The following is a 57,310-nucleotide window of genomic DNA, read 5'->3' as shown; positions in this document are numbered from 1 at the left end:
CTGGTCATGTCGTACCAGCTCTTGCCACTGTTGGGGTCGATGGTGGAGCGCAGCTCTTCGATGAAGATGGCATCGGCACGGCGCAGCAGGTCGGCGTACTCCTTCTTGACCTCGCCCAGGATGCGCACACCCAGGCCCGGGCCCGGAAAGGGGTGGCGGTAGACCATCTCGGGCGGCAGGCCCAGGGCCACGCCCAGCTCGCGCACCTCGTCCTTGAACAGCTCGCGCAGCGGCTCAAGCAGTTTCAGGCCCAGTTGCTCCGGCAGGCCGCCCACGTTGTGGTGGCTCTTGATGGTGGTGGCCTTCTTGGTCTTGGTGCCACCGCTTTCCACCACGTCGGGGTAGATGGTGCCTTGCGCCAGGAAGGTCGCACCCTTGTGGCCCTGGCCACTGGCCTTGAGCTTGCCGGCCTCGGCCTTGAACACATCGACGAACAGGCCGCCGATGATCTTGCGCTTTTTCTCGGGGTCGGTCACGCCAGCCAATTGGCCCAGGAACAGATCGGCGGCGTCCACGCGGATCACCTTGGCGTGCAGCTTGCCCTCGAACATGTCCATGACCATGTCGCCCTCGTTCAGGCGCAGCAGGCCGTGGTCGACGAACACGCAGGTCAACTGGTCGCCGATGGCGCGGTGGATCAGCGCGGCAGCCACGCTGGAGTCGACACCGCCAGACAGGCCCAGGATGACTTCTTCATCGCCCACCTGTTCGCGGATCTTGGCCACAGCCTCTTCGATGTAGTCGCCCATGATCCAGTCGCCCGCGCAGCCGCTGATCTCGCGCACGAAGCGGGTGATCATGGCGTGGCCCTGGATGGTGTGTGTCACCTCGGGGTGGAACTGCACGGCGTAGTAGCGCTTGTCTTCGTTGGCCATGCCGGCGATCGGGCAGCTGGGCGTGGAGGCCATCAGTTTGAAGCCCGGCGGCAGCGCGGTGACCTTGTCGCCATGGCTCATCCACACCTTGAGCATGCCGTGGCCTTCGGGGGTGGTGAAGTCCTGCACGCCATCGAGCAGTTGGGTGTGGCCATGGGCGCGCACCTCGGCGTAGCCGAACTCGCGCGTGTCGCTCCAGCTCACCTCGCCGCCCAGTTGCACGGCCATGGTCTGCATGCCGTAGCAGATGCCCAGCACAGGCACGCCCAGGTCCCACACAGCCTGCGGCGCGCGCAGTTGGTGGTCTTCGTAGGTGCTGGCGTGGCTGCCCGACAGGATGATGCCCTTGGGGTTGAACGACTTGATGAAGTCGTCGGACACATCATTGGGGTGGATCTCGCAGAAGACGTGGGCCTCGCGCACACGGCGCGCGATCAGCTGGGTGACCTGGGAGCCGAAGTCGAGGATAAGGATCTTGTCATGCATGGTGGGGATCTCTGGAAGCGAATGAGGTGGCGGCAGGGCAGACGGGGCGTAGTCGGTTCAAGCAAAACGCAGGTGAGACTCAGGTCAGGTGCTCTTGACCTTGAGATCGACAGCCGGGAGGTTGCGCTGCTGGGTGAAGTAGCGCACGCCGATGATGGCGGCCACGCCCTGGATGGCCGCGCACAGGTAGAACGGCGCGCCCACGCGCCAATCCCCCTGCGGGTAATGGGAAACAGCGGCCAGCAGCGGCGTGCCCAGCACCGGGCCCAGTACCGCCGCCACGCTGTTGATGGACGACACCGCGCCCATGCTCTCGCCCTGGCGGGTGGGATCGACCGCGTTGGCCACCAGGCTCTGCAAGCCTGGCTGCACCATGTAGCCGAACACATTGGCCACCACGACCACGAAGATCATCCAGCCCACGGGCACCGCGCCATACAGCGCGAACGCGATCGTGGACGAGATCAGGCCGACGATGACCAGCTTGTGCAGCGCGAAATGCTTCTGGAACTGGCGCAGCAGGCCCCCTTGCACCAGCACCGCCATGCCGCCCACGGCCAACAGCGACAGGCCGTTGTCTCGCGGCGTCCAGCCGAACTTGAACTCGGTGTAGAGGAACCAGCTGGTGTGCAGGCAGAACTGGGCCAGGATGGACAGGCCCATGATCCACATCAGCGTCTCGACGCCCTTGAGCTCACGCAGGCGGGCCAGCGCGGTGAACGGGTTGGCGCTGGCCAGCCTGAACTCGCGGCGCTTGTCCTGCGGCAGCGATTCCGGCAGCACGAAGCAGCCATATACACAGTTGAGCAGGCACAACGCACCGGCCAGGAAGAAGGGCCAGTGCAGGTCATGCTCACCCAGCAGGCCACCCATCACGGGGCCCATGATGAAGCCCAGGCCGAACATGGCACCCAGCAGGCCGTAGTTCTTGGCGCGGTCTTCAGGCTTGCTGATGTCGGCCACGTAGGCGTTGGCCACGGCGATGTTGGCGCACACGGCGCCGCCCATCATGCGCACCGCCAACAGCATCCAGAACTCGGTGGCCAGCGCTGTGACAAAGAAATTGATGCCCATGCCCAGCAGGCCGAGCAGCAGGATGGGCCGGCGCCCGTAACGGTCGGACAGCGCCCCCAGCACCGGCGCGCTGAAGAACTGCGCGATGGCGAAGGCCGCCTGCGCGGCCCCGTAGCCCATCGAGGTGCTGGCCCCCGACTGCATGAATGAGCCGATGAGCTTGGGCAGCACAGGCGCGATGATGCCGATCGACATCATGTCGAGCAGCACCGTCACCATGATGAAAGGCATGGCCGCCTGGCGGCCGCTGGCAGAACCCATCGCTGTCCTGTCGGTCGTCGTTGTCAGGGCGGCCGGCAGGCGCCAAGCAGGCGCCCCTTCCATGCCTTCGCGTCAAACCACCTGGATCACTCCATGCGGTAGTTGGGCGCTTCCTTGGTGATCTGCACGTCGTGCACGTGGCTTTCGCGGATGCCGGCGGCCGTGATCTCAACGAACTCGGCGCGGTTGCGCATGTCGTCGATGGTGGCGCAGCCACAGTAGCCCATGGAGGCGCGCACGCCACCGGCCATCTGGTACAGGATCGCCACGACCGAGCCCTTATAGGGCACGCGACCTTCGATCCCCTCGGGCACGAGCTTGTCGGCATTGGGGTTGGTGGTCTCGTCGTTTTCCTGGAAATAGCGGTCGGCAGAACCGTCCTTCATGGCGCCGATGGAGCCCATGCCGCGGTAGCTCTTGTAGCTGCGGCCCTGGTAGAGGATGACCTCGCCAGGCGCTTCTTCGGTGCCGGCGAACATGCCGCCCATCATCACGGTGCTGGCGCCAGCGGCGATGGCCTTGGCGATGTCACCGGAGTAGCGGATGCCGCCGTCGGCGATCAGGGGCACGCCCGTGCCCTGCAGCGCCGTGGCCACGTTGTCGATGGCCATGATCTGGGGCACACCCACACCGGCCACGATGCGGGTGGTGCAGATGGAGCCAGGGCCGATACCGACCTTGACGCCGTCGGCACCGGCTTCGACCAGGGCCAGGGCAGCCGCACCGGTGGCGATGTTGCCGCCGATCACGTCCACCTGCGGGAAGTTCTTCTTGACCCAGCGCACGCGCTCGATCACGCCATGGCTGTGGCCGTGGGCCGTGTCCACCACCAGGGCATCGACACCGGCCTTGACCAGCAGTTCGACACGCTCTTCGGTGCCATCGCCCACGCCAACGGCGGCGCCTACGCGCAGCTTGCCGTGCGAGTCACGGGCGGCGTTGGGGAAGGTGTTCTGCTTGGTGATGTCCTTGACGGTCATCAGGCCACGCAACTCGAAGGCGTCGTTCACGACCAGCACGCGCTCCAGCTTGTGCTGGTGCATCAGGGCCTTGGCCTCGGCTGGCGATGCGCCATCCTTGACCACGATCAGGCGCTCGCGCGGGGTCATGATCTCGCGCACCGGAACATCGAGGCGGGTCTCGAAGCGCAGGTCACGGCCGGTGACAATGCCAACCACCTTGCCATCATCGACCACCGGGAAGCCGGAAATGCCGTGCTGACGCGACAGTTCGATCACATCGCGCACCTTGACGCCGGACGAGATCGTGATCGGATCACGCAGCACGCCGGACTCATAGCGCTTGACACGCGCCACTTCGGCTGCCTGCTGCTTGGGCGTGAGGTTCTTGTGGACGATGCCGATGCCACCTTCTTGCGCAATGGCGATGGCCAGGCGCGCCTCGGTGACGGTGTCCATGGCGGCGGACACGAGCGGCAGATTCAATTGGATGTTGCGGGACAGGCGGGTGGCCAGCGAAGTGTCGCGGGGCAACACTTGAGAATAGGCGGGCACCAGCAGCACGTCGTCGAACGTGAGTGCTTTACCAAGCAGGCGCATGAACAGGCTCCAGACGCAAAAGCGGATTATAGACCTGTCGGGCCGCGGCGTCAGTGTCGGGTTTTCCGGCGGCTTTTGTCAGCAACTCGTCACATCTGACGACGACTGCGCCCCGGCCGGCGGCGCTACACTGCGGCCCATGCGCACGAACCGACTCGCCTTCCTTGCCATGGCCGCAGCGCCTCTGATGCTGGCCGCGTTGTTCACATCGCCCACCGAAGCTGCCGCGCAGTGGAAGTGGCGTGACGCCCAGGGCCAGATCCAGTACAGCGACCGCCCGCCGCCCCCCGGCGTGCTGGACAAGGACATTCTGGGGCGCCCCAGCGGTTCGGCCCGCGCTGCGCAAGCGCTGCCCAGCGCGCCTGTACCAGCCGCCCCAGCAGCCGCGCTGCCCGGCCTGAAGTCCTCCGACCCCGAGTTGGAAGCCCGCAAGCGCAAGGCCGAGGCGGAGAAGGACGCCGCCAAGAAGGCCGCCGACGCAGAGCGGGCCAAGACCCGCGCAGCCAATTGTGAACGTGCCCGCAGCTACCAGCGCTCGCTGGACAGTGGCATGCGCATCGCCCGCACCACTGCGAGTGGCGAGCGAGAGGTCCTTGATGACGCGGCCCGCGCCCAGGAGACCTCGCGCAACCGCGAGGTGCTCAACAGCAACTGCAAATGAGCCTTGCCGACGGCCCGAAGGCGTCAGCCTGCCGGGTCGTCCAGGCGTCTGTCGGGCGCCTGGGTCATGTCCACCACGCGCCCCTTCGCCCGGTGAACGCCCTTGGGCAGTTTTTCACCATGTGCACGGTAGCGTACGCGCCGCGCCTCTTTGGGGTCGACCTTGAGTGCGCGATAGCACTCCACCCGATCGCCTTCACGCAAGGGCGCATCCAGAGCAACCTTTCGCCCCCAGATCCCCACGTGTGCGCCATCCACGGCGCCATCAGCCCCCCTCGGCGGCCACAGCCCACAGGCCACCAGCGCATCCTGAACCGTGGATCCGGCCGGCAATGCCAGAGCGCGAAGCATCATCTGGCGCGGCCCCGTACTCCAGACCACCTCGACGTTCAGTGTGCCCGCCGCAGGCTCGATCACAGCAGGCTCAGCGGGCGCCATACACCTGCTCCGCACGCTTGACGAAGGCATCGACGAAGGTGTTGGCGATGCGGTCGAACACGGGGCTCACGACCAGTTCCAGAGGCCGGTTGGCGAAGGCGTACTGCAGCGAGAACTCCACCTTGCAGGCCGTGGGCTGTGCAGCGGCGCCCTCGCCCTGCGCGGGCTGGCCTGGCGCCTGCAACGGGATGAACTTCCACACGCCTTCCAGCTTGGAGAACGGGCCATCCACCAGTTTCATCACCACCTGCTCGGCATCGACGTTGACGTTGCGCGTGGTGAAGGCCTGGCGCACACCGGCAAACGCGATGTGCAGGCGCGCTGTGACGCCATCGTCGTGCGTCTGCAGCACCTCGGCCCTTTCACACCAGGGCAGGAACTTGGGGTAGTCTTGCACGTTGGTCACCAGCGCGTACATCTCGCGGGGTGAATACCAGAGCAGGACAGACTTTTGGACATGCTTCATAGAATGTCGCCATTTTAGAGACGCCACGCCTTTCCATGTCGATCGCAGAGAATAGAAAAGCCTTATTCAACTACCACATTGAGGAACGCTTCGAGGCAGGCATCGTGCTGGAAGGCTGGGAAGTGAAGGCCATCCGCGAAGGGCAAGTGCAACTGACGGACGGCTACGTGGTCGTCAAGGACGGCGAACTCTTCCTGATTGGCCTGCGCATCAACGCGCTGCGTTCGGCGTCCACGCACATCAAGCCCGAGGCCGACCGCACCAAGAAGCTCCTGATGCACCGCCAGGAGATCCGCCGCCTGATCGGCAAGACCGAGCAAAAAGGCTACACCCTGGTGCCGCTGAACCTGCACTACAAGGGTGGTCGCGTGAAGGCAGACATCGGCCTGGCCAAGGGCAAGGCCGAGCACGACAAGCGCAACACCATCAAGGACCGGGATTGGGAACGGGAAAAGGGCCGCCTGATGCGGCACAAGGTCTCGTCGGCCGGCAAGGATTGAGCCGTTTGCGGCCTTGTTCGCAGGTTCAGGCGGGTGTGTCGAGCGCCTGAAGCGCCTGTGTCAGATCGGCGATCAGGTCATCGACCTGCTCCAGCCCGATCGCGAAACGCACCAAAGTACCGCGCTGCGTGGCAAAAGGCCCATGCCGGCGCATGCCCTGGATCTCATAGGGCACGACCAGGCTGACCGGCCCACCCCATGAATAGCCGATCTTGAACAGGCGCAGGGCATCGACGAAGGCATCGACCTGCTGCGCACTGTGGCGCTCGCCATCGAACACCACGGACACGAGACCTGCCGCAGCACCACAGGTGGCCGCCCAGTGGGCGTGCCCGGGCGATCCCGGCAAGGCCGGGTGCAACACCTGGGCAAACTCAGGCTGGCCTTCGCACCACTGTGCAATGCGCCGGGCAGCAGCATCCTGGGCCGCATAGCGCAAGGGCATGCTGGCCAGGCCCCGCAAGATGCCTTCGACATCGTTGGCGCCCACGCCCAGGCCCAGGCGCATGTGCGTCATGTTGAGCTGGTGGTGCATGGCCGGATCGCGCGTGGTGATCGCGCCCATCAGCACATCACCGCCGCCAGAGGGGTACTTGGTGAGCGCATGGATGGAGATGTCCACCGCCTGCGGGCCCTGTGGTGTGGGAATGGCAAAGGCATTGAAGGCCAGGCCCGCGCCCCAGGTGTTGTCCAGCGCCACTGTGATGCGGGGGTGGCGGCGCGCCACAGCCAGCAGGCCGACCAGATCCGGAAACTCCAGCGTGACGGAACCGGCCGCCTCCAACCAGACCAGGCGGGTGCGCTCGTTGATCAGGCGCTCGAGCGAAGCAGCGTCCTGCGAATCGTAGAAGTGATGCTCAACGCCCCACTGCTTGAGATCGCCCCGCGCGAAATCCTTGTTGGGGCCGTAGGCGTTGTCGGGGATCAGCACCTCTTCACCCGGGCGCAGCAGGGACAGCCCCACCACGCCGATGGCCGCCAAGCCAGAAGGAACGAGCAAGGTGCGCGTACCGCCATCCAGCGTGGACAGGCGCTCTTCCAGCGTGAAGGTGCTGGGCGTGCCGTGCAGGCCGTAGGTGTAGCCGCTCTTGTCCTTCCACTGGCGCGAGCGCAGGGCCGCCGTGTTCTCGAAGATCACGGTAGAGGCCTTGAAGATGCCCGGCACCACGGACTTGAAACCACCAGGCGGCTCGTAGCCGTGGTGGATCAGGTCTGTGCTGGTAACGGTGGGCGTGCCGGTCTTGTCGCTGCTCATGCGCGCAAGGATACCGGGCGACGCTCAGATCGGCATGGCGATCAGGTCATGCCCTTCGACAGCCACGATCTTGGCGCGGGTGAACTCGCCCACCTTGAGCGTCTTGCTGGCCTTCTGCGGCGGCAGCAGGCGCACGGTGCCGTCGATCTCGGGGGCATCGGCGTAGCAGCGCCCCACCCCGCCCTTGCGACCCAGCGCCGGGGCGCTGTCCACCAGCACCTGCATGGTCGCGCCGACGCGCTCCTGCAGCTTGGCGATGGAGACCTGCTCGGCCACGGCCATGAAACGGGCGCGGCGATCCTCGCGCACCTCGTCGGGCAAGGCACCGGGCAGTTCGTTGGCCGGCGCGCCTTCGATGGGTGAATAGGCGAAGCAGCCGGCACGGTCGATGCGGGCTTCGCGCATGAAGTCCAGCAGGTAGTCGAACTCTTCTTCCGTCTCGCCCGGGAAGCCGGCGATGAAGGTGCTGCGCACGACGATTTCGGGGCAGATCTCGCGCCAGCGGCGCAGGCGATCGAGGTTCTTCTCGCCGTTGGCTGGGCGCTTCATGCGCTTGAGCATGTCCGGGTGGGCGTGCTGGAAAGGCACGTCCAGGTAAGGCAGCACCAGGCCCTGGGCCATCAGCGGCACGATCTCATCGACATGCGGATAGGGGTAGACGTAGTGCAGGCGCACCCAGGCGCCGTGCTGCTGGGCCAGCGCACCGAGCTGCTCGACCATGTCGTACATCTTGGTCTTGACGGGCTTGCCATCCCAGAAGCCAGTGCGGTACTTCACGTCCACGCCATAGGCGCTGGTGTCCTGGCTGATGACCAGCAGTTCCTTCACGCCGGATTCGAACAGGGCCTTGGCCTCGCTCAGCACCTCGCCGATGGGGCGAGACACCAGATCGCCGCGCATGCTGGGGATGATGCAGAAGCTGCAGCGGTGATTGCAGCCTTCGCTGATCTTCAGGTAGGCGTAGTGCTTGGGCGTGAGCTTGATACCGGCCACGCCGCGTGCCTCGGGCACCAGGTCGATGAAGGGGTCGTGCGGCTTGGGCACGTGCACGTGCACGGCGTCCATCACCTCCTGCGTGGCGTGCGGGCCAGTGACGGCCAGCACCTTGGGGTGCACCTGGCGGATCAGGTTCTCGCCGCCCTCGCCTGCCTTGGCGCCCAGGCAGCCGGTCACAATGACCTTGCCGTTCTCGGCCAGTGCCTCGCCGATGGTGTCCAGGCTTTCCTTGACGGCATCGTCGATGAAGCCGCAGGTGTTCACGATGACCAGGTCGGCGCCGTTGAAGGTCTTGCTGGTCTCGTAGCCCTCGGCCCGCAGTTGGGTGAGGATCAATTCGGAATCAGTAAGCGCCTTGGGGCAACCCAGTGAAACGAAACCAATTTTGGGCGCGGGTGCGCCAGGAACTACCGGGGGGACGGCGGAGGAAAGGGTCGGGTCGAACGTCATGGGGGTGGATTGTCGGGGAAATCGGCCGGGCTGAGAACCGAAAGGCCCAGGTGAGGCCCCTCAAATTGGGCATTTCAGGCGACAAGCGGCTGAACAGGAGGCTGTCTGCGACATGAACAGCAGTTACAGTCTCGCTCTGGCGCACGTGGCCCGTTTCCGGACACGGCCCATCCCCCCATTCGAACGAATTGAAGGAGCCCCCGTGGCCGCCAGCAGCCTGCTTGCCCTGATCGACGACATCGCCACCGTACTGGACGATGTGTCCGTGATGACCAAGGTCGCCGCCAAGAAAACAGCCGGGGTGCTGGGCGATGACCTGGCGCTCAATGCCCAGCAGGTCACCGGCGTCAAGGCCGACCGTGAGCTGCCAGTGGTCTGGGCCGTGGCGGTGGGCTCGCTGCGCAACAAGGTGATCCTGGTGCCGGCCGCGCTGGCCATCAGCGCCTTCGCGCCCTGGGCGGTCACGCCGCTGCTGATGCTGGGCGGGGCCTTCCTGTGCTTCGAGGGCTTCGAGAAGCTGGCGCACAAGTTCCTGCACAGCGATGCCGAGGATGCGGCCCATCACGCCGAACACGTGCAGGCCTTGAACAACGAGGCCGTCGACATCGTCGCCTTCGAGAAGGAGAAGATCAAGGGCGCGGTGCGCACCGACTTCATCCTCTCGGCCGAGATCATCGCCATCACGCTGGGCACCGTGGCCAATGCGCCCTTCATGCAGCAAGTGACGGTGCTCACCGGCATCGCGCTGATCATGACGGTGGGCGTCTATGGCCTGGTCGCTGGCATCGTCAAGCTTGACGACGGCGGGCTGTACCTCAGCACGCGCAAGGGTGCAGGCGCGCTCATGGGCGCCGTGCGCGCCCTGGGCCGGGGCATGCTGGGCATTGCCCCCTACCTGATGAAGACGCTGTCCGTGGTGGGCACTGCGGCCATGTTCATGGTGGGCGGCGGCATCCTGACCCACGGCATCCCGGTGGTGCACCATGCCATCCAGTATGCGGCCGAAGCCACCGCCACCGTGCCCGGCATTGGCGGCGTGCTGCAGGCCCTCACGCCCACGGCACTGGATGCGCTGTTCGGCATCGTGGCCGGCGCGGTGGTGCTGGCAGGCGTGATGCTGGTGTCGCGGCTGCGCGGCAAAAAGTGAAGCCTGATATCACCATCCGCCAGGCCCGCGCATCGGATGTCGAGGCCATTGCGGCCATCTACAACGGCTACGTCGAAACCACTGTCATCTCGTTCGAGACCGAGCCAGTGCCAGTGGCCGAGATGGCCCAGCGCATCCAGGACCGCCTGGCCCGCTACGACTGGCTGGTGGCCGTGCGTCAGGGTCGATTGATTGGCTACGCCTACTACGGCCAGTTCCGCACCCGTGCCGCTTACGACCATGTGGTCGAAAGCACGGTCTACGTGGCGGAGGATGCGGCCAGGCTTGGCGTGGGCCGGCGCCTGTACGCCGACATGATCGCCTCTGCACAGGCCAAGGGCTTTCGCGAGATCATCGGGGTGATCGCCCTGCCCAATGACGCCAGCGAGCAGTTGCATGCCCGCATGGGTTTCACGCTGGTGGGCCGCCTGCCCAAGGTGGGCTACAAGTTCGGGCGCTACATTGACGTGAGCTTCTGGCAGTGGTCGGCGCCAGAAGACACCCCCTCCGCCGACCAGCCCCTGTCCAAGGCTTCCGAGGAAACAAGCTGATGCTCACCACCCTGGGCCTGATCCTGAGCGCGGTCGTGGCCGCCCTGCACCTGTACTTCCTGGTACTGGAGATGTTCCTGTGGGACAAACCCGCCGGGCGCAAGGCCTTCGGGCTCAAGCAGGAGTTCGCCACGGCCACCAAGGCGCTGGCGGCCAACCAGGGGCTGTACAACGGCTTCCTGGTGGCGGGCCTGGTATGGGGCTTGCTGCTGGGCCCTCAGGCGGGCCTGCACATCCTGTTCTTCTTCCTGGGCTGCGTGGTCGTGGCTGGCGTGTTTGGCGCCATCACGGTCAGCAAGAAGATCTTCTTCGTGCAGGCGCTGCCAGCGCTGATCGCCGGGGCCTTGCTGCTGGTTGGCTAAGCCCACTGCCGGGCTGAGCCTGAGCCGCCTCAGGCCTTGGACTCGTCCGAGCCGAAGGCGTGTTCCGGCATCTCGGGCAGCCAGTCGATGTGGTGCCCGAGCTTGAGGGCCTTCGTGGCCAGGTAGTGCTCGTTCTCGGCCTGCGGCTGGCTGCGCACCGGCACGCGCTCGGTGACCTTGACGCCATGCTTTTCGAGCGTGGCCACCTTGCGGGGGTTGTTGGTCATCAGGCGCACTTCCTTGATGTCCAACTGATCCAGCATGCAGGCAGCGATGTCGAAGTTGCGCAAATCGGCGGCGAAGCCCAGGCGCAGGTTGGCCTCGACCGTGTCCAGGCCTTCATCCTGCAGGGCGTAGGCCTTGAGCTTGTTGATCAGGCCGATGCCACGCCCCTCCTGACGCAGGTAGAGCACGGCGCCGCGCCCCTCTTCGCCGATCTGGCGCAGCGCGAAATGCAACTGCGGGCCGCAATCGCAACGCAGCGAGCCGAAGACATCGCCGGTCATGCACTCGCTGTGCACGCGCACCAGCGCGGTCCCGGCCACATCGCCCATGACCATGGCCACATGCTCCAGGCCGGAAGGCTCTTCCTTGAAGAGCTTCATGATGAAGGTGCCCTGGTCCGTGGGCACGCGGGCCTGGGCCACCAGGGTGATCTTGGTGGCGGGTTGGCTGGAAGGGGTCTGCGGCGAAATCATGAAACTTCAGCGGGGCATCAAGCGATCTTGTCCCTCTATTCTCGCAGGTCGGTCAATCCCCCGCCTCGCGGACAAGATCAACCCTGGGCCAGCAGGGTGGCCAGCTCGGCCGCAGAGCGCACGCCCAGCTTGGAAAACACCCTGGCGCGGTGGACCTCCACCGTGCGCACGGCGATGTGCAGCTCGTCGGCGATCACCTTGTTGAGTTTTCCGGCCGCCACGCGGTGCATGACCTCCCGTTCACGATCGCTCAGGCTGGCCAGGCGGGCATCGCGTTCGGCGTGGCGGGTGTCGTCCACCGACATGGCCGATTCCACGGCCAGGGCCTGCTCGATGCGGTCGACCAGGGTGTTGTCGCTGTAAGGCTTCTCCAGGAAATCGAAAGCGCCCTTCTTGAGCGCCTCGACCACCATCGGGATATCGCCGTGCCCGCTGAGGAACAGCACCGGGTTGCGCAGCCCCTGGGCGATCAGGGCTTCGTGCAGTTGCAGGCCGGACATGGGCTCCATGCGCACATCCACCACGAACACACCGCGGACTGGGCGGGCTGGCACCGCCTCCAGGTGTGCGAGCAGGTCGGGGCCGCTGGCAAAGCCGTAGACCAGCAGGCCACGCGAGCCGAGCAGGAAGGTCAAGGCATCCCGCACGATGGCTTCGTCGTCCACCAGGTAGACGATGCCCTTGTCGAGCGGCGTGGCAGCCGTGTTCATGAAGCGCTTTCCTTGGGGTTGGCGGCGAGATTCGGGGCATTCGGCTCGGCAGCGCTGGGCAGATCGGGCTCCGCCTCCGCATCCTCCACGCCGTCCGCGTCGAACGACTCCCCCTCTCGCCAGCAGGGTACCGTGAATGAAAACACTGCGCCACCGCCCGGGGCCTCTTCGGCATCCAGCGCGCCGTAGTGCAGCTCGACGATGGAGCGGCAAATGGCCAGGCCCATGCCCATGCCCTCGGCCTTGGTGGAGAAAAACGGCGCACACAGCGTTTCGATGGACTGGCCGCCCAGGCCCGGCCCATTGTCGGTGACCTGCACCTTGACGAAGCGGCCATCCGGCGCAAGGGCCGTGATCACCTGCAACTGGCGGCTGCCGGGGCGCGTGGCCAGCGCATCGCAGGCATTGCGCACCAGGTTGGCGGCCACCTGCTCGATCAGGATGGGGTCGACCATCACCGGCGGCAATGCGCGATCAAGCTGCAGGCTCAGGAACACGCCATGGCGCAGCATGTCGCGGCGCTGCAGGTCCACGGCGGCGCGCACGATCTGGTTGATGTCGCCCTGCTCGCGCTGGGGCTCGCGGCGCGTGAGGAATTCACGGATGCGCTTGACGATGCGGCCGGCGTGGGCAGCCTGCTCGCCCAGGCGCTGCAGCGCGCCCAGCAGCAGCGGATCGGTGTGCGGATGGCGCTGCAGGGCATTGAGCACGCCGGCGTTGTAGCTGGTGATGGCCGACAGTGGCTGGTTGAGCTCGTGTGCCAGGGTAGAGGCCACCTCGCCCAGCATGGTCAGGCGGGAATGGTGCGCCATGGTGTCCGCCTGGCGGCGCTCGCGCTCTTCCAGGCGCTTGCGCTCGGTAATGTTGAGCACCGAGGCCATCCAGCCGATGTGGCGGCCCTGCGCATCCACCAGGCGGGCTTCGAACACCATCACGTCGAGCACATGGCCGTCACGGTGCTGCCAGCGTGATTCATAGCCTTCGCGCGGAGCTTGGCCAGCCATGTTGCGCAAGTGGCGGCGCATGGAGTCTTCCTGCTCGTCCTTGGGCCAGTACAGCATCGGGGGCATCTGGCCGATCAGCTCTTCGGGCTGGTAGCCGAGCATGTCGGCCATGGTCTTGTTGACGTAGACCAGGCGGCCTTCCAGATCACGGGCGCGCAGGCCCACGGCCAGGGAATCCTCCATGGCCGTGCGCCAGGCCGTTTCGGTACGCCAGGCCCTCTCCGCGCGCTCGACGGCCAGCATCTGGCGGCGCAGCGTCCAGGAGGCCGCGCCGACCAGCAGCAAAAAACCGCCCATCAGGGCCATGGGCAGCGTGCGCCACCAAGGGGTGCGCCGCTCGCGCGAGGCCAGTTCCAGCCAGCCCTGGGCCATCGAGGGGCCCATGGTCTTGCGGTACCAGAGCTGGTCGGGGGCACGCTCGCCCTCGGCGGTGGCCGCGATGACCTCCTCGGAGGTGTCCAGCAGGCGGATGTCGTACTTGCGGGCCAGCCACCAGGGCACCCGCTGGCGCAGCAGGTTGGTGTAGGAGTAGCGCGCCACCAGCAGGCCGCCGCGGTTGGGCAGCGCCACGCTCAAATGCCCCGCCAGGCCGCGCTCGCCAGTGCCAGCGCGCAGGGGAGCGTTGGCGGGCAGCGCGTCATCAGGCACCTGGGCCACGATGCGCCCCTGCGCATCCACCCAGGTGACGCTGACCCAGAAGCGCCGCAGGCCATCGAGCAGCAGCGCGTGGCGGGCAAAGGTGTCCGGGCCCGTGTGATGCGCCCTCATGTCCTCGGCCAGCGCGGTGAGCCGGGCGGTTTCGGCGTCCAGCGTGCCGCTGAGCTGGGATTCGAGCGTGAGCGCATCGGTGATCAGCTCCGCACGGCGGGCCTCCTGCTCATCGGCGTCGGAGCGGATCATCCAGCCCAGCACCCCCGCCACGAACACCAGCGACAGCAGCAGCGGCCAGGCCCACAGGCTGCGCGGCCCGCCCACGCGCCGGCCCAGCAGCTTGAAGCGCGGGCTGGGGGGGACGGCCAGTTCTGGCCGTGGCGGCACGGAGAGCGGTGAACGCATGCGGGAAAGTCTAGTCCTTGGCTGGCCCGCCTTATAAGGGATAACCCGCCGAACACAACACCCTGCGCGCAGAAATGTGGAACTCCACAATTACCCCCTGAACAGGGGACACCAAGAATGGCCGCACCCCATTCCCGGAAATCCAAACATGACACATCCGCTGACTGCGCCGTCATTCATGCGCCGTGGTCTGATCGCGATCGGCGCGGCCTTCGCGATGGTCCCCGCCGCCTTCGCCCAGGCCCCCATCGTCATCAAGTTCAGCCACGTGGTGGCCAACGACACGCCCAAGGGCAAGGCCGCTGAATTCTTCGCCAAGCGTGCCGCCGAACTCACCAAGGGCCGCGTCAAGGTCGAGGTCTACCCCAACAGCCAGCTCTACAAGGACAAGGAAGAGATGGAGGCCCTGCAGTTGGGCTCCGTGCAGATGCTGGCCCCCTCGCTCTCGAAGTTCGCGCCGCTGGGCGTGAAGGAGTTCGAGGTGTTCGACCTGCCCTTCATCTTCGACGACTACAACGACCTGCACAAGGTGACCGGCGGCCCCGTGGGCGCCAAGCTGCTCAAGAAGCTGGAATCGCGCGGCATCACCGGCCTGGCCTACTGGGACAACGGCTTCAAGGTGATGTCGGCCAACAAGCCGCTCAAGGCCGTGGCCGACTACAAGGGCCTGAAGATGCGCATCCAGTCGTCCAAGGTGCTTGATGCCCAGATGCGCGCCCTGGGCGCCCTGCCCCAGGTGCTGCCTTTCTCCGACACCTACCAGGCGCTGCAAACCGGCGTGGTCGATGGCACCGAGAACCCGCCGTCCAACCTGTACACGCAGAAGATGCACGAAGTGCAGCGGCATGTGAGCGTGACCAACCACGGTTACCTGGGCTACGCCGTTGTCGTCAACAAGAAGTTCTGGGACGGCCTGCCCGGCGCTGTTCGCAACGCGCTGATCAAGGCCATGGGCGAAGCCACCAAGGTGGCCAACGACACCGCCTTCAACGACAACCAGGATGCCCTGGCCAAGGTCAAGGCCAGCGGCAAGACCACGGTCTACGTGCCCACCATCGGCGAGCGCTTCCAGCTCAAGAAGGCCCTGGTGCCGGTGCACAAGCAATTGGCCTCGCGCGTGGGCGACGAGACCATCCAGGACATCTACAACGCCACCGGCTTCAAGCTGGACAGCCTTTGACCCCACGGCCGACCGGCACGGGCCGGCGGCGCTTCTTGTGTTTGTTGTTTGAGTTGAGACACGGAGACATACCATGAACCCCATCCGCCGCCTGTCACTGCTGGCCCTGGCCGCCAGCCTCGCCTTGCCCGCCATTGGTGTGCAGGCCCAGCAATATCCCGACAAGCCGATCACGATGATCATCCCGTTCGCGGCCGGCGGCCCCACCGACACCGTGGGCCGCATCTACGCCCAGTCGATGACGGGCTTCCTTAAGCAACAGGTGATCGTCGAGAACGTGGGCGGTGCCGGCGGCACGCTGGGTGCGGCACGCGTGGCCCGTGCCGAGCCCAACGGCTACACCATCTTCTTGCACCACATCGGCCAGTCCACCGCGCCCGGCCTGTACCGCAAGCTGCCTTACAACGCGGTCGATGACTTCTCGCCCATCGGTATGGTGGCCGACGTGCCCATGACCATCGTGGCGCGCAAGGATTTCCCCGCCAAGGACCTGAAAGAGCTGATCGCCTATGTCAAGAAGAACCAGGACAAGGTGACCTACGCCAACGCCGGCGTGGGATCAGCCTCACACCTTTGCGGCATGCTGTTCATGTCGGCCGTGCAGGCCAACCTGACGACCGTGCCGTACAAGGGCACCGGCCCGGCGATGAACGATCTGCTGGGCGGCCAGGTGGACTTCATGTGCGACCAGACCACCAACACCTCGGGCCAGATCAAGGCCGGCAAGATCAAGGCCTACGCAGTGACCACCAAGACCAAGGTGGCCTCGCTGCCCAACCTGCCGACCATGGATTCATCGGGCCTGCCCGGCTTCGAAGTGGCCGTGTGGCACGCCATGTACGCCCCGAAAAACACGCCCAAGCCGGTGATCGACAAGCTGGTCGCGGCGCTGCAGCACGCCATCAAGGACCCCAACGTCAAGGCCAAGCTGGCTGACCTGGGCACCGAGCCCGTGGCGCTGACCCGCGCCACGCCAGAGGCGCTGGACAAGGAACTGCGCTCCGAGATCGTCAAGTGGACGCGCATCATCAAGCAGGCTGGCGTCTACGCCGACTGATTGATCCCCGCTGATAACTGACTAACTGCTGACGCGCTCACGCGCGCCCATGCCGCCCGGGCCCTGCAGCGCCCGGGTGGTGTCTCCTCACGTTCATCGTTGACCCTTGCGAGGATCACCATGCCATCGTTCATCCGCAGCCCGAAGGACTTCGTCTCCGGCCTGCTGTTCCTCCTCATCGGCCTGGCCGCCATGCTGATCGCCAGCGACTACCCCATGGGCAAGGCCGTCCGCATGGGGCCGGGCTACTACCCCATGGTCCTGAGCGGCCTGCTCGTCATCGTCGGCCTGGCCTGCATGATCAAGTCGCTGGCCACCACCGGCCCCGCGCTCGAGCGCGTGCAGTTCAAGCCCCTGATCCTGATCACCGTCTCCGTGGTGCTGTTCGGCCTGCTGCTGCGCAATGCCGGCATGGTCGTGGCGCTGGCCGTGTCCATCTACCTGAGCAGCCTGGCCAGCAGCCGCTTCACGGTCAAGGCCGCCACGATCACCTTCGTGCTGCTGACCCTGTTTTGTTGGGGCGTGTTCATCAAGGCGCTCAGCCTACCCATCCCCCTCGTCGGCCCCTGGTTCAGCGCCCTGGGCCTGAGCTGATCCACCCTGCACATCGGAGTTGACACATGGAATTCCTGGGTGACATCGGCCTGGGCCTGCAGACGGCCCTGAGCCTGCACAACCTCATGTACTGCCTGCTCGGCGTGTTCCTCGGCACCGCCGTGGGCGTGCTGCCGGGGCTGGGGCCCATCGCCACCATCGCGATGCTGCTGCCCGTCACGTTCGGGCTGGACGCCACGGCCTCGCTGATCATGCTGGCCGGCATCTACTACGGCGCGCAATACGGCGGCTCGACCACGGCCATCCTGGTGAACCTGCCGGGTGAGTCGTCATCCGTGGTGACCGCGCTGGACGGCTACCAGATGGCTCGCAAAGGCCGCGCCGGCGCAGCCTTGGCCACGGCGGCCATCGGCTCGTTCTTCGCGGGCACGGTGGCCACCTTCATCATTGCGCTGTTCGCGCCCCCCCTGGCCGACCTGGCCCTGAAGTTCGGCCCGGCCGAGTACTTCTCGCTGATGGTGCTGGGACTGGTGGCTTCGGTCGTGCTGGCCAGCGGCTCGCTGCTCAAGGCCTTCGGCATGATCATCCTGGGCCTGCTGGTGAGTACCGTGGGTACGGACGTGAACTCCGGCGCGCAGCGCTTCACCTTCGACACCCCCGAGATGGCCGACGGCATCAGCTTTGTCGTGATCGCCATGGGCATGTTCGGTCTGGGCGAGATCATCCGCGAGCTGGAGCACGAGAGCACCCGCAGCGTGCTGATGAGCAAGGTGACGGGGCTGATGCCCACGCGCGATGATTTCAAGCGCATGGTCGCGCCCATCCTGCGCGGCACGGGCCTGGGCTCGTTGCTGGGCATCCTGCCGGGCGGCGGCGCCATGCTGGCCTCGTTTGCGGCCTACTCGATCGAGAAGAAGGTGTCCAAGAACGGCCACGAGTTCGGCAAGGGCGCCATCGAAGGCGTGGCCGCGCCCGAGGCCGCCAACAACGCCGGCGCGCAGACATCCTTCATCCCGATGCTGACGCTGGGCATCCCTTCGAACCCGGTGATGGCGCTGATGATCGGCGCGATGATCATCCAGGGCATCCAGCCCGGCCCGGCCGTGATGACCGAACAGCCCGCGCTGTTCTGGGGAATGATCGTGTCGATGTGGGTGGGCAACGTCTTCCTGGTGATCCTGAACCTGCCGATGATCGGCTTGTGGGTGAAGATGATCTCCATCCCCTACCGCATCCTCTACCCCATCATCCTGGCGTTCTGCGCCATCGGCGTGTTCAGCGTCAACAACGCCACCTTCGATGTCTATCTGATGGCGCTGTTCGGTGTGGCTGGCTACGTGTTCGCCAAGCTCGAGTGCGAGCCGGCGCCCATGCTGATGGCCTACGTGCTGGGCTCGATGATGGAGGAGTACCTGCGCCGCGCCCTGCTGCTGTCGCGCGGTGATCCGATGGTGTTCCTGGAGCGCCCGATCAGCCTGACGATGCTGCTGCTGGCTGCGGCCGCCCTGGCGGTGGTGCTGCTGCCGGCGATCCGCAACAAGCGTGAGGAGGCGTTCGCAGAAGAAGGCTGAGCACCCATTTTCGCCATTCAGCGCGGTGCAAGCACCGCCGCAAAGCCGCAATAGCCCGGTGCTTTCGCGGCTTTTTTGTGTTGCGCCAGAGAAACAAAACCGCGAAAGATAATGAGAATGATTCACATTAGATCTATAATTTCGGACTTGGCGGCCTGCAGCCCATCCATGGACGAATGCGTTCGTTGCAGGCCTTCTTCCAGTTGCACCTTCCACGTTGTTCTCGGCTGCCAGGCAAGCATTGCCTGCCCAGGCCCGTGACGTACTGTGTGCGCCGGCCTAGCTGTCATCATGCAAAATTCCCTGCTGCCCCTCGCCACGCCCTTGCGGCATTTCGCCAAACTGATTCCTGTCGCATCGGCCGCCTGCCTGTGCTCCGCCACCTGGGCGCAGGAAGCCACCGCCGACGAGGCCCTGCCCACCATTTCGGTGAAGGCCTCCCGCAAGACCGAACCTGACGTCTACGAGGCCCTGGGCCGCTCCAAGCCTGTGAGTGCCTCCACAGGCCTGGCGCTGACACCGCGCGAGACGCCTCAATCGGTGAGCACGGTGGAGCGGGAACTGATCGAACAGCGTTCGCTGACCAGCGTTGATGCGGTGCTGCGCGGCACCACCGGTGTCCACGTGAGCTTCTACGACACTCAACGTCCGCTCTACTACTCGCGCGGCTTCCTGATCACCGATTTCCAGGTCGATGGCCTGCCGACCTTCAGCAACAGCACCAACCAGGAGTTCGACACCGCGATCTACGAGCGTGTCGAGATCGTGCGCGGTGCCAACGGCATCCTGACCGGGGTCGGCACGCCGTCGGCCACCATCAACCTGATCCGCAAGCGTCCCACACGCACCTTCAGTGGCACGGCATCCGTGTCGGTGGGCAGTTGGGACTACTACCGCGGCGAAGTCGACCTGAACGTGCCGTTGAACCAGGACGGCAGCGTGCGCAGCCGCTGGGTGGTTGCCCCGCAGAAGCGCCACAGCTTCCGTGACCGCTACCAGGAGAACAAGTACGCACTGCTGGGCGTGATCGAGGCCGACATTGGCCGCTCCACGGTTGCCTCGGTGGGCTATCAGCGCCAGAAAAACGATCCGAAGGCAGGCATCTGGGGCGCGATTCCCCGATTCGCCTCGGACGGTAGCCTGGCCGACCTGCCGCGTTCGACCAGCTTCTCTCCCGACTGGACACGTTGGTCGCGCGAGTCCGGCACCCTGTTCGCAACACTGGAGCACCAGTTCAACGCGACCTGGTCGCTGAAAGCCACGCTCAACCATACCGAAGGCGATACTTACAGCCTGCGCACCTACGGGTATGGCAGCACCACCAGCAATGCGCCCTTCCCCGACCGCGCAACCGGGACCGGCGTGAGGCTCTACGGGGCCATCGGCAGCGGCTCCGAGGCGATGGACACCTTGGACGCCCGCCTGTCTGGCCAACTCAGCTTCTGGGGACGCAAACACGATGTGTTCGTGGGTTTCAGCAGCCTGCGCACCGACACCCTCACCGACCGCTACACCGGCAGCTACAGCTACACCATTCCCAACCTGAACACCTGGGATGGTTCTGCACCGGAGCCGACGGGCTACACCCGCACCGGCGCCTACACGAACCAGCAGACCAGCCAGGATGCCGTGTACGCCTCGGCACGCTGGCGTCTGGCCGAACCCCTGTCTCTGCTGACCGGTGTGCGGTACACCAACTGGCGCCGTCACACCGACAACTACGGCACCACCGGCGCCTACGTCAATACCACCGCAAAGCAGTCGGTGGGGCGCGAACCTTCGCCATTCTTGGGGGTGGTCTATGACCTCACCCAGAACCTGTCTGCGTACGCCAGCCATACCGGTATCTTCAACCCGCAGAACTACAGGGATCGCAACAACAACCCGCTGGATCCAGTCAAGGGAACCAGCAACGAGATCGGCATCAAGGGTGACTGGCCAACGCAAGGCATCTCGGGCTCGTTCGCCGTGTTCGAGGTCAAGCAGGACAACTATGGCGTGGTCGACATCCCGAACTACCTGGATGGCGGCACGGTTTCGGCCTACGCCGCTGTGAACGGCACCAAGACCAAGGGCTGGGAAGCGGACATGGCCGCGCGCCTGACCTCCAACTGGCAGGCCACTGCCGGTGTGACACGGGTCCTGACCACGCGTAACGCCGCTGACCTGACCTATGCCAACCTGCCTGAATGGCTTGTGAAGCTGGGCACGCAGTACCGCATGTCGGGTGTGCTGCAGCCGGTTGAGCTTGGCGCGCAACTGCTGTGGCAGGGGCAGATGGACGCGGTCAACGTGCCCAGCCCCTCCGGCCCGACCAAGGTCAAGCAATCGCCGTTCGGCCTGCTCAACCTCAACGCCAGTTGGCGCTTCACCGAGTCCACCAGCGTCAACCTGGCTGTCACCAACGCCCTGGACAAGACTTACTGGGCCACGCTGGACTACGCCAACTACGGCGAGCCGCGCTTCATCAGCCTGACGCTGCGCACTCGCTTCTGATGCCTGGAGGCGGCAACGCCTCCATCAGCGGTAAGCCAAGGGGCCTGCTCCATCCAAGGGGCAGGCCTTTTTTTCGTCCGATCCGACGCTGGCGCAACGGACTGGCACGATGTTTGATGCATGCTTGCAGGAATGTGCAGGCCGCCACAAGCAGCATGACACATCCCAGGAACATCAACCCACTGTTTTCCGCATGGTCACCAAGGCAGCCCCCACCCCGTCCGCTTCGGCCTCATCCAGCACGACTGCGACAACAAAGAACGCCACCAAAAGCGCGGTGAAAACCGCGATCAAGACGGCAAGCAAGGCCCCCAGCGGCCGCCGCAACGAGCCTCTGCTTAAGGACATCCGGCTGCTGGGCCGCGTCCTGGGCGACGTGATCCGCGAACAGGAAGGTCGCGAGGCCTTTGACCTGATCGAGCGCATCCGCCAGTTGGCCGTGGCCTACCGCGCCCGCAAGGACGACCAGGCCGGCAAGGACATGGACCGCCTGCTCAAGAACCTGTCGGCCGACCAGAGCGTGTCGGTGATCCGGGCCTTCAGCTACTTCTCTCATCTGGCCAACCTGGCGGAAGACCGCCACCAGGTGCGCCAGGCCGCGCAGCTGCCCGCCAAGACCGCTCCCGAAGGCTCGCTCGAAGCCGCCTTCAAGCGCCTGTCCGACGAGGGCGTGCGCAACGATGAGATCGCCGCGCTGCTCAAGCGCGCCTACCTGTCACCCGTGCTCACGGCCCACCCCACCGAGGTGCAGCGCAAGTCCATCCTGGACACCGAGCGCAGCATCTCCGACCTGATCACCCGCCTCGACGGCGCCGACGGCCTGGCCCGCACCGAGATCGAGATCGCCCTGCGCGCCCGCGTGACGCAGCTGTGGCAGACGCGCATGCTGCGCTTCACCAAGCTCACCGTGGCCGACGAGATCGAGAACGCGCTGAGCTATTACCAGAGCACCTTCCTGCGCGAGATCCCCCGCCTGTACGGCCAGATCGAACGCGCCCTGCCCGGGCGCGAGATCGCGCCCTTCTTGCGCATGGGCAACTGGATCGGCGGCGACCGTGACGGCAACCCCAATGTCAGTGCACAGACGCTGAAGCTGGCTTTGTCGCGCCAGGCCGAGGTAGCGCTGCGCCACTACCTGGTCGAGGTGCACCACCTGGGCGCCGAGCTGTCGATGTCGGCCCGGCTGGTGAGCTGCACGCCCGAGATGCAGGCCCTGGCCCAACGTTCGCCCGATCAGAACCAGCACCGCGCCGACGAGCCCTACCGCCGCGCCCTGACCGGCGTGTACGCCCGCCTGGCCGCTACCCTGCACGACCTGACCGGCACCGAGGCCCTGCGCCACGCCGTGGCCCCGCAGGATGCCTACGCCAGCGCCGAGGAGTTCCTGGCCGATCTGCACACCGTGGATGCCTCGCTGCGCGCCCACCATGCCGGTGCCCTGGCCGACCTGCGCGTGCGTCCGCTGATCCGCGCCGTGCAGGTCTTCGGCTTCCACCTGGCCACGCTGGACCTGCGCCAGAGCTCCGACCAGCACGAACTGGTCATCGCCGAACTGCTGGCCACCGCCCGCGTCGAGCCCGACTACGCCAGCCTGGATGAAGACGCCAAGCAGGCCCTGATGCAGCGCCTGCTGGGCGAGGCCCGCCCCCTGCGCGTGCCCGGCGCCACCTACAGCGAACTGGCCCTGCACGAGCTGGCCATCTTCGAAGCCGCCGCCCAGGCCCGCAAGGCCTACGGCCCGCAGGCCCTGCGCCACTACATCATCTCGCACACCGAAACGGTGAGCGACCTGCTGGAAGTGCTGCTGCTGCAGAAGGAATGCGGCCTGATGCGCGGCACGCTGGACGACCCGCAATCAGCGGCCGACCTGATCGTGGTGCCCCTGTTCGAGACCATCGCCGACCTGCGCCACGCCCCCGGCATCATGCAGGGCTTCTACGCCGTGCCCGGCGTGGCCGAACTGGTCAAGCGCTCGGGCAGCGAGCAGGACATCATGCTGGGCTACAGCGACAGCAACAAGGATGGCGGCTTCTTCACCAGCAACTGGGAGCTCTACCGCGCCGAGATCGCGCTGGTGGCCTTTTTCGACCAGCTCAAAAAGCAACACGGCATCCGCCTGCGCCTGTTCCATGGCCGCGGCGGCACCGTGGGCCGCGGTGGTGGCCCCTCGCACCAGGCCATCCTGGCGCAGCCGCCGGGCACGGTGAACGGCCAGATCCGCCTGACGGAGCAAGGCGAGGTGATCGCCTCCAAGTACGCCCACCCCGAGATCGGCCGGCGCAACCTGGAAACCCTGGTCGCCGCCATGCTGGAGGCCAGCCTGATCGAGCCCGCCAAGCCAGTGCCGCAAGCCTTCCTGCAGGCCGCAGATACCATCTCGCAGGCCAGCATGGCCGCCTACCGCAAGCTGGTCTACGAGACCCCGGGCTTCACCGACTACTTCTTCTCGGCCACGCCCATCCGCGAGATCGCCGACCTGAACATCGGCTCGCGCCCAGCCTCGCGCAAGGCCACCCGCCGCATCGAGGATCTGCGCGCCATCCCCTGGGGCTTTTCGTGGGGCCAGTGCCGCGTCGCCCTGCCCGGCTGGTTCGGCCTGGGCTCGGCCATCGAAGGCTTCCTGAGCGCACCGGGCACCGAGCGCAAGGCCCAGTTGGCCGTGCTGCAGCGCATGCACAAGCAGTGGCCGTTCTTTCGCACGCTGCTGTCCAACATGGACATGGTGCTGGCCAAGAGCGATCTGGGCATCGCCGCGCGCTATGTGGAACTCGTCGAGGACAAGCGCCTGGGCAAGAAAATCATGGTGGCCATCCGCGCCGAATGGGATCTCACTAACCAGGCGCTCAACCAGGTCACGGGCACCAAGGGGCGCCTGGCCACCCAGCCTGACCTGGCCGGCTTCCTGAACTACCGCTTCCCGTATGTGGACCCGCTGAACCACCTGCAAGTGGAGCTGATGCGCCGCCACCGCAAGGCGCCGGATCTGCGCGCCTCCGGCGTCGAAGGTGAGACCGTGGCCGACCGGGTGCAGCGCGGCATCCTGCTGTCCATCAACGGGGTGGCGGCGGGGCTGCGCAACACGGGCTGACGCCCGACGCCTTTCCCGTGCGGGCGTCCTTGCCCCCTCGGTCTCGCCAGATTTTCATGGCCGGACCGACAGGGCGTGGCATACAATCGCGCCCAGCCAGGAGAGAACCCGGCCGATGCCTTCACGGGCACCGGAGATGGGTCGCCGAAGGCGCAGGGCAAGGCCGTGAAACGCTTCGCCCGAACGCTCAGGCAAAAGGACTGGCAAGCACCTTGGCAACAAGGTGATCCTCACTGGAGAGAGGCTGGAGACGGCGTACGCCACAGGCGGCGCACCGTGAGCCAGCCCACCGAAGGGGCAAGCCCGATCCGCTGCGACACGGTCGCAGCGATGGGTCAATCTCTCAGGTAAAGCGGACAGCGGGGGCAGCACCAGGGCATGGGTTGACTAGTGTGACAGCACAGCCGGCACGTGCCCCGGATCGACGACCAACTCGATTGCCCCAGTCCGGCTGCGAAGCCGGCGCTTGCCATGTCCACAGACCTGCTCACCACGCCCCTGCACGCCCTGCACATCGAACTGGGCGCCAAGATGGTGCCCTTCGGCGGCTACGACATGCCCGTGCAGTACGCCACCGGCATCCTGGCCGAACACCGCCACACCCGCACAGCCGCCGGCCTGTTTGATGTGTCCCACATGGGCCAGGTACTGCTCAAGGGCGATGGCGCGGATGCCGCGCTCGAAACCCTGGTGCCGGTGGACATCGTCGGCCTGGGCCTGTTCAAGCAGCGCTACGCCCTGTTCACCAACGAGCAAGGCGGCATCCTCGACGACCTGATGGTCACACGCCGTGCCGATGACCTGTTCGTGGTCGTCAACGCCGCCTGCAAGGCTCAGGACATCGCCCACCTGCAACAGCACATCGGCCAACGCTGCACCGTGCAGCCCTTGCCCGACCAGGCCCTGCTGGCACTGCAAGGTCCACAAGCAGTGGACGCCCTGGCGCGACTGAACCCCGGCGTCAAGGAACTGGTCTTCATGACCGGCGGGCACTTCACGCTCGACGGCACCGAGTGCTTCGTCACCCGCTCGGGCTACACGGGTGAAGACGGCTTCGAGATCTCCGTGCCCGCTGACCGCGCTGAATCCCTGGCCCGTGCGCTGCTGGCCCAACCCGAGGTCAAGCCCATCGGCCTGGGCGCACGCGACACGCTGCGCCTGGAAGCCGGCCTGTGCCTCTACGGCCACGACATCGACACCACCACCACGCCGGTGGAAGGCGCCCTGACCTGGGCGATCCAGAAGGTGCGCCGCGCCGGTGGCGAGCGTACCGGCGGCTACCCCGGTGCCAGCGTGATCAACGCGCAGTTCGCGCAAGGCTCGGCCCGCAAACGCGTCGGCCTGATCAGCACCGAGCGCATGCCCGTGCGCGAAGGCGCGCAGGTGATCGCCGAAGACGGCACGCCGCTGGGCACCGTCACCAGCGGCTCGCTGGGCCCCAGCATCAACCAGCCCGTGGCCCTGGCCTACGTGGCCGCCAGCCATGCCGCCGTCGGCACGCCCGTGTTCGCCCTGGTGCGCGACAAGCGCGTGCCGATGACCGTGGCCACGCTGCCCTTCGTGCCCAACCGCTACTACCGGGGCTGAGCGCAGCGCGGATCGCCAGGCACGGCGCCTGCTGCAACTTGAAATTGGCGCCCCTGCGGCCCATCCGCCACAGCGGACGACAAGCCCGCCAGCAGCCTCAAGCCCTGCGATACTCCGCCCGTTCGGCACTGTTCACCCTTATTGACTGACCTGCTTTCCCGAGGATCCATCCATGACCATCAAGTACACACCCGACCACGAGTGGCTCCAGATCGAAGCCGACGGCACCGCCACCGTGGGCATCACCGAGCACGCCCAGGACGCCCTGGGTGACGTGGTCTTCGTCGACCTGCCCGCCGTGGGTACCACCTTCAACGCCAAGGACATCGCCGGCGTGGTCGAGTCCGTCAAGGCCGCCGCCGACGTCTACATGCCCCTGACCGGCGAGATCACCGAGGTCAACGAAGCCCTGCGCGATGACCCCGCCCTGGCCAACACCGACCCGCTGGGCGCCGGCTGGTTCTTCAAGGTCAAGCTGGCCAACCCGGCCGACGCCGACGCCCTGCTGGACAAGACCGGCTACGACGACTTCGTCAAGAACGCCTGATCCTTCGCGCGTCCATCGCGCGCGGCTGCCTGCCCTGAACAAACAGGCACGCCGCGCCAGCCGGGCCTGGTGATCGTCAACATCGATCCCACCCGGCCGGGCCTCACCGCCCACCCCATTGCCTTCAGCCGAACACTGCCCCGCCATGCCGAACACCGCCCTGCCCACCCTCGCTGAACTTGAAAATCCGACCGAGTTCCACGCCCGCCACCTGGGCCCCAGGGAAGACGAGCAGGCGCACATGCTCAGCGCGGTGGGCGTGGCCTCGCGCCAGGCCTTGATCGACGCCGTCGTGCCCGCCGCCATCAAGCGCGGTGCCCCGATGGACCTGCCTGCGCCCCTGGGCGAAGCCCAGGCGCTGGCCGATCTCAAGCGCATCGCCAGCCGCAACAAGGTGATGCGCACTTGCATCGGCCAGGGCTACTACAACACGCTCACGCCGGGCGTCATCCTGCGCAACATCCTCGAGAACCCCGCCTGGTACACGGCCTACACGCCCTACCAGGCCGAGATCTCGCAGGGCCGCATGGAAGCGCTGATCAACTTCCAGACCATGGTCTGCGACCTGACCGGCCTGGCGATTGCCAACTCCTCGATGCTGGACGAGGCCACCGCCGCCGCCGAGGCCATGACGCTGGCTGCCCGCGCCGGTAGAGCCAAATCCACCCGCTTCATCGTCGCGCACGACGTGTTCCCGCAGACGCTGGAAGTGGTGCGCACCCGCGCCGAGCCGCTGGGCATCACGGTCGATGTGGTGCACGCCGCCAAGCTGGCCGAGCACCTGGCCGGCAACGACTGCTTCGGCGCGCTGCTGCAGTACCCCGGCGTGAACGGCCAGGTCCGTGACCTGCGCCCGCTGATCGACGCGCTGCACGCCAAAGGCGCGCTGGCCATCGTCGCCGCCGACCTGCTGGCCCTGACCCTGCTCACGCCCCCGGGCGAACTGGGTGCCGACATCGCCTGCGGCACCACCCAGCGCTTCGGCATGCCCATGGGCAACGGTGGCCCGCACGCCGCCTACCTGGCCACCAAGGACGAATTCAAACGCTCGCTGCCCGGCCGCCTGGTCGGTGTCAGCGTGGACAGCCATGGCGACAAGGCCTACCGCCTGGCCCTGCAGACGCGCGAACAGCACATCCGCCGCGAGAAGGCCACCTCCAACATCTGCACGGCGCAGGTGCTGCCGGCCGTCGTGGCCAGCATGTACGCCGTCTACCACGGCCCCTCGGGCCTGACGCGCATCGCGCAGCGCGTGGCCAGCTACACCTCGATCCTGGCCGCGGGCCTCAAGGCCCTGGGCCGCACGCTGATCCACACCACGTACTTCGACACCCTGCAGGTGCTGACCGAAGACCGTGACGCAGTGCTGGCCGCCGCCGTCGCACGCGGCATCAACCTGCGCATCGCCAGCGGTGACACCGTCGGCATCTCGCTGGACGAGACCACCACCCGCGACGACCTCATCGACCTGTGGACGGTGTTCGCTGGCGGCAAGCCCGTGCCCTCCTTCGCCCAGTTCGAGCAAGGCGTGGAACTGGCCGGCCTGCCCGCGGCACTGCGCCGCACCAGCGCCTTCCTGACGCACCCGGTGTTCAACACCCACCACAGCGAAACCGAGATGCTGCGCTACCTGCGCGGCCTGGCCGACAAGGACCTGGCGCTGGACCGCACCATGATCCCGCTGGGCTCCTGCACGATGAAGCTCAACGCCACCAGCGAGATGATCCCCATCACCTGGCCCGAGTTCGCGCAGATCCACCCCTTCGCCCCGGCTGATCAACTGCAGGGCTACCAGGTGCTCAACGACGAGCTGTGCGGCTGGCTGGGCCAGGCCACGGGCTACGCCGGCATCAGCCTGCAGCCCAACGCCGGCTCGCAAGGCGAGTACGCCGGCCTGCTGGTGATCAAGGCCTGGCACGAAGCGCAAGGCCAGGGCCACCGCGACATCTGCCTGATTCCCGAATCGGCCCACGGCACCAACCCCGCCAGCGCCCAGATGGTCGGCATGAAGGTGGTCGTGACCAAGTGCGATGCCGAAGGCAATGTGGACCTGGATGATCTGCGCGCCAAGTGCGAGCAGCACAGCGCCAACCTGGCCGCGATCATGATCACCTACCCGTCCACCTACGGGTTGTTCGAGACGCGCGTGACCGAGCTGTGCGCCCTGGTGCACCAGCACGGCGGCCGCGTCTACGTGGACGGCGCCAACATGAACGCGCTGGTCGGCATCGCCGCGCCTGGCCAGTTCGGCGGCGACGTGAGCCACCTGAACCTGCACAAGACCTTCTGCATCCCGCACGGCGGTGGCGGCCCCGGCGTCGGCCCTGTCTGCGTGGTCAAAGACCTCGCACCTTTCCTGCCCGCACACCGCGCCGCCGGCATCGGTACCGACAAATCCGTGGGCGCCGTGAGCGCCGCGCCGCTGGGCAACGCCGCCGTGCTGCCCATCAGTTGGATGTACGTGCGCATGATGGGCGCCGAGGGCCTGAAGGCCGCCACCGAAGTGGCCATCCTCAACGCCAACTACATCGCCGCCCGCCTGTCGGGCCACTACGACCTGCACTTCAGTCATGGCAACAAGGCCGTGAAGGGCGGCGGCGTGGCCCACGAGTGCATCCTCGACATCCGCCCCCTGAAGGACACCAGCGGCGTCAGCGCCGAGGACGTGGCCAAGCGCCTGATCGACTACGGCTTCCACGCGCCCACGCTGAGCTTCCCCGTGGCCGGCACCTTGATGGTGGAGCCCACCGAGAGCGAATCCCAGGCCGAACTGGACCGCTTCTGCGACGCGATGATCGCCATCCGCGACGAGATCCGCCAGATCGAGCAAGGCCAGCTGCCGCAGGACGACAACCCGCTGCGCAACGCACCGCACACCGCCGCCAGCCTGCTCAAGACCGAGTGGCCGCACGCCTACAGCCGCGAGGCCGCCGCCTACCCGGTGCCCGGCCTGCGCCGCCAGAAGTACTGGTCGCCCGTGGGCCGCGTGGACAACGTCTACGGTGACCGCAACCTGTTCTGCTCGTGCGTGCCGGTGAGCGACTACGCCAGCGAATAAGGCCGCAAGCGCCGCCACAAAAAAGGGACCTCGATGAGGTTCCTTTTTTTCATCCGCCACCAGCGTGGTAACAGGATCAATAGATCAATCGATCCGGCCTGATGTCCCGCAGGATCGTCGTCGCGATCTCTTCGATCGACTTGTGCGTGGACGACAACCACGAGATGCCCTCGCGGCGCATCATCGACTCGGCCTGCTGCACCTCGAAGCGGCAGTTCTCCAGGCTGGCGTACTTGCTGTTCGGGCGACGCTCATTGCGGATCTGCGACAGGCGCGCCGGGTCGATCGTCAGGCCGAAGCACTTCTTCTTGAAGGGCTTGAGCATGGGCGGCAGGAAGCCCCGGTCGAAGTCTTCCGGGATCAGCGGCACGTTGGCCGCCTTCACGCCGTGCTGCATCGCCAGGTAGAGCGAGGTCGGTGTCTTGCCGCTGCGGCTCACACCCACCAGCACCACATCGGCCACCTCCAGGTTGCGCGCGGACTGGCCGTCGTCATGCTCCAGCGTGAAGTTGATCGCCTCGATGCGGTCGTTGTATTCGCGGTCCACCGCCACGTCGGAGAAGCGCCCCACCCGGTGGTTGGACTTCATGCCCAGTTCGTGCTCCAGCGGCTCCACGAAGGTCTTGATCATGTCGAAGACCTTGCCACGGCACGGGCGGATGATGTTGAGGATGTCCTCGTCCACCAGCGTCATGAAGACGATGGGCCGCTTGCCTTCGCGGTCGGCCACGGCGTTGATCTCGCGCACCACCTGGTACGCCTTGTCGGCCGTGTCGATGAAGGGCCGGCGCACATGGCGCGGCTTCACGGCGAACTGCGCCATGATGGAATTGCCGAAGGTCTCGGCGGTGATGCCGGTGCCGTCGGAAATGAAGAAAACGCTGCAATCGGTCATGGGTGACAAGGCGGCCAGCCGGCCGCATGAACCGCGAAGGGACGCATTGTCACCCGAGACCGGGGCGTGGGGGAGGAATGCAGGGCCGCCCCCTCGGGGGACGGGCTGGGCAGAGCCCAGCCCTGGGGGCTTAATCTCTTCAGACCACGTTGAGCGTGACGGCAATGTTGCCGCGCGTGGCGTTGGAGTACGGGCACACCTGGTGGGCCGCGTGCACCAGGGCCTCGGCCTCTTCACGGGGCAGGCCGGGCAGCGTGATGTTCAGCACCACGGCGATGCCGAAGCCGTTGGGAATAGGGCCGATGGACACGTCGCCCGCGATCTGCGTGCCATTGGGCAGGCCCTTCTTCTGCTGGCCGGCCACGAAGCCCATGGCGCCTAAGAAGCAGGCCGAGTAGCCAGCAGCGAACAACTGCTCGGGGTTGGTGCCGTCACCCTTACCGCCCATTTCGGCGGGGCGTGCCAGGGCGATGTCCAAGATGCCGTCGGACGAAACAGCCTTGCCATCACGGCCGCCGGTGGCGGTGGCATGGGCGGTGTAGAGGACTTTGTCGAGGGTCTGCATGGTGGGTGCTCCTGCGCCGGACGGGGCGCGTTCGGTGTCTGGTGAGTGACAGTGGGACAACTCTGAAATTCAATTGCACGCAATTGAATTGCGTGTAAATTTATACCCGCAGCGCAGGCGCCACAAGCCCGGCCTCACATGTCCTCATGCGCAGCAGGGCTAACGGCAATCTTGGATCAGGCTGGGTCAGAGGCATCGCCCAAGCGCTGCCGCAGCAACTGCATCGATGCCCGCAGCGCGGCGAACTCGTCGTCACCGCCGCCGATCACGCAGCGCATGGCCTGCGGTACCGCCCTCGCCTCCGCCTTGAGCTGTCGCCCCTGTTCGGTCAGGCGCACACGCACACGGCGCTCATCGTCCACATCGCGCTGCCGCTGGATCAGGCCATGGGCCTCCATCCGCTTGAGCAACGGCGTCAGGGTGCCGGAATCCAGGCCCAGCCGGTCGCCCACCTCGTGCACCACCTGGTCGTCGTGCTCCCAGAGCACCAGCATCACCAGGTACTGCGGGTAGGTCAGGCCAAGGCGGTCTAGATGGGGCTTGTACAGCTTTGTCAGCAGCAAGGAACTGGAATACAGCGCAAAGCACAGTTGCTGGTCGAGCAGCAAGGCACGGTCAGCGGCCATGTCGGCCCGCATGGCCTCCGACACGGCACCACCGAGGGCGCAGTGAGGACCGTGCGCAGGCGTGGGGCTGTTCATGTCCGCATTGTTCATGGCCGCATGGTAAGCCCACTCGAATATTTCCTGCAGAGACCTCCGGTCCAACCCTAAAATGCGCGGCATCTCGTCTTGCTGAGTGTGCGTCACCACCAAGAACCACAAAACGCGCGCCCTCGGCCAGACCACCGGTTTTTTACCATCTGGAGTTTTTATGTCCAACCTCTTCGAGCCGACCGCGCTGGTCGTCCCGTTTGAACAACTGCGCATGACCGATGTTGAATCGGTCGGCGGCAAGAACGCCTCGCTGGGCGAGATGATCTCTCAGTTGCCTGACGGTGTGCGGGTGCCCACGGGCTTCGCCACCACGGCGCATGCCTTCCGTGAGTTCCTCAAGCACGACGGCCTGACCGACCGCATCCGCAAGCGCCTGGCCGCCCTGGACACCGACGACGTCAAGGCCCTGGCCGAAGCCGGCGCCGAGATCCGTGGCTGGGTCGAATCCCAGCCCTTTCCCGCCGACCTGGAAAAGGCCATCCGCGACGCCTTCGTCACCCTGGCCGGTGACAACCTGCAGGCCTCGTTCGCCGTGCGCTCCTCCGCCACCGCAGAAGACCTGCCCGACGCCTCGTTCGCCGGCCAGCAGGAAACCTTCCTGAACGTGGTGGGCATCGAAGACATCCTGCACAAGATGAAGGAAGTCTTCGCCTCGCTGTACAACGACCGCGCCATCTCCTACCGCGTGCACAAGGGCTTCGCCCATGACGTGGTGGCCCTGTCGGCCGGCGTGCAGCGCATGGTGCGCTCCGACCTGGGCGCCGCCGGCGTGATGTTCACGATGGACACCGAATCGGGCTTCCCCGACGTGGTCTTCATCACCTCCAGCTACGGCCTGGGCGAAACGGTGGTGCAAGGCGCTGTCAACCCCGACGAGTTCTACGTGCACAAGCCCACGCTCAAGGCCGGCAAGCGCGCACTGATCCGCCGCAACCTGGGCTCCAAGCTGATCAAGATGGAGTTCGCCACGCCTGAAGAGAAGGCCGCCAGCGGCAAGCTTGTCAAGACGGTGGATTGCGCCCCCGAGCAGCGCAACCGCTACAGCCTGACCGACGACGACGTGCTGGAGCTGGCCCGCTACGCCCTGGTCATCGAGCAGCACTATGGCCGCCCCATGGACATCGAGTGGGGCAAGGACGGCGGCGACGGCCACCTCTACATCCTGCAGGCCCGCCCTGAAACGGTGAAGAGCCAGCAGCAAGGCAAGACCGAGCAGCGCTACAAGCTCAAGAGCACCGGCACCGTGTTGGCCGAAGGCCGCGCCATTGGCCAGAAGATCGGCACCGGCCCCGTGCGCATCGTGCACAACCTGTCCGAGATGGACACGGTCAAACCCGGCGACGTGCTGGTCACCGACATGACCGACCCGAACTGGGAGCCGGTGATGAAGCGCGCCAGCGCCATCGTGACCAACCGTGGCGGCCGCACCTGCCATGCCGCCATCATCGCGCGTGAACTGGGCATCCCGGCCGTGGTCGGTTGCGGCAACGCCACCGAGCAGCTCAAGGATGGCGCCCTGGTGACCGTGGCCTGCTCCGAAGGCGACACCGGCTACATCTACGATGGCCTGCTGGAAACGGAAATCTCCGAGGTCACGCGTGGCGAGATGCCCCACATCGGCATCAAGATCATGATGAACGTGGGCAACCCCCAGTTGGCCTTCGACTTCGCCCAGATGCCCAACAGCGGCGTGGGCCTGGCGCGGCTGGAGTTCATCATCAACAACAACATCGGCGTGCACCCGAAGGCCATCCTCGACTACCCCAACATCGACATGGACCTGAAGAAGGCCGTGGAATCGGTGGCCCGCGGCCACGCCAGCCCGCGCGCGTTCTACGTCGACAAGTTGGCCGAGGGCATCGCCACCATCGCGGCCGCCTTCTTCCCGAAGCCCGTGATCGTGCGCCTGTCGGACTTCAAGTCCAACGAGTACAAGAAGCTGATCGGCGGCAGCCGCTACGAGCCGGAAGAAGAAAACCCGATGCTGGGCTTCCGCGGCGCCTCGCGCTACATCAGCGAGGAGTTCGGCGAGGCTTTCGCCATGGAATGCGAAGCGCTCAAGCGCGTGCGCAACGACATGGGCCTGACCAACATCGAGATCATGGTGCCCTTCGTGCGCACCCTGAAGCAGGCCGAGCGCGTCACCACCATGTTGGCCGACCAGGGCCTGGTACGTGAATCCAAGGGCGGCAAGGATGGCCTGCGCGTCATCATGATGTGCGAGGTGCCCTCCAACGCCATCCTGGCCGAGCAGTTCCTGGAGTTCTTCGACGGCATGTCCATCGGCTCCAACGACCTGACCCAGCTCACCCTGGGCCTGGACCGCGATTCCGGCCTGGAACTGCTGGCACAGGATTTCGACGAGCGTGACCCGGCCGTCAAGGCCATGATCTCGCGCGCCATCGCCGCCTGCCGCGCGCACGGCAAGTACATCGGCATCTGCGGCCAGGGCCCCAGCGACCACCCGGATTTCGCCGACTGGCTGGCCGCCGAAGGCATCGTGTCCATGTCGCTGAACCCGGACACCGTGGTCGACACCTGGCAGCGCCTGGCCACCCAGCGCTGAGCCTGAAGCAGGCCAAGGCCTCCAGCAAAAGGGAACGTGTTTCACGTTCCCTTTTTTGTTGGTACGCCCCTGGGCAGAGGTTTACCCTTTGCCGAGCATCATCCGACATCTAGGTGTTACCCATGAATTCGGTCATCTCGGCAAATGAATGAGCCTATTCGGCAAACGTTGCGGAATCTTCGGCAAATAGCATGCACATGTCCGGCGTGCATGAAAGCGCCGAACCAGGGCCCGGACCCTGTTCACAACATAAGAAGTAGGCAAGCCGCGATCGCCCTGGGGTGAATGCGCTGGCCGCAACCCTTCCAGGAGCGCTTCCAACATGTCCCGCATCTCAACCCGCGCCACGTCCACGCTGCTGGCCGCTGCCGCGCTCGCAGCCGGGGCCTCGGCCCAGGCACAAACCGCCACCCCGGACCCCTTCTACCAGTACACGGGCAGCACGCCGCTGGCCGACATCGCGCCGGGCACGGTCCTCAAGACACGCACCATTTCGTACTACGTCGTGGGCATCAAGACCCGGATCCAGGCCACGCAGGTGGTGTACCGCTCGACCAACGCCAAGCTCGAGCCGGCCGCGAACGTCACCACCATCTTCTCGCCCGATTGCACCTCCTCCTGCCCGAACAAGAACAAGGTGCTCTCCTATCAGTCGTTCTACGACTCGCTGAACCCGGAAGACTCGCCCTCGCGCGCCTTCGCTGGCGGCAAGCGGATCCCGGACCTGCTGCCCGCCGTCGAGACGCTGCTGTTCGGCTCCTACCGCAAGAAGGGCTACACCGTCGTCATCTCCGACACCCAGGGCCAGAAGGCTGCTTTCGCGGCCGGCCCGGAGTACGGCTACAACACGCTCGATGCGATCCGGGCAACTTTCAATTTGCCGCAGGCCGGCCTCGACCGCAATGCCAAGGTGGCCATGCTGGGCTACTCGGGCGGCGCGATCGCCACCGAATGGGCGGCTGAACTGGCCCTCACCTACGCACCCGACGTGAACGCCAACCTGGTCGGCGCTGCATTCGGCGGCGTGCTGGTCAGTCCCGAGCACAACCTGACCTACGTGGAAGGCGCAGCCATCTGGGGCGGCGTGATGCCCATGGCCGTCATCGGAGTCTCGCGCTCTTATGGCATCGACATCCAGAAGTACCTCACCCCTCGTGGCCTGGAGGTCTACGACCGGATGCAGAAGGCCTCGATCGCCTACGTGCTCGGCCAATACAGCAAGGTGACCTGGAAGGATCTCGTCAAGCCCGAGTACCAGGACCGTACCAAGATCGCCGAGTACGTCGAGGCCGTCAACAAGGTCATCATGGGCACGGGCGGCACGCCGACCATCCCGCTGCAGATCGGGCAAGGCACGGGTGGCACCATGGAGCTCACCAAAACCTCGCCCATCTGGGGCAAGGGCGATGGCGTGATGCTGGCCGGTGACGTGCGCACGCTGGCGCGCCAGTACTGCGACCAGGGCGTGAAGGTGCAGCACAAGGAATACGGCACGAGCCACTTCGTGACCATGATCAGTTGGCTGCCCTGGGCCACCGCCTGGATCGACGACCGATTCGCAGGCAAGCCCGCACCGGAGAACTGCGCCAGCATCGCCCCGGGCAATCCGCTCACGCCGCTGGTCTACACGCCCTGACGTGTAAAAGGCATGGGCATGCGGGATGACACGCCCGCGGCTCATGCACAAGGCGTCACAAAAGGGGCAAAAGGCAGCGGCCGCACCGAGCCCATGCCAAATAGGCATAATCGATGCAGCTTAAAAAGAACAGCCGCTGATCGATGCCCCGCCCCTCGCTCACCGACCGCCTGAGCCCATGGCTGGCGGCCCTGCGCCCTGCCCCGCTGACCGTCGATCACCGCGAACGCTGGCGGGCGGCCCTCGGTGGCTACATCGGCATCCTGATCACGGGTGTGCTGTGCCGCTGGGCGGATGGCGCCTGGCTGTCAGGCGCCTCGCTGCCCTGGCTGGTGGCGCCGCTGGGTGCCAGCGCCGTGCTGGTGTTCTGCGTGCCCGGCAGCCCGCTGGCCCAGCCTTGGGCCGTGGTGGGCGGCAACACCTTGTCGGCCCTGGTGGGCATCACTTGCGCCAACCTCATCCCTGATCCAGCCTGGGCCGGCGCCACAGCCGTGGGCCTGGCCATCGCCCTGATGTTCGCGTGCCGCTGCCTGCATCCGCCGGGCGGTGCCATGGCCTTGCTGACCAGCCTGGGCCACGTCACACACTTCTCATTCGCCGCGTTTCCAGCGCTGGTCGATTCCAGCGTGCTGGTGCTGGCGGGCATCGCCTTCAACCAGCTCACGGGCAAGCGCTACCCGCATGCCCAGCAACGGGCCGCGGCGCCGGCCGCAGGCGAGCCACCCCCACGTTTTTCCGCACAAGACCTGGACGCCGCACTACGCCGCCACAACGAAGTGCTGGACGTCAGCCGCGACGACCTGGAAGCCCTGCTGCGCGAAACCGAGGCCCAGTCCTACCAGCGCCTGCTGGGCGATCTGCGCTGCGAGGCCGTCATGACCCGCGACCCGCTCAGCGTGCAGTTCGGTGATTCGCTGCAGACCGCCTGGCGCCTGATGCGCGAGCACAAGGTCAAGGCCCTGCCCGTGGTGGACCGCTGGCACAAGCTGGTGGGCATCGTCACCCTGGCCGATTTCATGAAGCATGCCGACCTGGACCTGCATGAAGGCTTCGCCGAGCGCCTGCGCGGCTTTGTGCGCCGCGTGACCACGGTGCACGCCGACAAGCCCGATGTGGTGGGCCAGATCATGACGCGCCACGTGCGCGTGGCCAGCGCCAATCGCCCGGTGCTGGACCTGGCCGCGGTGTTCTCGGATGGCGGCCACCACCACATCCCCATCATCGACGAACGCCGGCAGTTGGTGGGCATCCTCACCCAGACAGACTTCGTGCGGGCGCTGTACCGGGCGGTCGGTGGGCAGGCAGCCAGCGCCCACGTTGGCAAGTGAGCGTTTTCACGCTACAATCGCAGGCTTTTCGTCTGTTGCCAATCCTGGCAACCCTTGCCGTCCGTGGGTTTGACGCTTCACGACGGCTTCCGCCCGGCCCCGGGTCTTTCCAGGGCGGGGAATCCACAAGGAGCTTTTATGCGTCATTATGAAATCGTGCTGCTGATCCACCCGGATCAAAGCGAGCAAGTTCCGGCCATGCTGGAGCGTTACAAGGGTTCGATCACCGCCGCCGGCGGCCAGATCCACCGCGTCGAAGACTGGGGCCGTCGTCAGCTGGCTTACCAGATCAATAAGCTGGCCAAGGCGCACTACCTGTGCCTGAACATCGAGACGACCAAGGAAACCCTGGCCGAGCTTGAGACCGCCTTCCGCTTCAACGACGCCGTGCTGCGCCACCTGACCGTGGTCCAGGACAAGGCCCTGACCGGCCCGTCCGTGATGATGAAGCAGGTCGAGCGCGAAGAGGCCCGCAAGGCCGCTCAAGACCAGCAACAAGCCGCAGCCTGATGCCTTGAGCATCAGGGCGTGACGTCGGGCTTTTCGCCTTGGTCGATGCAGTGCCCGTCAGCCCCAGCTTCAATGAAGTTGTCCTGACCGCCAGCATCGTCGAACGCAAGGCCCTGCGCTACACCCCCGCCGGTCTACCCGCCCTGGACATCGGCCTCCACCACGAATCAGACGTGGTCGAAGCCCAGCAGCCCCGCAAGGTGGTCTGCGATATCCGGGCCGTGGCGATCGGCCCCCTGGCCGAGCAGCTCAACCGCACCGACATCGGTGCCGAGCTCAAGATCAAGGGGTTCCTGGGGATGACGCGCAACAAGCGCGCACTGCTGCTGCACATCATCGAGCTCCTACCCAATTAACGTATCCGTACACAGAGGTTCCTACCATGGCTATCACTCGTGGCAAAGGCAAGTTCTCCAAAGACCGCAAGGGCAAGCGCAACACCCAGTCGCTGCTGTTCCGCCGCAAGCGTTTCTGCCGCTTCACCGTGGCTGGCGTCGAACAGATCGACTACAAGGATGTCGACACCCTGCGTGACTTCATCGCCGAAAACGGCAAGATCATCCCCGCTCGCCTGACCGGCACGCGCGCCATCTACCAACGTCAACTGACGACCGCCATCAAGCGCGCTCGTTTCCTGGCCATGCTGCCCTACAGCGACCAGCACAAGGCCTAAGGAGTCACTGACATGCAAATCATCCTCCTCGAAAAAGTCGCCAACCTGGGCAACCTGGGTGATGTGGTCAAGGTCAAGGACGGCTTCGCCCGTAACTTCCTGATCCCGACGGGCCAGGCCCGCCGCGCCACCGACAGCGCCATCAAGGAATTCGAAGCCCGCCGCGCCGAGCTCGAAAAGGTCCAGGCCGACAAGCTGGCCGCCGCCCAAGCCCTGGGCGAGAAGCTGGGTGGCAAGACCGTGACGCTGAGCCAGAAGGCTGGCGTGGACGGCCGCCTGTTCGGCTCCGTGACCAACTCCGACATCGCCGAAGGCCTGAAGGCTGCCGGTTACGATGTGGCCAAGCAGCAGGTCCGCCTGCCCAACGGCCCCCTGAAGACGACCGGCGAACACGCCGTGTCCGTGGCCCTGCACACCGACGTGGTCGTCGATGTGACCGTGGCCGTGGTGCCCGAGGCCGAGTAATCCTCTGCCCTGCTTCGGCGCCTTCGGGTGCCGGACAAGCAAAAGCCGCCCCAGGGCGGCTTTTTCATGGGCGGGTGGTTCGTTGCTCAGGCTTGAGAGGCCGGGGCCGAAGCTTGCGTGCCTGGCGCACCTGCACTGAGCAGGTAGTCCGTCACCTCGTCAGAGAAGTGCATGCGCTCACCCTGGATGAGCACGGTGCTCGCGTCCACTGGGTCGGGCTGCGCCGCCGGCATGCCATGCTCGACCAGCGCGTGCGCGCAGCCCAGCCAGTCGCCCCCGGGGGGGCTCATTGCAGGAGCCCCATGACAGGCTGCTGCCATAGCCGTGCTGCTCGGTCCACTGCGCGCCATGGGCCAACAGGAAGCGGGCCAGCGCCGCATTGCCGCGGAAGACGGCCTGGTTCAAGGCCGATGCATCCCAATCACCGCCCTTGGCCGCGATGGGCCAGCCCAACGTGACCATCCGCCGACGGCCCGCAAATCCGGCTGCACAAAGGCTGTGGCCACCAAGGCCGTATCAGCACATGAAGAGCCAAGTGGGTTCAACCCTTCCCGCAGGCCCGGGCGCGGCTTGCACCGCAGCCCGGATGTTAGCTCACCCGCCGGCCGTCTGCTTGAAGGCCATCACGGCCTGGTTGCGCAGGGTGCGCAGCAGCGACAACTCCTTCTCGGTGATCAGCAGGCTCTCGGCCTGGCCCTTGTCGGCATAAATCAGACCCAGCACCATGTCCTGCCCCTGGCGCTTCATTGACATCGGCAGCAGCAGGAAGGTGGGCGCCTGCACGCGCTCCTGGAACCAATCGGGCAGGCGAGACGCCACCGAGCGCACGCTGGCATCGGCGATCAGGGTGTCCACGCCTTTCACGCACACAGCGGAGAACAGGTCCACGGGCGCGCCTTCGGCCACCTTGAGCGGCACCTTGAACGCGCCCTTGAGGGCATCGGCGCCCTCGCCCAGGCCGATACGGCCCACCAGCTGTGCGCTGCGCGCATCACGCAGACAGAAGATCACGCGGCGGCAATCGAGCGCACGGTAGACCGTCTCCAGGATCATCTGCAGCACGTCGTTGAGCTTGAAGCTGTCGACCATGCTGTTGGCGATGTCCTGGATGCCGCTGGTGAGGATGCCGGCCGAATCCACCGGCGGAGGCTCGGCACCCAGTACGATCAGCGCGCCGTCTTCATCGGGCGTGGCCAGGCCGAGCGCTTCGGCCGAGGGGCCTTCTTCGCCCCCAGCATTGGGGGCATCGACGTAATAAGCCTCCAGCAGGCGCTCGGCGGGTGAATCGCGCGGCACATCGAGCTTGATGACCTGCGTGAGTTCGGTCAGGCGCTTGCGGGCGCGGGCCGCGGCCTCCTGCAGGGCATCGGGCGGCAGGTTCAGGGCCACGGCGTATTGCCTGGTCAATGACTGCAGGCGTCCGCCCAGCTCGGAGGGCTCGCTCCACAGCATGGTGTCGGCGGCTTCGTTGGCCAGGCTGGCCCACCACAGGGAACGCTCCGGGCGCGCCGCCAGTGAACGCCCCGGCACGCTGCCCGCCGGCGCCACCATGGCGTAGAGCATCGTGTCGGGCAGGTTCCAGGTCTTGCCCACGGCCACGCCCAGCTGCTGCACGGGCATGCCCAACACCTTGCGGCTGGCCTCGGCCTCGCCCATGGCGGGCTGGCCATCGTCCTGACGGTTGATCAGGCGGCGGATCTCATGCGCATCTTCCGGCAGGTAGAACTCCACCAGCAGGCGCCCCAGGTTGCGAAACAGCGATTCGATGAAGGCCTGCTCGGCCTCGGCCGGGGTGCCCGCCAGTTCGCTGGCCAGGGTACCGGCCATCACCGTGCGCAGGAACTCTTCCTTGAGCTGCTGGGCGTGCTGCTTGTCTTGCATGTGCTCGACCAGCATCAGCGACAGCGCCAGGTTGCGGATCCCGGCCACCCCGATCAGCGTCACCGCACGCGACACGGTGCTGATGGAATCACTGCCCGCACGCCGGTAGTAGGCTGTGTTGACCACGCGCAGCAGCTTCTGCGTGAGCGCCACGTCCTTCAGGATCTCGTCGCACAGGCGGCTCAGGCTTTCGTTCTCGGCCTCGCTCATGGCCTGGATGCGCGACACGGAGGCCCCCAGCGTGGGGAAGTCGCTCTTCTGGCGCATGCGGCGCAGCAGGAAATCCAGCGTGACGGCATCGTCACCGCGAACGGCAGAAGCAGCCTGGTCAACGGTCATGGTGGGGTGAACCGGCAGAAGTGGAAATAACGCGCATGCCCATTTGATCGCAACTTCGGTGACCGGAAAACCAAATATTGATGCAAGCCACACTTTTTGTCACGGCCTGGCGGGGCTTGCAGCACGTGGCGAGCAGTTATCCCGCGCTCTCCACCGCATTTCCCCGGGATTTCCCAAGACACTCCACAGAGTTATCCACAGCCCTGAAGACAGGGCCTTTTATGATGTCAAGATGGCCGCAGTTTTCCCCAAACCGTTCTCCGCCAATGGCGCCTCCTCCAGCGACGAGATCGCGCGCCTGCGCGTGCCGCCGCATTCCATCGAGGGTGAGCAATCCGTGCTGGGCGGCCTGCTGCTGGACAACTCCGCCTGGGACCGTGCGGCCGACCTGCTGACCAGCAGCGACTTCTACCGGCACGAACACCAGCTGATCTTCAACGCCATCCAGCAGTTGGTGAACGCCTCCAAGCCAGCCGACGTGATCACGGTGTTCGAGCAGTTGCAGATGCAGGGCAAGGGCACGGAAGTGGGCGGCCTCGCCTACCTGAACGCGCTGGCGCAGAGCGTACCCAGCGCAGCCAACATGCGCCGCTACGCTGAGATCGTGCGCGAGCGCGCCATCCTGCGCAAGCTGGTCACAGCCAGCGACGAGATCGCCACCAACGCCTTCAGCCCGGATGGCCGTTCGGTGTCGGACATCCTCGATGAGGCCGAAGCCAAGATCATGCGCATCGGCGAGGAAGGCAACAAGAACAAGCAAGGCTTCCACGCCATGGACGGCCTGGTGGTCGACCTGCTCGACCGCGTGCAGGAGCTGGCCGACAACGGTTCGGAAGACGTGACCGGCGTACGCACGGGCTACTTCGAGATGGACAAGATGACGGCCGGCCTGCAAAAGGGCGACCTGATCATCCTGGCCGCACGTCCGTCGATGGGCAAAACCGCGTTTGCACTGAACATCGGCGAGAACGTGGCCGTGAACGAAGGCCTGCCCGTGGCGATTTTTTCCATGGAAATGGGCGCCTCTCAGCTGGCACTGCGGATGGTGGGCTCCATCGGCCGCATCAACCAGCAGAACCTGCGCACGGGCCGCCTGAGCGACGACGAATGGGGCCGCCTGAGCGAGACGGTCGAGAAGCTGCGCACGGCCAACGTCTTCATTGACGAGACGCCGGGCCTGTCGCCCAACGAACTGCGTGCCCGTGCACGCCGCCTGGCACGCCAGTTCGGCGGCACGCTGGGCCTGATCATCATCGACTACCTGCAGCTGATGAGTGGATCCGGCGGCAACGAAGAGAACCGCGCCACCGTGATCGGTGAGATCTCGCGGGGCCTGAAGGCCCTGGCCAAGGAGCTGCAGTGCCCGGTGATCGCCTTGTCGCAGCTGAACCGGTCGGTGGAAACACGCCCCGACAAGCGCCCGATGATGTCCGACCTGCGGGAATCCGGCGCCATCGAGCAGGATGCCGACGTGATCATGTTCATCTACCGCGACGAGTACTACAACAAGGAATCGAAGATCCCGGGCACGGCCGAGATCATCATCGGCAAGCAGCGTAACGGCCCCGTGGGCAGCCTGCACCTGGCCTTCCTGAAATCGAACACACGCTTCGAGAACCTGGCGCCGGGCACCTACATCGGCGGTGGTGACGAGTACTGATCGCCTGGGCTGACAAGCCTGTTGGGCCTTGCCGGCCCATCACTTGAACAGGCCGCGCAGCTTGTTCTTGAGCTGCTCTTCACGCGAAGACTTGGGCGCACTGGCGCCTGAGGCCGCCGGCACTGCGGGCTTACCCAGCAACTTGGCCTTGAGTTCATCCTCCAGCCGCCCCTTGAGGGTGTTCTGCAGCGAGCCCACGGCCACGCCAGACCACTGGATCTTCCAGTCCAGCGCATTGAAGGGGCCTGCCAGCTTGACCGGCACGGTCAGGCCCTTGAGCGCGTCAATCTCGGCACCGCCCTGCCCCTTCACCGTGCCCGTCACTGTGGTGTTGACGGTGTAGTCCACACGCTGGCGCACCAAGTCCACACTGCCCTCGCCGCCCAGCCGCAGGAAGGGGCTCTTGGCCGACAGATCCTTGTTACGCGCCACGCCACCCTTGATCTGGAAGCTGGCCGACAGCTCGGTGAAATCCGTCTTCTCGACCTGGCTGCTGCGTTGCACCTCATCGCTCTTACCGCCACCTCCGCTCAATGCGCCCAGACGCGCCTTGGCATCGCGCAATGACTTGGCCAGATTGATGCCCTTGACGGCACCATCGCGCAGCAGCAAGGAGGCCGTGCCATCCAGCCCCGAGGTGAACTGGGGCACGGTTCGCCCGCCGGTGACCACATCCCACTTGAGCTGGCCGCGCCCTTCCAGCACATCCTTGCCCGCCACGTCCTTCAGCAAGGCATTGATGTCCACGCTCTCGGCCGTGCCGCGCAAGGCCAGCTTCTGGTTCGCGCCGGCCTGGGCGTTGCCCTGCGCCTGGAAACGCCCGCCCCAGGCACCACCGGACAGGTTCTGCAGCGTCAGCCGCCCTTGCTCAAGGGTGGCCAGCAGCCTGGCATCGCTGATGCGGTACTGGCGCACGGCCAATTGCCCGGCCGACAGCTCGAAGCGCCCATCCAGCAGGGACAGCGCCGACAGGTCTACCGGCGCATCACCGCTCGAAGGCGAACTTGCAGACTTGGCGACCTGAGCCGGGCCGGCACCGGCACTAGAGGCCGGTTGGGCCACGGCACCAGGCTTGGCCGATGCCGCCGGTGCGGGCAGCAGGCGATTGAGGTCCAGCGACGTGAAGCTGGCCACGGCCTGCACCTTGGGCACGCCGGTACCCATCCTGGCTGTGCCCTTGGTATCGAACGGGTTGGCATTGAGCTGGCCCTTCAGGCTCCATGAGGCCAGGCCTCCTGTCTTGCCCTCCACTTCACCTTGGACGGCGGCCTGACCTGCGGCCTGGATCTGCAACTCAGGCAGCGAGGGCTCCTGCACCGTGGCCTGCAGCGTGAAGCCTTGCAAGGCCACCTCGCGCGCGGGCGCCTGCACATCCAGATCAGCCTGCGTGCGCCCCTTGATCTCCCGGGTACCGCCCTCGCCCGCCATGCGCACAGTGAAGTCCAGGGCCAGGGCCGGCACCTTGAAGCGCTGAAACCCGCCGGAAGGCGCATCGCTCTTGAACGTCGCATCCACCGCCGTCGGGCCCACCAGCGACACGTTCCCCTCCAGCGTGCTGCCCCGGATCTCATCGCCCTTCACGACCAGTTCCGACCAGTTGAGTTCGGCATTGAGCGGCTGCCCGCCCTGCCGCGCCGCCACCTTGGTGGCCAGCTTGTACAGCTGCAGCGACTGGGCGGACGGGTCGTACTCGAAGCGCTCCAGACTGAGCCGGGCGTTCTCTACCAGCAGCCCCGTCAGTTGAGCGCCACCGTCGATGGACAGGCCCTGCGCCTGCGCAGCGCCCTTGGCACCATCCCAGCGCAGGGCATCGGCCTTGAGCGCCGCCTTCACCTGCCGGGCGCCCAGCGCATCGCCCTCCACATCCAGGGCCAGCTTGTCGACCAGCACGGTGTTCTGGGCCAGTTGAGGCGTCAAGGACAGGCTGCCCCGCACCCCGATCGACGCTGGCGAGGGCTTGCTCAACACGGCCTGCGCCTTGAGCTGGATATCCGTCTGCAGCCCGTCGGCCAGCCGGCCGCTGTCGAAGCTCTGCAGCACCACCTTGCCCTGCACGCCCGTCTTGCGGTCGTCCACGTCCAGGGCAACGTCCTTGAGCGCGATGCCCGCCACCTCGAAGGCCACGGGCTCGCCGGGCTGATCATCTTCTGGCTGGGGCTCGTCATCGGGCTTGAGCAGGTCATCGATGTTGCTGCGCCCCTGCGCGTCACGCGCATAGCGCAGGGACACGCCATGGGCCTGCACACGGTTCACGCGCAACTGCCTTTGCAGCAGAGGCAAGGCCTGCACCGACAGCTCCAGCCCTTCGGCAGAGGCAAAGGCCTGCTCGCGCTGATGCTCGCTCAGGCGCACCTGGCTGAGCTTGACGTGCAGGCTGGGCCACAGCCCCAAGCTGATGGGCCCTTGCAGCACCAGGGTGCGCTGGTAGTCGGTGCGCACCTTGTCGATGAGCACATCCTTGTAGCGGTTGGGATCGAAGGTAGCCAGCAGGTAGGCCACCACGGCCACCGCCAGCACCACCAGGATGCCCACACCCCATGCCAACCTGCGCAACCACACCACGGCCAGCCCTTTCCAGCGTTGTCGTCACACCCTTGTACCAAAGAAAACGGGGCCCTGCAGGGCCCCGTTCTGATGAGCCTGACTGCGCCAGGCCCGTGTGTGAGCAGCCGTGAACGAACTCAGTCGTCGTTGCCGCCGAAGAAGCCCAGCAGGCTCAGCAGCGACTGGAACACGTTGTAGACGCTCAGGTAGACGTGCAGCGTGGCGGTGACGTAGTTCGTCTCGCCGCCATCGACCACCTGCTTGAGGTCGTACAGGATGAAGGCCGAGAACAGGGCCACGGCCAGGGCCGAGATGGTCAACATCAGGGCCGGCAGTTGCAGGAAGATGTTGGCCACGATGGCCAGCAGCAGCACGATGGCACCCACCGTCAGCCACTTGCCCATGCCGCTGATGTCACGCTTGATGGTGGTGGCCAACGTGGCCATGGTCACGAAGACCAGGCCCGTACCGCCAAAGGCCAGCGCGATCAGTTGGGCACCATTGGAGAAGCCCAGCACCCGGCCGATCAGACGCGACAGCATCAGGCCCATGAAGAAGGTGAAGGCCAGCAGCAGCACCACGCCGATACCGGAGTTCTTGTTCTTCTCGATGGCATAGAAGAAGCCGAAGGCCACTGCCATGAACACCAGGAAGCCAATGAAGGGGCTACCGGCAAAGAAGCTGAAGTTGAACGCCACGCCTGCCCAGGCACCCAGCACCGTGGGCACCATCGACAGGGCCAGCAGGGCGTAGGTATTGCGCAGCACGCGCTGCCGCTGCCCGCTCAGGGCGCTGCCATAGGCAACGTCAAGGGGTTTGAGGGATTGGTCCATGTGTGCTCCGTGTTGACAGATCGGCGAACAGGTCGCCAGCCAATTGAACAGGTCTTCCGCACCATGCGGAACCTTCATTCATTTGACATTCAGATTGCATTGTAGTTCCCCTCGGCGGGTTTCGGACAGCCCTGCACCGCGTGGGGTCGATGCAACTGCGGCCCATTCGGGGGCTTCTTCAGCGGCGCCGCAGGGATTCGTACAGGCAGATGGAGGCGGCCATGGCCACGTTCAAGGACTCTTCGCCGCCTGGCTGGGGGATGCTCACCGTCATGTCACAACGGCGCATCAGCTCGGGGGCGATACCTTGCCCCTCATGCCCCAGCACCCAGGCGCAGGGATCAGGCAAAGGTGCCTGCGGCAGGCTGTGGTCGGCATGGGAGCTGGTGGCCAGCAAGGGCACTTCCAGCGCATCCAGATCGTTCAAGGCTGCGTTTTCCACCAGATGCAATCCCCAGTGGGCGCCCATGGCGGCGCGCAGCACCTTCGGTGACCACAGCGCGGCGGAGCCTTTCAAAGCCACGACTTGGCGGGCGCCCAGGGCCGAGGCCGCACGCAGGATGGTGCCCACGTTGCCCGCGTCCTGCAGTCGGTCAAGGATCACGGTGGGCAAACCAGGCTGGACGGCCTGCACCGCCTCGTGCTTGAGAACGAAGCCCAGCCGGGCAGGAGATTCCAGGCCGGTGAAGCTCTTCCACAGCCCCTCGGGCACGACCACCACCCTGTCCGCCCGCGATGCCAGGGCCGTGAGGTGATCGGCCTGGGTGTCTTCGCGCAGCGCGCAGCCCTCAGGCCCCGTCCAGGCCGTGTCGGCGATCACCGCCATCGGCACCTCGACGCCGCGCGTCAGGCAGGCCGAGCACAGGTGGTCACCCTCCAGCCAGAGCTCGCCCAGCTTGCGGTAGGCCCCCGGGTCGGCCGCCAGCTTGCGCAGGCGCTGCAGCAAGGGGTTGTCGCGGGAGGTGATCTGCAGGACAGCGGGCATGGGAACAGGTTGTGTAGGCAGCAGCCGCATCAGGGCAGCGGCCGGATCTCCAGGGCCTCGCGCACCGGCGAAAAGCTGCGCCGGTGTTCGGGGCAGGCTCCGTGCGCTGCCAGCGCGGCCAAGTGAGCCGCCGTGCCATAGCCCTTGTGGCCATCGAAGCCATAGTGGGGGTAGCGCTCGTGCAATTGCTGGCACAGCCGGTCACGGTGCACCTTGGCCAGAATGGAGGCTGCGGCGATGGCCGTGACCTTGGCATCACCCTGCACGATGGCCTCGGCCGGCACCTTGAGCACGGGCAGGCGATTGCCATCGACCAGCACCTGGGCAGGCTTCAGACGCAGCCCTTCGACAGCGCGCTTCATGGCCAGCATCGTGGCCTGCAGGATGTTGATCTGGTCGATCTCTTCGACATTGGCCTCGGCGATGCACAGGCACAGGGCCTTGGCTCGGATCTCATCAAACAGGCGCTCGCGCGTGGCCGGCGTCAACTTCTTGGAATCGTTCAGGCCCTTGATGGGCTGCTGGTCATCCAGGATGACGGCAGCCGCCACCACGGGCCCCGCCAGCGGGCCACGGCCGGCCTCGTCCACGCCAGCCACCAGGCCGACGGGTGTCCACAGCAGGTCGAGCTGCTGCGGCTCAAAGGCGGGCGCCTTAGCGCGCTTGGAGGACTTGGGCGATGGCATCGCTGGCACAGCGGGCAGTATCCCGCTTCAGAAGGTGGTGCATCTCGGTGAAACGCTGGCGCACGGCGTCGGCCTTGGCAGGATTGTCCAGCCAGTCCAGCACATCCTGGGCCAGGCGTTCGGGCGTGGCGTCTTGCTGCACGCGCTCGGGCACCAGGAACTCGCGCGCCAGGATGTTGGGCAGCCCGATCCATGGCAGGTAGCCCATGTTCTTCATCAGGTGCCAGTTCAGCGCATTGAGCTTGTAGGCAATGACCATCGGTGTCTTGAAGAGCGCCGCCTCCAGCGTGGCGGTGCCGCTGGCGATCAAGGTCACGTCACAGGCGGCCAGGGCCTCGTGCGAATGGCCATCCAGCAGCGTGAGCGGCGCATCCGGCGCATGCTCGGCCACCAGCGGCTCGATCATGGAACGCCGGCCAGGCGCCATCGGCAGCAAGAAGCGCAACTCAGGCCGCTGGCGAGCCAGCAACGCCACCGTCTGCAAAAAGGCGGGGCCGATGTACTTGATCTCGGCGCGTCGGCTGCCAGGCAGCACGGCCACCACGGTGTCGCACTCGGCCAGGCCCAGGGCCTTGCGCGCGGCGGCACGCGGCACCCCCAGCGGGATCTTGTCGGCCAGCGGATGGCCCACATAACTGGCCGGGATGCCCGCACGCTCGTAGATCTCGGGCTCGAACGGAAACAGGCACAGCATGTGGTCCACCGACTGGTGGATCTTGTGGATGCGCTTGCCGCGCCAGGCCCAGATCGAGGGGCTGACGAAATGGACAGACTTGATGCCGCCGGCCTTCAGGCGGGCTTCCAGCCCGAGGTTGAAGTCTGGCGCATCCACCCCGATGAACAGGCTGGGCGGATCAGCCAACAGGCGATCACCCAGTTGAGTGCGAATGCCAGAGAGATCGCGGTAATGCCGCAGCACCTCGACGAAGCCATTGACCGCCATCTTTTCGTACGGCCACCAGGCCTCGAAACCATGGGCGGCCATCTTCGGCCCGCCGATGCCCGCAGAAGGCAGCCCGGGCCAGCGCTCACGCAGACCGCCCAGCAGCAGCCCCGCGAGCAGATCACCCGAGGCCTCGCCAGCCACCATCGCGATGCGTGGTGAGCCGTTCGGTTCCGCCCAGCTCGCCATGTCAGCGGACGATGCCTCGGGTGGAGGCCGCCAGGAAGGACAGCATCAGCTCCACATCGGCCACGGCCTCGGGGTGCGAGGCCTTCAGGCCGTCGATCTGACCCTTGGTCTGCTCCAGTGTCAGACCCTGGCGGTACAGCGCCTTGTGCATCTGCTTGACGGCCGACAGGCGCTCGGCGCTGAAGCCACGACGGCGCAGGCCTTCCAGGTTCACGCCGTGGGCCGACGCCATGTTGCCCTGCGCCATCACGAAAGGCGGCAGATCCTGCCCCAGCGCGGAGCACATGCCCGTCATGGCGTGTGCCCCGATCTTCACGAACTGGTGCACGCCGCTCATGCCGCCCACGATGGCCCAGTCGCCCACATGCACGTGGCCGGCCAGCTGCACGCTGTTGGCCAGGATGATCTTGTTGCCCACGCGGCAGTCGTGCGCCACGTGCACATAGGCCATGATCCAGTTGTCATCGCCCACGCGGGTGATGCCTTCGTCCTGCACCGTGCCGGTGTTGAAGGTGCAGCACTCGCGGATGGTGTTGCGGTCACCGATCTCCAGGCAGGTGGGCTCGCCGGCGTACTTCTTGTCTTGCGGATCACCGCCCACGGCCACGTTCGAGTAGAACTTGTTGTCACGGCCGATGGTGGTGTGCCCTTCGACCACACAGTGGGCACCAAAGCTGGTGCCCTCGTCGATGCGCACGTTTGGGCCGACGATGGTGTAGGCGCCGATGGTGACGTTCTCGCCCAGTTGGGCCTTGGGGTCGACCAGCGCGGTGGGATGGATGTGGGCCATCGCGACGCTCCTGTCAGTCGATGCGGCGCATCGTGCACATCAGCTCGGCCTCGACGGCGATCTCGCCATCGACCAGGCCCTGCGCCTTGAACTTGTAGATGCCGGCCTTGGCCCGCAGAACGGTCACCTCCAGGATCAGCTGGTCACCCGGCTCCACCGGGCGCTTGAAGCGCGCGTTGTCGATGCCGACGAAGTAGTACACCGTCTTGTCGTCCGTCTTGACGCCCTGGCTGGCGAAGGACAGCAGCGCGGCAGCCTGGGCCAGCGCCTCCAGCATCATCACGCCGGGCATCACCGGGCGGTGCGGGAAGTGGCCGGTGAAGTACGGCTCGTTGATGGTGACGTTCTTGACGGCGCGGATGCGCGTGTTCTCTTCGAGCTCGACCACGCGGTCCACCAGCAGGATGGGGTAGCGGTGCGGCAGCAGCTCGAGGATCTTGTGGATGTCCATCTTCACGGTCATGAGTTGCTTCTTTCAAGTGCGCGAAGACGCTCGCGCAGCGAATGGAGTTGGCGCAGCGTGGCGGCATTCTTTTCCCAGGACGCGTTGTCGTCGGAGGGGAAAATGCCGGTGTACTGGCCAGGTTTGTGGATGGAGCGCGAGATGAGCGTGCCGGCGGAAATGTGGACGTGATCGACCAAGGTCAAATGGCCCAGGATCATGCCGCTGCCGCCCACGGTGCAGTGCTTGCCGATGGTGCTGCTGCCGGCTACGCCGACGCAGCCGGCCATGGCCGTGTGCGCACCCACCTTCACGTTATGGGCGATCTGCACCAGGTTGTCCAGCTTGACGCCTTCTTCGAGGATGGTGTCGCCTAGGGCGCCACGGTCCACGCAGGTGTTGGCGCCCAGCTCCACGTCGTCACCGATGCACACGGTACCGAGCTGCTCGATCTTTTCCCAGCGCCCTTTCACCGGCGCGAAGCCGAAGCCATCGGCCCCGATGACCACGCCGCTGTGCAGGATGCCGCGCTCGCCGATCACGCAGTCGAAGCCGATGGTGACGCGCGCCGACAGGCGGGTTTCAGCGCCGATGCGCGCACGCGCACCGACCACGCAGTGCGGGCCGATGATCACGCCATCACTGATCACCGCACCGGCCTCGATCACGGCCAGCGGGCCGATATCCACGTCCGCGCCCAGCGTGGCCGAGGGATCAATCACGGCCGAGGGGTGAATGCTTGGCGCCGCACGTGGGCGCACGCGCTTGGCCCACCACTGGCTGAGGCGTGCGAAGTAGAGGTAAGGATCGTCCGAGATGATCGCCGCGCCACCACGGGCCACGGCCTCATCACGCACGGCTGGCGACACGATCACGCAGCCGGCCTGCGTGCTCTGCAGTTGCGCGCGGTACTTGGGGTTCGCCAGAAACGAAATGCAGCCGGGGTCGGCTGCATCGAGGGGAGCGATTCGGGTGACCGGCTGGTCCGGCGGCCCGAGCAATTCGCCGCCCAGATCCTGGACCAGATCGCCCAGCGTCGCCTGGAAAGGCGCGCCGGGCTGGACGGGCGTCGGGTTCACTTGCCGGATCCGTTGAGGGCCTTGATCACCTTGTCGGTGATGTCCACGCGGGGGCCTGCAAACACCGCCTCTTGCACGATCAGGTCGTATTTCTCGCTGTCGAAGATCTGCTTGACCACTCGGTTGGCGCGGTCGAGCACGCCGGCGAGTTCTTCGTTCTTGCGCTGGTTCAGGTCTTCCTGGAACTCGCGGCGCTTGCGCTGGAACTCACGGTCTTGTTCGACCAGATCGCGCTGACGACGGCTGCGTTCGCTCTCGGAGAGCGTGGGCGCATCCTTCTCGAACTTGTCGGAGGCCGACTTCAGGCGCGTGGCCACGTCGGACAGATCCTTCTCGCGCCGGCTGAACTCGCTTTCGAGCTTGGACTGGGCAGCCTTGGCCGGGCCTGCATCACGCAGCACGCGATCGAGGTTGACATACCCGATCTTGAGCTCCTGGGCCTGCGCCACCATGGCCGCGGCGGTCAGCGCGCACAGGACCAGGCCACGGGCCAGGGGTTTGAGAAAGGAATTCATGGTCTGCAGGGACATCAGAAGGCGGTGCCGATCTGGAACTGGAGTTTCTGGATTTTATCGTGATCGAACTTGCGGATGGGCTCACCGTAGCTGAGCTTTAGCGGCCCCACCGGCGAGACCCAGCTGATGCCGATGCCAACGGACGCGCGCAGGTCGTTCAGCGAGGTCGTCTGATCCTCGCCCCACACGTTGCCGGCATCGGCGTAACCGAACAGGCGCAGGGTGCGGTCATTGCCCGAGCCAGGGAACGGCACATACAGCTCAGAGTTCAGGTTGATGCGCTTGGTACCGCCGATGTAAGCCCCCTGCATATCCACCGGGCCCAGCGAGTTTTGGTCGAAGCCGCGCACGGTACCCAGACCGCCACCGAAGAAGTTCTTGAAGATGGGGTACGGTTTGCCGCTCAGGCCCCTGCCCCAGCCCAATTCGCCGTTAATACCCAGCGTGAAACCCTTGGCCAGCGGCCAGTACTGCTGGTACTGCAGGTTGGCCTTGACGTAGCGGGTGTCACCGGCCACACCCCATTCCAGGTTGATGCGCTGGTAGCTGCCTGCGTTGGGCACCAACACGCTGTCACGGCCGTCGCGGGCCCAGCCCAGCGTCAGGGGAATGCTCAGGCTGCGGTCACCGAACTCATTGCGGTACAGGTAGTAGCTGACAGGCAAACCCACATCCCCTCTAATCTGAGTCTGCTCGACGCCAATGCCGAAGAACACCGTATTGAGTTCCGAAAATGGCACGCCAAAACGAATCGACGCCCCTGGGGTGATCAGCGTGTAGTCTCCGCCCTGCGTCCGCAGCGGCCTGGTCGTGCGGTAGAACAAATCGACCGAACGCGAAATGCCGATATCCGTGAAGTACGGATCAGTCGTGCTCAGCACAACGGTGCGGTTGTACCGGCTGGTGTTGAACTCCAAGCCCAAGTAGTTGCCGGAGCCGAACACGTTGTCCTGCTTGATCGAGGCCGACAGCGAGAGCTTGTCCGCGCTGGAGAAGCCCGCGCCCAGCATCAGGTTGCCGGTGGGCTTTTCCTCGACTGTCATGGTCAGGTCGACCTGATCCTGCGTACCTGGCACCTCGGCCGTGTCGACCGACACCTGCTTGAAGTAGCCCAGACGGTCCACGCGGTCACGCGAGAGCTTGATCTTCTGACCGTCGTACCAGGCCGATTCGTACTGGCGGAACTCGCGGCGCACCACTTCATCACGGGTGCGGGAGTTACCGGCCACGTTCACACGGCGCACGTAGGCACGGCGCTGCGGTTGGGCCTGGAACACCGCGGCCACCTGGCCCTTTTCGCGGTCGGCCTCAGGCCTGAACTCGACACGCGCGAAGGCGTAGCCATAGGCGGCGAACTTGTCGGTGAAGGCCTTGCTGGTGGAAGCCACATCCTCGGCCTTGTAGGGCTCGCCGGGCTTGACGCTGACCAGCGATCGGAACTCTTCTTCCTTGCCCAGGAATTCACCTTCCAGGCGCACGGAGGTGACCGTGTACTTGATGCCCTCGGTCACGTTGATCGTAATGGAGATGTCCTGCTTGTCCGGCGAGATCGACACCTGGGTGGAATCGATGCGGAAATCCAGGTAGCCACGGTTCTGGTAGTAAGCCTTGATGGTTTCCAGATCGGCGTTGAGCTTGGCACGCGAGTACTGGTCGGACTTGGTGTACCAGGTCAGCCAGCCGCCGGTGGTCAGCTCCATCTGCGACTTGAGCGTGCTTTCGCTGAAGGCCTGGTTGCCGGTGATGCGCACATTCTTGATCTTGGCGACTTCGCCTTCCGTGACGGTGAAGGTCACGTTGACGCGGTTGCGTTCGACCGGGGTGATGGTGGTCACCACCTCGGCGCCGTACAGGCTGCGCGACAGGTACTGGCGCTTGAGTTCCTGCTCGGCGCGATCGGCCAGGGCCCGGTCGAAAGGCTGGCCTTCGCCAATGCCGATGTCGCGCAGGGCCTTGATCAGCACATCCTTGTCGAACTCCTTGGTGCCGGTGAACTCGACGCGCGAGATCACAGGGCGCTCTTCGACGACCACGACCACGATGTTGCCGTCGATCTGGATGCGCACGTCCTTGAACAGGCCCGTGGCGAACAGCGAGCGCAGGCCGGTCGCGCCCTTGTCGTCGGTGTAGGTGTCACCCACGCGGAACGGCAGCGAGCCGAACACCGTGCCGGCGTCGGTACGCTGCAGGCCCTCGACCCGGATGTCCCGGAGGACGAAAGGCTCGACCGCGAAGGCCGGAATCTGGGCCAGCGAGGCCGCCAGCAACGCAGCCACGAGTGTCGGCTTGAGCCGATGATGGTTCAGCACGGAAAATTGCATCGGGTGTCAGTGCATGCCCAGCAAGCGGGCGAAATCGTTGTAGAGGGCCAGTGACATCATCAAGAACATGACGGCCACGCCACCGCGCTGCAGCCGCTCGAGCCACGCATCGGAAACGGGCCGTCCGGTCACGCCTTCGAAAAGATAATACATGAGGTGTCCGCCATCCAGAATCGGCAACGGCAGCAGGTTCAGCACGCCCAGGCTCACGCTGACCATGGCCAGGAAACCCAGGTAGTAGGCCCAGCCCAGCTCGACTGAGCGGCCAGCATAGTCAGCAATGGTGAGCGGCCCGCTGAGGTTCTTGATCGAGGCCTGGCCGATCAGCATCTTGCCCAGCATTTCCAGCGTCAGCGTGGAGATGTCCCAGGTGCGTTGCGCGGCCTTGGTCAGGCCTTCCAGCGGCCCGTAGTTCACGAGCACCATTTCCACCGGCGAGCCGATCTCGGCCACGATGCGGGGCACGCGCTGCTCGCCTTCCGTGCGGATCACAGGCGTCACGCTCAGGGCCAGGCGCTGGCCATCACGCAGCACCTCCAGCGACAGGGGGCGGGCGATGCCTTGAGGCGCGCTCTGGGAGATCCACTGGCGCAGCTGGCCGGCATCGCGCGGCTCACGGCCATCCACGGCCAGCACCTTGTCGCCGGCCTTCAGGCCCGCCGCTTCGGCGGGGCCGCCTTCGATCACGCGGCGGATCTCTGCGCTGGCGTAGGGGCCGGAAAAACCCAGCCGGTCCATCAGTTTGGGATCGACATCCGCGGCGGACAGGTGCGAGGTGTTGAGCAGCAACTCGACCGTTTCGCCCGGCTCACGGCCCTGCCCTGCCCGGCGCACCTGCAGGCGCAGGTCTTCGGACTGCAGCACGGAGTCCGTCAGGTGCCATTGCAGATCGCTCATGGAGCGCACCGGCTGCCAGTCGACGGCCTCGCCATCGACGGCAGGGGCCAGCGCGATCACCTCGTCGCCCGACTGCATGCCGGCGGAGGCCGCGATGGATGCAGGCACCGGCGCGGCCAGGCTCGCCTTGAGCTCCTGCACACCCGCCCAGTTCACGATGGCGTACAGCAAGATGGCCAGCAGCAGGTTGGCAGCAGGCCCGGCGGCCACGATGAAAGCCCGCTGTGACAAGGGCTTGCGGTTGAACGCCCGCGGCTGATCCACCGGCGGCACCGGCCCTTCGCGCTCATCGAGCATCTTGACGTAGCCGCCCAGGGGCAGCGCCGAGACGACGAATTCCGTCTCGCCGCACTGGCGGCGCCACAGTACACGGCCAAAACCCACGGAAAAGCGCAGAACCTTGACATTGCATGCCACGGCGGCACGATAGTGCCCGTACTCGTGGATCACCACGAGCACGCCGATCGTGACCAGAAAGGCCAGCACGGTGGTCAACATCATCCTGCTCCTAGAGGCCGGGGCTTCTTCATTGCTGCGCGATGGTACCCGAGGTCTGGGCCACAGCAACCGTGCCGCAGCGCTCGATCTGCGTGCGCGCTACCGATCGGGCACGCGCATCCAGGGCCAGCAGAGCCTCGACGCTGGCGGCGTCGCCCTTGGCCACGGCCACGCCGGACAAGGTGCCCTCGTTCACCGCATGGATCTGATCGAAGCGGATCTGCCCTTGCAGAAAGGCATCCACGGCGATCTCGTTGGCGGCATTGAGCACGCAAGTGGCGCCATCTTGCGCCTTCAGCGTCTGCCAGGCCAGCTTCAGGCCCGGGTAGCGGCGCTCACAGGGCTCGTTGAAGGTGAGCGACGACAGCTGTGTGAAATCAAGTAAATCCGCGCCGGATTCGATGCGCTCGGGCCACGACAGGCCATAGGCGATGGGCACGCGCATGTCGGGCGTACCCAGCTGGGCCAGCACCGAACGGTCACGGCACACCACCATCGAGTGGATGATGCTCTGCGGGTGGATGACGACCTTGATGCGGTCAGGGGCCAGCTCGAACAGCCAGCGCGCCTCGATCACCTCGAGCGCCTTGTTCATCATCGTGGCCGAATCGACCGAAATCTTGCGGCCCATCACCCAGTTGGGGTGGGCGCAGGCCTGATCAGGGGTGATGCCCGCGAACGTGGCCGGATCGCGCTGCCGGAACGGCCCGCCGGACGCCGTCAGCACGATGTGGTCGATGCGCTGCGCCCAGGTGGAAGGATCCTCCGGCAGGCACTGGAAAATGGCCGAATGCTCGCTGTCGATGGGCAGCAGCGTGGCGCCGCCCTCGCGCACCGCCTGCATGAACAGTGCGCCGCCCACCACCAGGGCCTCCTTGTTGGCCAGCAGCAGGCGCTTGCCCGCACGCGCGGCGGCCAGGCATGGCGGCAGGCCGGCGGCACCCACGATGGCCCCCATCACGATGTCGATATCGGGGTGGGAAGCAATGTCGCACAGCGCCTGCTCGCCGCTGAGCACCTCGGTGCGCAGGCCGGCTTCGCGCACGGCTTGGCGCAACTGCGCCGCCTGCGCCTCGCCAGGCATCACGGCCCAACGCGGCTTCCATTGCAGGCACTGGGCCAGCAGCTCATCGACACGGCGGCCACCCGCCAGCGCAAGCACCTCGAAACGCCCCGGGTGGCGGGCCACCACGTCCAGCGTGTTGGTGCCGATCGACCCCGTGGAGCCGAGCACGCACAGGCCCTGCAGGCGTTGGCCAGAGGGCCCCATGGTTACAGAATCACCCATGGCACAGCGACATCAAGGCCAGCGACAGCGGCAGCACCGGCAGCAAGGCATCGATGCGGTCCAGCACACCGCCGTGGCCGGGCAACAACTGGCTGCTGTCTTTCTGGCCGGCCTGGCGCTTGATCAGGGATTCGAACAGGTCCCCGACCACGCTCATGCCCGTCAGGCCGAGCACGGCCACGACCAAGCCAGGCAGCCCCAGCCCCAGCAGCAGGCGGCTGTAGACGCTGGGGGAATCGACATGCCAGTGCTGGTCGATCCAGATCCACAGCGCCGACAGTGCCAGGGTGGCCACCATGCCGGCCAGCACGCCTTCCCAGCTCTTGCCTGGGCTGATGCTGGGCGCCAGCTTGCGCCGCCCGAAGGCGCGCCCGCCGAA

Annotated in this window: 49 protein-coding genes, 1 pseudogene and 2 riboswitches (2 of these 52 only partly in view); of the genes and pseudogenes, 22 read left to right on the top strand and 28 right to left on the bottom strand. The window is 65.9% G+C overall.

Features of this window, described 5'->3' with window-relative positions; all coding sequences use genetic code 11:
• The 3 genes from guaA to guaB all read right to left on the bottom strand — a co-directional run.
• Positions 1–1,361, bottom strand: the 5' portion of a protein-coding gene (guaA, locus tag WAQ08_RS03620) for a glutamine-hydrolyzing GMP synthase (protein ID WP_422189271.1). The gene continues 244 nt to the left of window position 1, outside the view; the window shows 1,361 of its 1,605 coding nt (coding positions 1–1,361); it begins with the start codon at positions 1,359–1,361; the stop codon falls past the left edge of the window.
• Between the two features lie 84 nt (positions 1,362–1,445).
• The gene (locus tag WAQ08_RS03615) at positions 1,446–2,696 is read right to left on the bottom strand and encodes an MFS transporter (protein ID WP_422189270.1); all 1,251 of its coding nucleotides are present in this window, start codon (positions 2,694–2,696) and stop codon (positions 1,446–1,448) included.
• An 86-nt stretch (positions 2,697–2,782) separates the two neighbouring features.
• Positions 2,783–4,255: an IMP dehydrogenase gene (gene guaB / locus WAQ08_RS03610; RefSeq protein ID WP_422189269.1), complete on the bottom strand. Its 1,473-nt coding sequence runs from the start codon at positions 4,253–4,255 to the stop codon at positions 2,783–2,785.
• 169 nt (positions 4,256–4,424) lie between these two features.
• Between guaB and WAQ08_RS03605 the strand changes: the two genes are divergently transcribed.
• Positions 4,425–4,916: a DUF4124 domain-containing protein gene (locus tag WAQ08_RS03605; RefSeq protein WP_422189268.1), complete on the top strand. Its 492-nt coding sequence runs from the start codon at positions 4,425–4,427 to the stop codon at positions 4,914–4,916.
• A 23-nt stretch (positions 4,917–4,939) separates the two neighbouring features.
• Here the strand turns inward: WAQ08_RS03605 and WAQ08_RS03600 are convergent, their stop codons facing one another.
• Both WAQ08_RS03600 and WAQ08_RS03595 read right to left on the bottom strand, forming a co-directional pair.
• A complete protein-coding gene (locus WAQ08_RS03600) occupies positions 4,940–5,353 on the bottom strand; it encodes an RnfH family protein (RefSeq protein WP_422189267.1) in 414 nt (137 codons plus the stop codon).
• Positions 5,340–5,819, bottom strand: coding sequence for a type II toxin-antitoxin system RatA family toxin (locus WAQ08_RS03595; protein ID WP_422189266.1), 480 nt, complete (start codon positions 5,817–5,819; stop codon positions 5,340–5,342). The genes WAQ08_RS03600 and WAQ08_RS03595 overlap by 14 nt, the downstream gene beginning before the upstream one ends.
• 35 nt (positions 5,820–5,854) lie before the next feature.
• Here WAQ08_RS03595 and smpB point away from each other — a divergent pair, with 35 nt between their 5' ends.
• The gene (gene smpB, locus WAQ08_RS03590) at positions 5,855–6,319 is read left to right on the top strand and encodes an SsrA-binding protein SmpB (protein WP_422189265.1); all 465 of its coding nucleotides are present in this window, start codon (positions 5,855–5,857) and stop codon (positions 6,317–6,319) included.
• 25 nt (positions 6,320–6,344) lie between these two features.
• Here the strand turns inward: smpB and WAQ08_RS03585 are convergent, their stop codons facing one another.
• Positions 6,345–7,574 carry a PLP-dependent transferase gene (locus WAQ08_RS03585; RefSeq protein WP_422189264.1) on the bottom strand — a complete coding sequence of 410 codons (1,230 nt, stop codon included), beginning with the start codon at positions 7,572–7,574 and terminating at the stop codon, positions 6,345–6,347.
• A gap of 24 nt (positions 7,575–7,598) precedes the next feature.
• Positions 7,599–9,020 (bottom strand): 30S ribosomal protein S12 methylthiotransferase RimO, encoded by a 1,422-nt coding sequence (gene rimO / locus WAQ08_RS03580; RefSeq protein ID WP_422189263.1) that lies wholly within the window; start codon positions 9,018–9,020, stop codon positions 7,599–7,601.
• A 202-nt stretch (positions 9,021–9,222) separates the two neighbouring features.
• Between rimO and WAQ08_RS03575 the strand changes: the two genes are divergently transcribed.
• Genes WAQ08_RS03575 through WAQ08_RS03565 form a run of 3 tightly spaced genes read left to right on the top strand, consistent with a single transcriptional unit; the run spans position 9,223 to position 11,080 of the window.
• On the top strand, positions 9,223–10,167 hold the full coding sequence (locus tag WAQ08_RS03575; protein WP_422189262.1) for a DUF808 domain-containing protein: 945 nt from the start codon (positions 9,223–9,225) through the stop codon (positions 10,165–10,167).
• Complete coding sequence (locus tag WAQ08_RS03570; protein ID WP_422189261.1) at positions 10,164–10,718, top strand: GNAT family N-acetyltransferase; 555 nt, start codon at positions 10,164–10,166, stop codon at positions 10,716–10,718. Before WAQ08_RS03575 ends, WAQ08_RS03570 begins: the two co-directional genes overlap by 4 nt.
• Entirely contained in the window at positions 10,718–11,080 is a 363-nt protein-coding gene (locus tag WAQ08_RS03565) for a DUF1304 domain-containing protein (protein WP_422189260.1), read from the top strand. The genes WAQ08_RS03570 and WAQ08_RS03565 overlap by 1 nt, the downstream gene beginning before the upstream one ends.
• 29 nt (positions 11,081–11,109) lie before the next feature.
• Here WAQ08_RS03565 and ribA read toward each other — a convergent pair whose 3' ends face one another.
• The 3 genes from ribA to WAQ08_RS03550 all read right to left on the bottom strand — a co-directional run bounded on the left by ribA (position 11,110) and on the right by WAQ08_RS03550 (position 14,548).
• Positions 11,110–11,778, bottom strand: coding sequence for a GTP cyclohydrolase II (ribA, locus tag WAQ08_RS03560; protein WP_422189259.1), 669 nt, complete (start codon positions 11,776–11,778; stop codon positions 11,110–11,112).
• A 77-nt stretch (positions 11,779–11,855) separates the two neighbouring features.
• Positions 11,856–12,488, bottom strand: coding sequence for a response regulator transcription factor (locus WAQ08_RS03555; RefSeq protein ID WP_422189258.1), 633 nt, complete (start codon positions 12,486–12,488; stop codon positions 11,856–11,858).
• Positions 12,485–14,548: a sensor histidine kinase gene (locus tag WAQ08_RS03550; protein ID WP_422189257.1), complete on the bottom strand. Its 2,064-nt coding sequence runs from the start codon at positions 14,546–14,548 to the stop codon at positions 12,485–12,487. Before WAQ08_RS03550 ends, WAQ08_RS03555 begins: the two co-directional genes overlap by 4 nt.
• A 178-nt stretch (positions 14,549–14,726) precedes the next feature.
• On the opposite strand from WAQ08_RS03550, the gene WAQ08_RS03545 reads away from it, so the two are divergent.
• From WAQ08_RS03545 to gcvP, 9 genes are all read left to right on the top strand, one after another.
• On the top strand, positions 14,727–15,728 hold the full coding sequence (locus WAQ08_RS03545) for a TRAP transporter substrate-binding protein (protein ID WP_422189341.1): 1,002 nt from the start codon (positions 14,727–14,729) through the stop codon (positions 15,726–15,728).
• Positions 15,729–15,801: 73 nt separating this feature from the next.
• The gene (locus WAQ08_RS03540; protein ID WP_422189256.1) at positions 15,802–16,785 is read left to right on the top strand and encodes a tripartite tricarboxylate transporter substrate binding protein BugD; all 984 of its coding nucleotides are present in this window, start codon (positions 15,802–15,804) and stop codon (positions 16,783–16,785) included.
• Positions 16,786–16,905: 120 nt separating this feature from the next.
• Positions 16,906–17,379, top strand: a complete 474-nt coding sequence (locus tag WAQ08_RS03535) for a tripartite tricarboxylate transporter TctB family protein (protein WP_422189255.1) — start codon at positions 16,906–16,908, stop codon at positions 17,377–17,379.
• Positions 17,380–17,405: 26 nt separating this feature from the next.
• Positions 17,406–18,911 carry a tripartite tricarboxylate transporter permease gene (locus WAQ08_RS03530; RefSeq protein WP_422189254.1) on the top strand — a complete coding sequence of 502 codons (1,506 nt, stop codon included), beginning with the start codon at positions 17,406–17,408 and terminating at the stop codon, positions 18,909–18,911.
• A gap of 291 nt (positions 18,912–19,202) precedes the next feature.
• Positions 19,203–21,407, top strand: a complete 2,205-nt coding sequence (locus WAQ08_RS03525) for a TonB-dependent siderophore receptor (protein ID WP_422189253.1) — start codon at positions 19,203–19,205, stop codon at positions 21,405–21,407.
• Between the two features lie 193 nt (positions 21,408–21,600).
• Positions 21,601–24,495 (top strand): phosphoenolpyruvate carboxylase, encoded by a 2,895-nt coding sequence (ppc, locus tag WAQ08_RS03520; RefSeq protein WP_422189252.1) that lies wholly within the window; start codon positions 21,601–21,603, stop codon positions 24,493–24,495.
• Positions 24,496–24,582: 87 nt separating this feature from the next.
• Positions 24,583–24,708, top strand: a riboswitch (glycine riboswitch).
• Positions 24,709–24,718: 10 nt separating this feature from the next.
• A riboswitch (glycine riboswitch) is annotated at positions 24,719–24,865 on the top strand.
• Positions 24,866–24,966: 101 nt separating this feature from the next.
• Positions 24,967–26,082, top strand: a complete 1,116-nt coding sequence (gcvT, locus tag WAQ08_RS03515) for a glycine cleavage system aminomethyltransferase GcvT (protein ID WP_422189251.1) — start codon at positions 24,967–24,969, stop codon at positions 26,080–26,082.
• Positions 26,083–26,254: 172 nt separating this feature from the next.
• Positions 26,255–26,629 carry a glycine cleavage system protein GcvH gene (gcvH, locus tag WAQ08_RS03510; RefSeq protein ID WP_422189250.1) on the top strand — a complete coding sequence of 125 codons (375 nt, stop codon included), beginning with the start codon at positions 26,255–26,257 and terminating at the stop codon, positions 26,627–26,629.
• Positions 26,630–26,774: 145 nt separating this feature from the next.
• Positions 26,775–29,687, top strand: coding sequence for an aminomethyl-transferring glycine dehydrogenase (gene gcvP, locus WAQ08_RS03505; protein WP_422189249.1), 2,913 nt, complete (start codon positions 26,775–26,777; stop codon positions 29,685–29,687).
• Between the two features lie 76 nt (positions 29,688–29,763).
• Here gcvP and ppsR read toward each other — a convergent pair whose 3' ends face one another.
• The 3 genes from ppsR to WAQ08_RS03490 form a co-directional block, all read right to left on the bottom strand.
• On the bottom strand, positions 29,764–30,582 hold the full coding sequence (ppsR, locus tag WAQ08_RS03500; RefSeq protein ID WP_422189248.1) for a posphoenolpyruvate synthetase regulatory kinase/phosphorylase PpsR: 819 nt from the start codon (positions 30,580–30,582) through the stop codon (positions 29,764–29,766).
• A gap of 139 nt (positions 30,583–30,721) precedes the next feature.
• Entirely contained in the window at positions 30,722–31,147 is a 426-nt protein-coding gene (locus WAQ08_RS03495; RefSeq protein WP_422189247.1) for an organic hydroperoxide resistance protein, read from the bottom strand.
• Positions 31,148–31,323: 176 nt separating this feature from the next.
• Positions 31,324–31,848: a MarR family winged helix-turn-helix transcriptional regulator gene (locus tag WAQ08_RS03490; protein ID WP_422189246.1), complete on the bottom strand. Its 525-nt coding sequence runs from the start codon at positions 31,846–31,848 to the stop codon at positions 31,324–31,326.
• 172 nt (positions 31,849–32,020) lie between these two features.
• Here WAQ08_RS03490 and ppsA point away from each other — a divergent pair, with 172 nt between their 5' ends.
• From ppsA to rplI, 7 genes are all read left to right on the top strand, one after another.
• Complete coding sequence (gene ppsA / locus WAQ08_RS03485) at positions 32,021–34,429, top strand: phosphoenolpyruvate synthase (protein ID WP_422189245.1); 2,409 nt, start codon at positions 32,021–32,023, stop codon at positions 34,427–34,429.
• Between the two features lie 322 nt (positions 34,430–34,751).
• Entirely contained in the window at positions 34,752–36,065 is a 1,314-nt protein-coding gene (locus WAQ08_RS03480) for a lipase family protein (protein WP_422189244.1), read from the top strand.
• Between the two features lie 143 nt (positions 36,066–36,208).
• A complete protein-coding gene (locus tag WAQ08_RS03475; protein ID WP_422189243.1) occupies positions 36,209–37,393 on the top strand; it encodes an HPP family protein in 1,185 nt (394 codons plus the stop codon).
• A 138-nt stretch (positions 37,394–37,531) separates the two neighbouring features.
• Positions 37,532–37,903: a 30S ribosomal protein S6 gene (gene rpsF, locus WAQ08_RS03470; RefSeq protein WP_422189242.1), complete on the top strand. Its 372-nt coding sequence runs from the start codon at positions 37,532–37,534 to the stop codon at positions 37,901–37,903.
• A 38-nt stretch (positions 37,904–37,941) separates the two neighbouring features.
• On the top strand, positions 37,942–38,259 hold the full coding sequence (priB, locus tag WAQ08_RS03465; protein ID WP_422189241.1) for a primosomal replication protein N: 318 nt from the start codon (positions 37,942–37,944) through the stop codon (positions 38,257–38,259).
• A 26-nt stretch (positions 38,260–38,285) separates the two neighbouring features.
• On the top strand, positions 38,286–38,576 hold the full coding sequence (gene rpsR, locus WAQ08_RS03460) for a 30S ribosomal protein S18 (RefSeq protein WP_422189240.1): 291 nt from the start codon (positions 38,286–38,288) through the stop codon (positions 38,574–38,576).
• Between the two features lie 12 nt (positions 38,577–38,588).
• Complete coding sequence (gene rplI, locus WAQ08_RS03455; RefSeq protein ID WP_422189239.1) at positions 38,589–39,041, top strand: 50S ribosomal protein L9; 453 nt, start codon at positions 38,589–38,591, stop codon at positions 39,039–39,041.
• Between the two features lie 86 nt (positions 39,042–39,127).
• On the opposite strand, the pseudogene WAQ08_RS03450 reads toward rplI, so the two are convergent.
• Positions 39,128–39,503: pseudogene (locus tag WAQ08_RS03450) on the bottom strand (hypothetical protein); the annotation flags it as partial.
• A gap of 132 nt (positions 39,504–39,635) precedes the next feature.
• Complete coding sequence (locus WAQ08_RS03445; RefSeq protein WP_422189238.1) at positions 39,636–41,261, bottom strand: HDOD domain-containing protein; 1,626 nt, start codon at positions 41,259–41,261, stop codon at positions 39,636–39,638.
• Positions 41,262–41,493: 232 nt separating this feature from the next.
• Between WAQ08_RS03445 and dnaB the strand changes: the two genes are divergently transcribed.
• Positions 41,494–42,921, top strand: a complete 1,428-nt coding sequence (gene dnaB, locus WAQ08_RS03440; protein ID WP_422189237.1) for a replicative DNA helicase — start codon at positions 41,494–41,496, stop codon at positions 42,919–42,921.
• A gap of 39 nt (positions 42,922–42,960) precedes the next feature.
• Here dnaB and WAQ08_RS03435 read toward each other — a convergent pair whose 3' ends face one another.
• The 13 genes from WAQ08_RS03435 to WAQ08_RS03375 all read right to left on the bottom strand — a co-directional run.
• Entirely contained in the window at positions 42,961–45,483 is a 2,523-nt protein-coding gene (locus WAQ08_RS03435; RefSeq protein ID WP_422189236.1) for an AsmA family protein, read from the bottom strand.
• Positions 45,484–45,602: 119 nt separating this feature from the next.
• Positions 45,603–46,298 carry a Bax inhibitor-1/YccA family protein gene (locus WAQ08_RS03430; RefSeq protein WP_422189235.1) on the bottom strand — a complete coding sequence of 232 codons (696 nt, stop codon included), beginning with the start codon at positions 46,296–46,298 and terminating at the stop codon, positions 45,603–45,605.
• A gap of 178 nt (positions 46,299–46,476) precedes the next feature.
• A complete protein-coding gene (locus tag WAQ08_RS03425) occupies positions 46,477–47,283 on the bottom strand; it encodes a TrmH family RNA methyltransferase (protein WP_422189234.1) in 807 nt (268 codons plus the stop codon).
• Positions 47,284–47,312: 29 nt separating this feature from the next.
• Positions 47,313–47,969, bottom strand: coding sequence for a ribonuclease HII (rnhB, locus tag WAQ08_RS03420; RefSeq protein ID WP_422189233.1), 657 nt, complete (start codon positions 47,967–47,969; stop codon positions 47,313–47,315).
• Complete coding sequence (gene lpxB / locus WAQ08_RS03415; protein ID WP_422189232.1) at positions 47,938–49,101, bottom strand: lipid-A-disaccharide synthase; 1,164 nt, start codon at positions 49,099–49,101, stop codon at positions 47,938–47,940. The genes rnhB and lpxB overlap by 32 nt, the downstream gene beginning before the upstream one ends.
• 1 nt (position 49,102) lies before the next feature.
• Entirely contained in the window at positions 49,103–49,891 is a 789-nt protein-coding gene (gene lpxA, locus WAQ08_RS03410) for an acyl-ACP--UDP-N-acetylglucosamine O-acyltransferase (protein WP_422189231.1), read from the bottom strand.
• 13 nt (positions 49,892–49,904) lie between these two features.
• Positions 49,905–50,354 (bottom strand): 3-hydroxyacyl-ACP dehydratase FabZ, encoded by a 450-nt coding sequence (fabZ, locus tag WAQ08_RS03405; RefSeq protein WP_422189230.1) that lies wholly within the window; start codon positions 50,352–50,354, stop codon positions 49,905–49,907.
• Positions 50,351–51,412 carry a UDP-3-O-(3-hydroxymyristoyl)glucosamine N-acyltransferase gene (gene lpxD, locus WAQ08_RS03400; RefSeq protein ID WP_422189229.1) on the bottom strand — a complete coding sequence of 354 codons (1,062 nt, stop codon included), beginning with the start codon at positions 51,410–51,412 and terminating at the stop codon, positions 50,351–50,353. Before lpxD ends, fabZ begins: the two co-directional genes overlap by 4 nt.
• Entirely contained in the window at positions 51,409–51,927 is a 519-nt protein-coding gene (locus WAQ08_RS03395; RefSeq protein WP_422189228.1) for an OmpH family outer membrane protein, read from the bottom strand. Before WAQ08_RS03395 ends, lpxD begins: the two co-directional genes overlap by 4 nt.
• A gap of 14 nt (positions 51,928–51,941) precedes the next feature.
• The gene (gene bamA / locus WAQ08_RS03390) at positions 51,942–54,248 is read right to left on the bottom strand and encodes an outer membrane protein assembly factor BamA (protein ID WP_422189227.1); all 2,307 of its coding nucleotides are present in this window, start codon (positions 54,246–54,248) and stop codon (positions 51,942–51,944) included.
• Positions 54,249–54,254: 6 nt separating this feature from the next.
• Positions 54,255–55,643 (bottom strand): RIP metalloprotease RseP, encoded by a 1,389-nt coding sequence (gene rseP, locus WAQ08_RS03385; RefSeq protein ID WP_422189340.1) that lies wholly within the window; start codon positions 55,641–55,643, stop codon positions 54,255–54,257.
• A 28-nt stretch (positions 55,644–55,671) separates the two neighbouring features.
• Positions 55,672–56,931: a 1-deoxy-D-xylulose-5-phosphate reductoisomerase gene (ispC, locus tag WAQ08_RS03380; RefSeq protein ID WP_422189226.1), complete on the bottom strand. Its 1,260-nt coding sequence runs from the start codon at positions 56,929–56,931 to the stop codon at positions 55,672–55,674.
• Positions 56,924–57,310 carry the 3' end of a phosphatidate cytidylyltransferase gene (locus WAQ08_RS03375; RefSeq protein ID WP_422189225.1) on the bottom strand. It continues 546 nt past the right edge of the window, so only the last 387 of its 933 coding nucleotides appear in the window; its start codon lies off the right edge, out of view; the stop codon is at positions 56,924–56,926. The genes ispC and WAQ08_RS03375 overlap by 8 nt, the downstream gene beginning before the upstream one ends.

The sequence above is a fragment of the Aquabacterium sp. genome (assembly GCF_049274795.1).
GTDB lineage: Bacteria > Pseudomonadota > Gammaproteobacteria > Burkholderiales > Burkholderiaceae_C > Aquabacterium.
This window is presented reverse-complemented; position numbering and strand designations above follow the sequence as displayed.

What these genes read in the sequence shown, in the direction of transcription:
- WAQ08_RS03425 (WP_422189234.1), bottom strand. Translation starts at nt 47,283, where the DNA reads ATGCCCGCTGTCCTGCAGATCACCTCCCGCGACAACCCCTTGCTGCAG.
- rimO (WP_422189263.1), bottom strand. Translation starts at nt 9,020, where the DNA reads ATGACGTTCGACCCGACCCTTTCCTCCGCCGTCCCCCCGGTAGTTCCT.
- gcvP (WP_422189249.1), top strand. Translation starts at nt 26,775, where the DNA reads ATGCCGAACACCGCCCTGCCCACCCTCGCTGAACTTGAAAATCCGACC.
- WAQ08_RS03395 (WP_422189228.1), bottom strand. Translation starts at nt 51,927, where the DNA reads ATGAATTCCTTTCTCAAACCCCTGGCCCGTGGCCTGGTCCTGTGCGCG.
- WAQ08_RS03495 (WP_422189247.1), bottom strand. Translation starts at nt 31,147, where the DNA reads ATGCAGACCCTCGACAAAGTCCTCTACACCGCCCATGCCACCGCCACC.
- WAQ08_RS03535 (WP_422189255.1), top strand. Translation starts at nt 16,906, where the DNA reads ATGCCATCGTTCATCCGCAGCCCGAAGGACTTCGTCTCCGGCCTGCTG.
- WAQ08_RS03525 (WP_422189253.1), top strand. Translation starts at nt 19,203, where the DNA reads ATGCAAAATTCCCTGCTGCCCCTCGCCACGCCCTTGCGGCATTTCGCC.
- gcvH (WP_422189250.1), top strand. Translation starts at nt 26,255, where the DNA reads ATGACCATCAAGTACACACCCGACCACGAGTGGCTCCAGATCGAAGCC.
- WAQ08_RS03615 (WP_422189270.1), bottom strand. Translation starts at nt 2,696, where the DNA reads ATGGGTTCTGCCAGCGGCCGCCAGGCGGCCATGCCTTTCATCATGGTG.
- ppc (WP_422189252.1), top strand. Translation starts at nt 21,601, where the DNA reads ATGGTCACCAAGGCAGCCCCCACCCCGTCCGCTTCGGCCTCATCCAGC.
- ppsR (WP_422189248.1), bottom strand. Translation starts at nt 30,582, where the DNA reads ATGACCGATTGCAGCGTTTTCTTCATTTCCGACGGCACCGGCATCACC.
- WAQ08_RS03555 (WP_422189258.1), bottom strand. Translation starts at nt 12,488, where the DNA reads ATGAACACGGCTGCCACGCCGCTCGACAAGGGCATCGTCTACCTGGTG.
- WAQ08_RS03565 (WP_422189260.1), top strand. Translation starts at nt 10,718, where the DNA reads ATGCTCACCACCCTGGGCCTGATCCTGAGCGCGGTCGTGGCCGCCCTG.
- rplI (WP_422189239.1), top strand. Translation starts at nt 38,589, where the DNA reads ATGCAAATCATCCTCCTCGAAAAAGTCGCCAACCTGGGCAACCTGGGT.
- bamA (WP_422189227.1), bottom strand. Translation starts at nt 54,248, where the DNA reads ATGCAATTTTCCGTGCTGAACCATCATCGGCTCAAGCCGACACTCGTG.
- WAQ08_RS03530 (WP_422189254.1), top strand. Translation starts at nt 17,406, where the DNA reads ATGGAATTCCTGGGTGACATCGGCCTGGGCCTGCAGACGGCCCTGAGC.
- WAQ08_RS03545 (WP_422189341.1), top strand. Translation starts at nt 14,727, where the DNA reads ATGCGCCGTGGTCTGATCGCGATCGGCGCGGCCTTCGCGATGGTCCCC.
- rpsF (WP_422189242.1), top strand. Translation starts at nt 37,532, where the DNA reads ATGCGTCATTATGAAATCGTGCTGCTGATCCACCCGGATCAAAGCGAG.
- WAQ08_RS03445 (WP_422189238.1), bottom strand. Translation starts at nt 41,261, where the DNA reads ATGACCGTTGACCAGGCTGCTTCTGCCGTTCGCGGTGACGATGCCGTC.
- smpB (WP_422189265.1), top strand. Translation starts at nt 5,855, where the DNA reads ATGTCGATCGCAGAGAATAGAAAAGCCTTATTCAACTACCACATTGAG.
- WAQ08_RS03595 (WP_422189266.1), bottom strand. Translation starts at nt 5,819, where the DNA reads ATGAAGCATGTCCAAAAGTCTGTCCTGCTCTGGTATTCACCCCGCGAG.
- WAQ08_RS03600 (WP_422189267.1), bottom strand. Translation starts at nt 5,353, where the DNA reads ATGGCGCCCGCTGAGCCTGCTGTGATCGAGCCTGCGGCGGGCACACTG.
- WAQ08_RS03490 (WP_422189246.1), bottom strand. Translation starts at nt 31,848, where the DNA reads ATGAACAGCCCCACGCCTGCGCACGGTCCTCACTGCGCCCTCGGTGGT.
- rnhB (WP_422189233.1), bottom strand. Translation starts at nt 47,969, where the DNA reads ATGCCATCGCCCAAGTCCTCCAAGCGCGCTAAGGCGCCCGCCTTTGAG.
- fabZ (WP_422189230.1), bottom strand. Translation starts at nt 50,354, where the DNA reads ATGACCGTGAAGATGGACATCCACAAGATCCTCGAGCTGCTGCCGCAC.
- WAQ08_RS03540 (WP_422189256.1), top strand. Translation starts at nt 15,802, where the DNA reads ATGAACCCCATCCGCCGCCTGTCACTGCTGGCCCTGGCCGCCAGCCTC.
- dnaB (WP_422189237.1), top strand. Translation starts at nt 41,494, where the DNA reads ATGGCCGCAGTTTTCCCCAAACCGTTCTCCGCCAATGGCGCCTCCTCC.
- WAQ08_RS03480 (WP_422189244.1), top strand. Translation starts at nt 34,752, where the DNA reads ATGTCCCGCATCTCAACCCGCGCCACGTCCACGCTGCTGGCCGCTGCC.
- lpxB (WP_422189232.1), bottom strand. Translation starts at nt 49,101, where the DNA reads ATGGCGAGCTGGGCGGAACCGAACGGCTCACCACGCATCGCGATGGTG.
- rseP (WP_422189340.1), bottom strand. Translation starts at nt 55,643, where the DNA reads ATGTTGACCACCGTGCTGGCCTTTCTGGTCACGATCGGCGTGCTCGTG.
- WAQ08_RS03585 (WP_422189264.1), bottom strand. Translation starts at nt 7,574, where the DNA reads ATGAGCAGCGACAAGACCGGCACGCCCACCGTTACCAGCACAGACCTG.
- ribA (WP_422189259.1), bottom strand. Translation starts at nt 11,778, where the DNA reads ATGATTTCGCCGCAGACCCCTTCCAGCCAACCCGCCACCAAGATCACC.
- WAQ08_RS03605 (WP_422189268.1), top strand. Translation starts at nt 4,425, where the DNA reads ATGGCCGCAGCGCCTCTGATGCTGGCCGCGTTGTTCACATCGCCCACC.
- lpxA (WP_422189231.1), bottom strand. Translation starts at nt 49,891, where the DNA reads ATGGCCCACATCCATCCCACCGCGCTGGTCGACCCCAAGGCCCAACTG.
- WAQ08_RS03475 (WP_422189243.1), top strand. Translation starts at nt 36,209, where the DNA reads ATGCCCCGCCCCTCGCTCACCGACCGCCTGAGCCCATGGCTGGCGGCC.
- guaB (WP_422189269.1), bottom strand. Translation starts at nt 4,255, where the DNA reads ATGCGCCTGCTTGGTAAAGCACTCACGTTCGACGACGTGCTGCTGGTG.
- WAQ08_RS03550 (WP_422189257.1), bottom strand. Translation starts at nt 14,548, where the DNA reads ATGCGTTCACCGCTCTCCGTGCCGCCACGGCCAGAACTGGCCGTCCCC.
- rpsR (WP_422189240.1), top strand. Translation starts at nt 38,286, where the DNA reads ATGGCTATCACTCGTGGCAAAGGCAAGTTCTCCAAAGACCGCAAGGGC.
- ppsA (WP_422189245.1), top strand. Translation starts at nt 32,021, where the DNA reads ATGTCCAACCTCTTCGAGCCGACCGCGCTGGTCGTCCCGTTTGAACAA.
- ispC (WP_422189226.1), bottom strand. Translation starts at nt 56,931, where the DNA reads ATGGGTGATTCTGTAACCATGGGGCCCTCTGGCCAACGCCTGCAGGGC.
- WAQ08_RS03430 (WP_422189235.1), bottom strand. Translation starts at nt 46,298, where the DNA reads ATGGACCAATCCCTCAAACCCCTTGACGTTGCCTATGGCAGCGCCCTG.
- gcvT (WP_422189251.1), top strand. Translation starts at nt 24,967, where the DNA reads ATGTCCACAGACCTGCTCACCACGCCCCTGCACGCCCTGCACATCGAA.